This is a genomic window from Streptomyces sp. NPDC034111, from assembly GCF_055575375.1.
The window spans coordinates 1-56,275 of sequence record NZ_JBVIST010000026.1; the positions used below are offsets into that span (position 1 = coordinate 1).

The window sequence follows — 56,275 nt, forward strand, 5'->3', positions numbered from 1 at the left end:
GCCGGAACAGCACCCACAACTCGTCCGGCACCAACCGCTCAACCAGATCCGTCATGCACGGCTCAACGAGCGATTACACCATCAGAAACGGCGTCTAAGAGCTGTCCCGTAGATGATCTACGACATGCCCCGATAACCCGGACCTTCGTCGTTACCCGGCGAGGGTGAGGTTGTGCCTTCCGTGCTTGCCTCCCTCTCGCGAATGACACGCTCCTCTACCCAAAGGCAGAGCCGCTGCCCGAGACAGTCTTATGTCGCCGGGGGCGGCTTTCTGCTGGCCATGTGCCCGTCCGCCGGAATTCTGCCGCCTGCACTGCCACCTGCACTGCCACCTGCACCCGGCATATCGCCGGTAAAGGCGATACCTGAGGCGTAGGCCATCCGGTAGATGCGGCATTCGCTCTCCCTCGTGCTCGCCTCACTCTGAGTTGGCTGTGAGGTGCGCAGGGAAGTCACTCAAGGGGCCCCGTGCGTCAACTCGCCGACCCTTTCGGAAGTTACCGGGGAGTCCGGGGAACCCATAGTGAGCAGCGGCGCTCTCCTTTTGTGCCGAAGGGAGGAAATCCTCCTACCGCAATCTTCAGGCGAGTTCGGGAACAGGCTGACGCATCGGCCACCCGGCGCAAGGAAGGAAGAAGAGATGTCACACAACAGAACACACTCGGCCCGCACGTCCCGCCGCACGCCACCGACAGGGAGAGCCCGATGTGCGGCCCTCGTCGCCGTGACCGCGCTCCTCGCGACCCCGCTCGCCGGCGCTCCCGCCACGGCCTGGGCCGCCGACGGCGAGACCCCCAAGACCCCCTTCTACAAAAGCGACCAGGAGGTCATCGACTACATCAACACGTTCGCGCCCCTCAAGGACACCGCAGCCATCCAGGGCTACCCGGTCACCGGTCAGGACACCAAGGAGATCACGCTCGAACAGGTGAAGAAGACGGGCTATTCGCCCGAGCAGGCGGTCCAGGATGCCCAGAAGATGCTGGAGGGCTTCGGCTCCACCCCTGGTTACGAGAATTTCGGCACAGAGGAACGCACAAGCAGCAAGGAGGACAAGGATCCTGGCTGGCTGGGCAACTGGGATGCGAAGTCCATATGCGGCCAGCCCAGCGACGTGCTCGAGAAGCAAACCCGCAAGCTGACGTGTGGCTTTGTGGGAAAGGTCGACAAGAAATACCCCGTGATGCTGACCACGGACAGGGCCCCCGGCGGGACGCACCTCACCTACGTGACCGAGGCCAGCATCGGCACGGAAGAGAAAGAGGTAAAGGGCTGGAAGGTGGGTGGCAAGCTCACCATCAACGCCTCGCCGGACAGCAAAGGGGTAGCCCTCGAGGGCGGCGGCGAGTACAACCAGTCGACCGAAACCACGAAGAAGTGGACGGCCATGGCCCAGCAGCGCAGGGACTTCACCGTCCCGGAGGGAATGGCCGGTGGAACATTCCAAGCGCACGCGAACGCCGGGTGGTACACGGGCTACATCGTCCAAAAGGTCGACAACACCGATGGAAAGGCGGAAAAGATCGTCGCGATTCCCGCACGCGTGCTGATCCAGGCGCCGACGGACGACGTTCCCCTTACGTGGGTCGGGCGCGAGAGCTAAGGGCTCTCCCGTGACTGCTGGTCACGGGTGGGACGGTTTTGCCATGGCTGGTGTGATCACGGCGTCGGAGCCGTCCTGGACAGCCCGTTCACCGGGCCGAGCCCGCGGCAGTTCGGCAGGCTGATCACCGCCTTGCGCCGTGGGTGCGGGGACCCGGTCCGCCGGGGCCGGCCATGGAGCCTGCCCTTGGAGGACCGGGTCCTGTTGGTTGCCGCTCAGGGTGCGTTCCGGACGTGAATCCTGAGGCGGTGGCGCCACAGGAGGCAGCGGCTGCCTGACCTCGGGGCTACAGGCGGGGCTATCCTCCGCGAGATGCCTCTTCGCCAGTACACCTACTTCGCACTGTTCAGTGCCCTCGTCTCCGCGGAGGAGATGACGTCGCTGCTGAACCTCACGCCGGATGAAGTGACCGTTCGCGGAAGCCGACACACCGAGCCGGCCATCCCGGTCCATCACGCGTGGCGGATCGTCTGCCGAGACGCCGGCATGCGCGTCGACGACCAGATCGCCCAGGTCCTCAGCAGGCTCCAACCGCACACAGACCGCATTGCGGAAGTCGTCGACCGTCTGGCCGCCGACGGAGGCGGAGCCGTCCTGCAAATTGTGCGCTATTTCGACGACACCGCCCCCGACCAGTCGCAGACCACGGAGGCACCCAACCTCTTCGGCTGGCATGTGGACCGCAGCGTCCTGGCCTTCCTCGCCGCCACCGGCGCGGAGCTGGACGTCGACGAGTACGACATGACGCCCGGCGAGGACGACCAGTGACGCGCCGGACGGTGGAACGGCCGCCCCGACGGCAGCATGCCGGCCATTGCCTCATCTCCGGAGCACCAGGTATCCGGGATCCGGGACGCCCGGACCGTCGACGCCGCCGGCCGGTCACGTCACGGCGAGGAGTCCTTCGCGCAGCTTGGTGCAGATGCGGGTGAGCAGGCGGGACACGTGCATCTGGGAGAGGCCGAGTTCCTTGCCGATCTCGGCCTGGGTCATCTCTGCTCCGAAGCGCAGCTCGAGGAGGGTGCGTTCGCGGTCGTCGAGCTCGGCCAGGTGCGGCTTGAGGGCCTGGATGTCCTCGGCGAGGGCGAGGGCGGGGTCTTCGGTGCCGATGAGGTCGGCGACGAGGCCGGTCCGGTGCTGCTTTGTGCCGCCGGCCTGGATGGGCCGGTCGATGGAGTCGCTGTCGTAGCCGTTGCAGGCCACCAGCCCCTCGGCCACCTCGTCCTCCGTCATGTCGAGGTGGGCGGCGAGGTCTGCGGCGGACGGTTCGTGACTGCCCTGCCCCTCCAGTTCTTCCCGGGCCCGGGCGAGGTCGATACGGAGCTCCTGCAACCGCCTTGGCACACGCACCGACCAGGTGGTGTCGCGGAAGAACCGCTTGATCTCGCCCTGGATGTACGGGACGGCGAGCGTGGTGAACTCCACGTCACGGGAGGCGTCATAGCGGTCGATCGCCTTGATCAGGCCGATCGTGCCCACCTGGAGCACGTCCTCCATGGACTCCTTGCGACGGGAGAAGCGGCGGGCCACATAGCGCACCAGGGTCAGATTCATCTCGATGAGGGTGTTGCGCACGTACTGGTACTCACGCGTGCCCTCTTCCAGAGCCTCAAGTCGCAGGAGGAACAGCTTCGAGAGCTCCCGTGCGTCGTTGGGAGCGAGGTGGCGCGGGTCCGGGATCTGCGGCAGTACTGTCGGTGCCGGAACGGCACCGCACACCTTCGACGAGGTCTCCTGCGCCGTTCCTACCGTGAAGGTGCTGTTGCTCATGCTCTGGCTCCTTTCGGTTGTTGGGCCCCGTCATGTGCGCCCTACCCGCCACCGCCATGGGCATGTCCCGCCGACCGCGATCGCCCGTCAACCCAGCAGGCCGTTCCCCCGCGCACGGATCAGCGGGCCAACCGCGCATCACCGCTTGTCCGGCAGGAGGAAGGTGCGTCGTCCTCGGCGGTCAGTTCGCGGAACACGCGGGAGCGGGCTCGGCGGAGGAGGGTGTCGAGGTCGGGGTCGGCCAGGTCCCAGAGGCGTATGGTGCGGTCGCGGGACGCGGTGGCCAGGCGCGAGCCGTTCGGGTGCCAGGAGAGGCAGTTGGCCCAGTCGGCGTGGACGCCGAGCACGGCGATCTGGGTGGTGGTGGCGGTCCCAGAGGCGGACCGTACGGTCACGGGAGACGGAGGCGATGCGGGTGCCGTCGGGGGACCAGTCGATCTTCCAGGGGTGGTCCTGGTGGCCGTGGACGGTGGTGGTGAGGGTGTCGTCGTCGGCGTTCCAGTTCCTCCAACTGATCGACGACAAGCAAGGCCGGGCGATTCTCCGGCAGTTGCTCCATCCTCCGTCGCCAGGCGCCGACCGGGTCGACGCCCGGCGAGAAGGGCGCCGCGACCGCCCACCGGTTCCGCCGTCGAGCCAGCGCCGGCAGCAACCCGGCCCGCACCAGCGACGACTTACCGCTGCCTGACGGGCCGACGACCGTCACGAACCGCTGCGCCCGGCCCGGCACAGCGGGGTGCAGCCGGGCGACCAGCTCGGCGATCTCCCGGTCCCGGCCGAAGAAGACGGCCCTTCGTCCTCCGTGAAGGCTTCGAGCCCCGGGTAGGGCGGCTGTACGGAATCCCACACTTGGCGCACCGGCACCGGCCGGTCGAGGTGGTGCAGCAGGATCTGCCTGCCGACGAGGAGCAACAGGCGATGCCGATCAGCGGCACGGACCAGTCCCGCAACAGCCGTAGCGGAAGCGGCACTTGGCCCGCCTGGCCGGTCGCGTAGTTCGTCGCGATCCCCATCAGTGCCCCGACCAGCATGAGCAGGACATCGACTATGAGCTTGAGCGGCCGCCGTTCCGTGGTCAACAACTTCACCGCACTGGTTGCGGTCACTCTCGCGTAGAGGTGAGCGACTGGGCGAGGTCCTGCACCACCCGCAAGCCCTCGCCAGGAGAACGGCCAGGGCCGCTGACCGCGGACGGGCCTGCGAACTGGGCCGTCCGCCCGTCAGCCGTCGAGGACCGTCAGATCGAGCCGGGCGAGGCGCTCGGGGTCGGTGAGGATGTCGAGGGCGACGACCTTTCCGCCCCTGATCGTGAACGCCGCGACCGACATCGGCCGGCCCTGCGACATCGCCACGGCTCCCGCGGCTCCGTTGACGAGCGCGGGACGGGTGAACTCGGCGAGCCGGGCGAAGGTCATCGCGCCTTCGGCCACGGCCAGGGCGCCCCGTACCACGCTGCTCGGGCGCAGCGAGCCGCCGTCGGAGCGCACCACGACGTCCGGGTCGAGGACCGCGACGAGCGCCTCCAGGTCGCCGCCCCGCGCCGCGGTGAGGAAGGTGGTGACCACGTCGCGCTGGGCGGCCAGATCCGCGTCGGGGGCCGGAGCCGCTCCCTGCACCCGGCGGCGGGCGCGGCTGGCGAGTTGGCGGGCGGCGGCGGGGGTGCGTCCGACGATGGGGGCGATCTCGTCGAAGGGCACGGAGAACAGGTCGTGCAGGACGAAGGCCAGGCGCTCGGCCGGGGTCAGGGTTTCCAGGACCACGAGCAGTGCGAGGCCGACGGAGTCCGCCAGCAGCGCCTCGTGCTCGGGGTCGATGCCGTCCGCGCTGCTGATGATCGGGGCGGGTACATGCACCCCCAGCGGCTCCTCGCGCCGCTGGGTGCGGGAGCGCAGCATGTTCAGGCTGACCCGGCCGACGACGGTCGTCAGCCACCCGCCCAGGTTCTCGACGTCACGGGTGCCGGAACGGCTGATCCGCAGCCAGGCCTCCTGCACCGCGTCCTCGGCATCGCTCAGCGAGCCGAGCATCCGGTACGCCACCGCGCGCAGATGGGTCCGGTGCTCCTCGAATCGCGCTGCCAGAAAGTCGTGGTCGTTCATTGTCACATTCCTCCGTCGGCTCGTGTCAGAGCAATGACTCGCGAAACCGTGCCGATGTGACAGGCATGGGCACTTGACGACACAGGGAGAACACGATCATGCGAATGAAGAACCCGGCGATGGTCCTTCCGGAGGCGATGAAGGGCATCGGGCACCTGCTCAAGGCCACGAACCAGGGCGGCGTGCCACAGCTGACGCTGGAGCTGATCGGCGTACGCGCCAGCCAGATCAACGGCTGCGGCCCGTGCGTCCTCGGCCATTACGAGGAGGCCAAGAAGGCCGGTGAGACCGATGAGCGGCTCGCTGTGGTGGCGGCCTGGCGGGAGGCGCCGTTCTTCACCGACGCCGAGCGCGCCGCGCTGGCACTCACCGAGACCGTCACCCGGCTCGCCGACCGGTCGGGGGACGGGGTGCCGGACGAGATCTGGGACGAGGCCGCCAAGCACTACGACGAGCGGCAGCTCGCCGCCATCGTCCTCATGATCGGCACGCTCAACCTCTTCAACCGCATCAACGTCACCGTCAAGGAAGAGGCCGGCAACCCCAGTTGGGCCTGATCGGCGCTCGGCGGCGCGGCCACCGCGTACGGGTGGCCGCGCTGACGGACGAGGCAAGGCCGGCGCCGCGGGCACCACCACCTGCGCCCCGGCCGCGGTGCCTCCTCAGGCCGGGCGGTCCGCCGTGACCAGCCATGACGTGCTGCGCAGCCGGACCGTGCCATCCACGGCCACGTGGGCGCGCAGTTGGTCCTCCAGCATCCGGCGGGCAAGGGTTTGCGTCGCCGTGTCGGCCTGCTCCATCAGGTAGCGGCCGGGGCCCGTCCCCAGCAGGAACTCCGCCGCATCCTCGACTCCACGTCCCCAAGTACCATATGTCTCCGCCTGGTTGACCGTGACGGCGGTGAACCCGGCTGCGGTGAGGACTTCGCGGATACGGTCCGGGACGGCCAGGGAGAACATGCCGGGCAGCCCCGGCCGCCCGAAGTCGCCGACCGGCAACAGCTCGCGCAGCGCCGCCAGCACCTCCACCCAGCCATTGAGCGTGGCATCGGCCGGGCAGACGAACGCCAGTCGCCCGCCGGGCCGCAGCGCCCGGCCGATGTTGCCGAACGCCGCGACGGGGTCGGCGAAGAACATCACCCCATAACGACTGACCGCCGAGTCGAACGATCCCGCTTCGAAGGGATACACCTGGGCGTCCCCTTGCTCGAACGCGGCGTGGGAGATGCCCTCCCGCTCCGCGCGGGCGCGCGCCTCAGCCAGCATCGGACCGGACAGGTCGAGGCCCAGCGCACGCCCTCGGGGTGCCCTGCGCGCAGCGAGCCGCGTGGTCTGCCCGGAGCCGCAGCCGATATCGAGGACCCGGTGGTCCCCGGCGATTCCGGCGGCGTCGAGCAGGGGCTCGTTGAAGCCTTCGTTCACGGCGTTCCAGCGGTCCTGATGGCGGGCCCAGTGGGTGCCTTCGGGGCCGTTCCATGCCTGTGCCTGCTCGGTGTTGACGACGTCCGGCACGGGTGCCTCCTGGTGGGCGACAGAGAATGGGCGGGTGCCCAAATAGTATGGGCACGCGCCCAAACTGGCAATCCCCGCTAAGATCCGCCGGGGATGCACCCACCGATCACGACAGCAGCAGCACGGGAGAAGCCCATGTCACCGCGCGGAGTGGCGACGCCGGACGTACGTGAGCGGCTGTTCGCCGCCGCCGAGCGGGTCCTTTCGAAGGAGGGGCCCGGCGCACTGACCAGCCGGGCGATCACCACCGAGGCGGGCTGCGCCAAGGGGCTGCTGCATGCGCACTTCGCCGGTCTCGACGAGTTCGTGGCCGAGCTCTGCCTCGACCGCTTCGCCCGTACGGCCACCGACGCGCAGCGGCTCTCGGAACTCGCCGGCCAGGGCTCGGTGGCCGCGAACCTCGGCGCCGTCGCCCTGGCGCTGCTCGACTCCGGCGGCCCGGCCATCGCGGGTCTCGCCATGACCCGCCCGGCTGCCGCCCTGCGTATCCGCGAGGCCCTTGAAGGCGGGGCCCCTGGCTTCACCGCGATCCAGGAGGCGATCGCCGATTACCTGGAGGCCGAGCGCCGACTCGGCCGGGTGGCCGCCACCATCGACCCGTCCACCGTGGCACTCGCCCTCGTCGGAACCGCCCATCACCTCCTGATGACCAGCTGGCCGGGCACACCCGACCCGCGGCCGCAGATGACCCGCCTCGTAGCGGCCCTGATTGACGGCTAGCCAGGCCCGCCCGCAGAGGCGGTCGGCAGCTCTGCCCGAGGCGGGCCACCAGGTACCCCTGCGCGTGCCACCTCGGCCGGCGGGGACGCTGTGGCAGCCGCGATGGCGCAGAGAGGGCGGGTCCGCGCCCAGTACGAGCGGGCTGCGGTGAGAAGGCCGAAGCCCAGGCCGCCGAAGACGGCAGGCCAGAGGGGCAGGCAGCGCGGCGATCTTCGGGGTATGGGCGGCCAGGTCCGGCCGGTCCGTACGTTCTCCGGTGACACGCCTAAAATCTGGCCATGATCGCTGACGTGCAGTGCGTGGTGCTGGACTGCCCTGATCCGGGGCGGCTTGCCGAGTTCTACCGGTCGCTGGTCGGCGGGACCGTTAATCAGGAGGACCCGCGGTGGGCGCTCGGCGAGGACTGGGCGACGCTGCACTCGCCCACCGGTCTGGTGCTCGCCTTCCAAGGGGCAGCGGACCACCAGCCGCCGGAGTGGCCTGATCCCGCCCGGCCTCAGCAGTTCCACCTGGACTTCGGGGTTGCGGATCTGGACCGAGCCCATGAGCAGGTCCTGGCCTTGGGCGCGACCGTGCTGGATGCCGGTTCTGACGGGCGGGGCTGGCGCATCTACGCGGACCTGGCGGGGCACCCGTTCTGCCTGGTTCGGCACTGAGGGCACATCGCAGAGGGCGATCGGCGTCGGGCACGGGAGTCGGGGACTGCTACGGCGCGTACACCGCCCGGCTCCCGCGGGACCGCTTGGCCGACCGCATCGGCGGCTGCCCCTGCGCTTGGCCTCGGCGATGATCGGTGCGAGCAAGGGCGGGGCGTGCACCGGGCCACAGCAGCGTCCCCGTGCACACCCTCGCCCTCACCCTCGGCCTTGCCTGATCACGACGTCATGAGACGTCCCGCAGGCGAGGCACAGCGCAGCACAGAAAAGCACAGCACAGGTTCAGCCGAGGTACTCCTCGATCACATCCGCACCGCGCACGGCTCCCCCGCTCTCCCTGACCACCTTGCGCATCCGGTCGAGGTTGGCACGTACCGTGGAGTCGGAGGCGACCCGGGCGACCGTCGCCCGCAAGGACTCGGCGGTCACCGTCGCCACGTCCAGTTGCTCACCGAGTCCCAGTTCCTGCACTCGCCCGGCGTTGGCCGCCTGCTCGGGCATCTGCGGAACGGTGACCAGTCCGACCCCGTAATACAGGGACTCCATAGTGGAGTTCATGCCGGCGTGGGAGACGAAGGCGGCGGCATGCTTCAGCACCGCCGGCTGCGGGAAGTACGGTCGGACGTCGATGGTGGGTGGGATGTCCCCCAGCTCGGCGAGGTCCACATCGCCCACGGTCATGGCGACCTGATACGGCCCCTCGCTGAAGGCCTCGATGCAGGTGCGGTAGAACTCGGGCCGGTCGTTGAAGACCGTCCCCAGCGAGATGTAGAGGACGGGGGCTTCGGGGTCGGCGGGCGCCCAGGGTTCGGCATGCTCCCGGCTGCCCAACGAGGGGCCGATGAAGTGGAACCGCTCGTCGAATGTCTCACCCGCGGGCTGGAACTCCCTGGGTATGAACACGAGGTTGAGCTTCTCGGTCACATCGAGGAGGTTCGCCGGGTCGAGTGCGACGCCGTGTTCGGCGGAGAATTCCGCACAGTCGGCGGCGAGTGCGTCGGTGAAGGGAAGTTCGTCGCCGTGCTCGGCCATGATGGTGGCGAACAGCGAATACACCTCGTTCGAGGCGAGGTTCGGAATGCACCGCACAGCGGGAAGGCCCAGTTGCTCGGCGAGGACCCGGGCCGACCAGTTCATCGCGTCGTAGCAGATCGCGTCCGGCGACTCATTGACACAGTGCTCTCGCAGCACCGGGTAGGCCGAGCGCAAGGCCGCGAACATACGGCGCATGAAATCGGCGATGTCTGCGGGACCGAACTCCCGTGGCGGAGCCGCCATCGCGTCCGCCGCGTGCAGCTCCACCCAGCGCGCGCCGGCCTTGGTGACCGCTTCGGAGTGCTCCGCGCTGGTGGCGTAGTCGACCCGGTGCCCTCGCCGCACGAGTTCCTCGACCAGCGGCAGTGTGGGATTGACATGCCCGTGCCCTGCAAGGGCCACAAATAACAGGTGTTTTGGCATATCGCACATCCTACCGAGCCCGGATTTCGTGCCTCTGTCGGCAGTGGTAGTACGGAACTTCAGTGGTGGGGCGCGACTTCAGTGGTGTTGCAGGGACGGCGCAGCGCCTTGTCGGTCACATGGCGAGTCAACGCCCCGCCTCCCGCCGTAGGTGGCGGCCAGCCGTAGGGTGGATGCCCCTATGGCTAGCTGACGGCTCATCAGCTTCATGGGTGCCAATACGCAGCAACCCAACGTGCCTTGATATCCACGTGAGCCAAGAGCGCGGCGGCAGAGGAAACGCCTTTGCGCCCCGGCGCGATCGGCGAGGATGCTGGCTCCCCGGAGGTACTGAACATGATCAACGTTGTGTTGAAGCTGTCAGCCCGCGATCTGGTGCATGCGGACCTGGCGTCATGCGGATGGGCAGGGTCCGACCACCATCTGGCCGGTGTCGCCCAGCAGTTGGAACGTGCCCGGAACGGTGAGATCGACTACCTCGCGGTCTGTCCCGCAACGGACATCCCCGTGGCGAAGGGCGGCGTCGACTACCAGGTCAAGGAGGGCGTCGGCACGTTGTGGCAGCTGGCCGTCCACCCCGCCTTGCAGTCGTGCGGGATCGGCACGTTCCTCATCGAAGCCGCGGAACTACGGATCAGGAACCGCGGGCTGCGGCAGGCCGAGCTGGCCGTGGAGGAGAACAACCCCCGGGCGCGTGCGCTGTACGAACGACTGGGCTATGTCGCGTACGACCGTCGCCCGGACTCCTGGGACGAGCAAGCCCCTGATGGATCGCTGCGCCGCTACGAAACCGTGTGCACGCTGTTGCGGAAGGAACTCTCGTAGGCTCCGTCACCGGCACCGGCACCCTCGCCGTCATCGCCCTGGGCCGCGACGTTCAGCTGCCGACTCCGGCACGATCGCGGTGTGGGCCAGCGGCAGGAGTGGTGCGGAGCAGGTAGCCCGAGAACCAGGTGGGAAAGGCCCGTCGCAGCGCGCTCGGTCCGGTCAGGGTGACGGCTCCGGAACGCAGGAGCGGTGCCCACGAGGTCTCGCCGAGCCAGTAGCGGGTCAGTGCCTCCAGGTCGGCGTCCACCCGCAGGGCCACCTCGAAGCCACCGTCGTCGGTGCACAGGTCGATCTGCGGCCGGGCGATGTGCAGGAAGTACGGCCCGCCGTCGGCGCCACGGAAGCGCAGCTCGACGACGGTCCGCCGCTCCGGCAGGTGCTCGGTCACGGTACGGCGGCGGATGTCCCACACAAGGACATCGGGGTCGAGGTGTTCGGACCGCAGGCCGCGCCGGTCCCACTCCATGGCCCAGCCGCCCAGATCCCGCACCACCGGCGCCAGATTCTCGCCCGCTTCGGTGAGCCGGTATCCGCCTCCCTCCCGTGCCACGATCCCGGCCTTCTCCAGGGTCTTCAGTCGTGTCGACAGCATGGTCCGTGAGATGCGCGGCAGACCCCGGCGGATGTCGTTGAAATGCCGCTCGCCCAGCAGCAGCTCCCGTACGACCAGCAGCGTCCACCGCTCGCCCAGGACCTCCAGTGCGCGGGCGACCGCGCAGAACTGCCCGTATCCGCTCATGCAGTCCACGGTAGCGGTCCAGAATCCGTACTTGTCCAGCCGTGGAAACGATCTAGCGTTACGGCCATGAGCAGCGAAAACACCGAAAACACGGCTCCTTCCGGCTTGGACTTCCTGCGTTCGATCATCGAGGGACGTACGCCGCAGGCACCCATCTCACACACGCTCGGCTTCACGCTCATCGGCGCCGAGCCCGGCAGGGCGGTCTTCGAGGGCGAAACGGGCGAGCACCTGTACAACCCGATGGGCACCGTGCACGGCGGCTACCTGACCACCCTGCTGGACTCGGCACTCGGCTCCGCGGTCTTCAGCCGCCTGCCCGCCGGTACGGGCTACACGACCGCGCAGCTCAACGTGCATCTCATCCGGCCGGTGACCGCGCGTACCGGCAAGCTCCGGGCGACCGGCACCGCCGTCCACGTCGGGCGTACGCTCGGCACCGCAGAGGCCCAGGTCGTCGGCGTCGAGGACGGGAAGCTGTACGCACACGCCACCACCACGTGCGCGCTCTTCCCCATGAAGTGAGAGCGGCCCACGGGTGATCGCCCGGAGACGGAAGCACGCGTGCGCCCCTGCCCGATGCTGCGCCGGGTTGGCGAGATCGGAGGCATCTACGGCCAACGTCTGAAGCACGGAGCACCAAGCAATTACCGCAGGATGACCCGGATCCCCTGCTCTTCGAAGATTTCCAGCAGCAGGTCGAACAGGGTCGTCTCGCCCTCGCCGGTGAACCTGCGCTCCGCCAACCGCGCCCTGGCCACGGCCGAGTGCCGCCACTCCAGGGTGAACGGAGCAGTGGCGCCCCAGCCGCCCCTCAGGCAGTCGACCAGAGCATCGAGGTTCCATCCGAAGTATCCGCCGGGCCCGTTGACGGCTTCACCGAGCGCGCAGTAGAAGCTGTCCTCATCGACGACTTGTCGGCCGTCCAACGTGAACACCTGACCTGCGGGAGCGTCGGGTTTCCCCCGTCCTTGATACTCCCGGGACCCCAACGCGACCGACAACCAGGCGTGCCTGTCCATGGGATCGAGTGCGTGCCACATGCCGGTGCGATTCAGGCAACCCGTGCGGATCAGGTCCCACACCCCGGCCGCTCCCGGCATCGCTTGATCACACCACAGCGTCACCGTGAGGTCGACGAGGCCGGTTCCGCGGGCGGAGGGCTCGACGGCGACGACGGTGACGTCGTTGACGAAGTAGGTCCCCATGGTGACACCGTCGACGTCGAGCACGTCCAGCCAGGCGTTCCCCGCTACGGCGCGACGACCGCCGACATGGCCAAGACACTTCAACAGGCTGCCTTGCGGGTCGCACCCCACGAGTTGGACGCGGCGCAACCCCTCTTCCTGCAAAGGCGTGAACAGCCCCTCGGCCTCGTGAGCAGAGCCCCAGAAGTCGGCGTCGTCCTCGTCCGCGGTCAGAGCGTACTTGTGCCCCACGCCGCCCCGGCCCGATGTTCGCATCCCGCTCCCCATGAGGGCGCTGATCTTACCGGGCCCTGTTTCTCGTCGCCTGGCCGTGACGGCCGCCGCCGCCCGCTGGCCCCCAGCCGCTCGCCTCAGCTCGGCCACGGTCGTGGCCAGATAGTCGTGGCCAGCTGTGAGGTCAGGGCACCTATGAGGGCGCCGGCGACAGCTTGGAGCCGCAGCCACTCCAGCCCCCCTGGCGCGCCGTCGGGTGGCGAGGCCCAGTGCAGCCGCAGTCTGGCGGCCTCTCGCCGGCCCATGGGGCAGCTGCCGTAGCACGCCTTGCCAGCACCCAGGCAAAGCAGGATAAATGTGAACCATGAGCGGACATTCGGGTCGTTTCCGGCGTTGGCTGAGACGCGCGCCCGGCCGTTCCGCTTTTCCGGGCGAGAGCCCTGCCGGGGGCGGCGCCGGCGACCGGCAGGACGGGCGCTCTGCGGGGGCCGGAGATCCGCAGCGCAAACGGTCCTCGTTGACCACGCGCAGCGTCGCACGGGAAGTCTTCCTCCTCCAGCTGGCGCTCGTGGTGCTGCTCGTCGCGGCGGCGGTGGTGGCCATCGTCGTCCAGGCCCGGCGGGACACCATGACCGACGCCCGGCACCGTACGCTCGCCGCCGCTGAGTCCTTCGCACACTCCTGGGGGCTCCAGGAGGCGCTGAACAGCGACAATCCGACCGCGAAGCTCCAGCCGCTCGCCGAGGCGGCCAGGAAGGCCTCCGGCGTCGACGCCCTCATCGTGTACAAGCTCGACGGGGTCACCCTCACCCACAGCGACCCGGGGCAGATCGGCAAGCACGTCATCGGCCCGTATGCCGACGCCGCCCGGGGCAAGCCCTTCACCAGGACCTTCGAGGGCGCCCTGGGCCTCTCCGTGATCTCTGCGGCCCCCGTCAAGGACGCCTCGGGCAAGGTCGTCGCCATCGTCTCCGCACCGGTCACGGTGGAGAAGGTGCAGAAATCGGTCAACCAGCAGCTACCCCTCTTCCTTGGCACCGCAGTCGGGGCACTGGCACTCGCCGGAGGCGGCGCGGGCCTGGTGAGTCGTCGGCTGCGCCGGCAGACCCACGGTCTGGGACCGGTCGAGATGACCCGGATGTACGAGCATCACGATGCGGTCCTGCACGCGGTGCGGGAGGGCGTCCTCATCGTCCGCGACGGGCGGCTGCTGCTGGCCAACGACGAGGCACGGCGGCTCCTGGACCTGCCGGCGGACGCGGAGGGGCGCCACGTCGGCGACCTGGGGCTGGACCACCGCACCGCCGAACTCCTGGCGTCGGACCGGACCGCGACCGACGAGGTACACCTGGCCCAGGACAGGCTGCTGGCCCTCAACAAGCGGTCCACCGACCCCTACGGAGCCCACCAGGGAAGCGTGGTGACCCTGCGTGACACCACCGAACTGAGGTGGCTGTCAGGGCGCGCCGAGGTGGCGCGGGAGCGGTTGCGGCTCCTCTACGACGCCGGGGTACGGATCGGCTCCACGCTGAATGTCGAGCGCACTGCCGAGGAACTGGCGCAGGTGGCGGTCCCCCGGTTCGCCGACATCGTCACCGTCGAGCTGCTGGACCCGGTCCTCAAAGGCGAGGAGCCGGCCGTGTCGGGTACCGAGCTGCGCCGGACTGCCCTCGCCGGCCTGGCGCCGGACCATCCGCTCTACCCCGTCGGCGAGCTGATGGGGTTCGTCCCTGGCACCCCGGTGGCGGCGGGTGTGGACCAGGGCCGCTCCATGGTGGAGCCGGATCTGGCCGGCTCTTCCGGCTGGCGGTCCCAGGACCCGGAACGCGCCCGGCGCATCCTGGAGCACGGGGTGCATTCCTTGGCGGTCGTACCGCTGCGCGCCCGGGGAGTGGTGCTGGGGCTGGTGGACTTCTGGCGGTCGGGGAGCTCCCCTCCGTTCGACGGCGAGGACCTGTCCTTCGCGGAGGAACTGGCGGGGCGGGCCGCGGTGGGGATCGACAACGCCCGGCGCTACACCCGTGAACGCAAGATGGCGATGACGCTCCAGCGCAGCCTGATGCCCCGCGGCCTGCCCGACCAGGACGCCCTGGAGGTGGCGCACCGCTATCTCCCCGCCCAGGCGGGAGTGGGCGGGGACTGGTTCGACGTCATCCCGCTGCCCGGCGCCCGGGTGGCGCTGGTCATCGGCGACGTGGTGGGACACGGCCTGCACGCCGCGGCCACCATGGGCCGGCTACGCATCGCCGTACACAACTTCTCGGCCCTGGACCTCTCCCCCGACGAACTGCTGGGCCACCTGGATGAGCTGGTGACCCACATCGACGTCCAGGACGAGGACACCGAGGAGGGACCGGCGATCACCGGCGCCACCTGCCTGTACGTCGTCTACGACTCCGTCTCCGGGCGGGTCACCGCGGCCACGGCCGGCCATCTGCCGCCGGCCGTGGCCCACCCCGACGGGAGGGTGGAGTTCCTGCACTCGCCGGTCTCCCCGCCGTTGGGGCTGGGCACCGGCCTGCCCTTCGAGACCGCTGAGCTGTTGCTGCCGGAGGGCTCCCGGCTGGTGCTCTACACCGACGGGCTGGTCGAGAACCGCAGCCGCGACCTGGACGCGGGGCTGGAAGCACTGCGTACGGCCCTTGCCGGGCCGGACCGTACGCCGGAGGACACCTGCGCCACCGTCATGCAGTCGCTGCTGCCCGCCAGGTCCGCCGACGACGTCGCGCTGCTGGTGGCCCGGACCCGCCGGCTGGACCCGGCGCACGTCGCCGAGTGGGACGTGGCCCGCGACCCGGCGGCGGTGAGCCCGGTACGCAACGACTGCGTCCGCCAGTTGGCGGACTGGGGCCTGCAGCACATCGCCTACGGCACCGAGCTCATCCTCAGCGAACTGATCACCAACGCCATTCGCTACGGCGCCGAGCCCATCCATGTGCGGCTCCTGCACACCCGCACGCTGATCTGTGAGGTCTCCGACGGCAGCAGCACCTCCCCGCACATCCGCCAGGCGAAGGACACCGACGAAGAAGGCCGCGGCCTCTTCCTCGTCGCGCAGTTCGCCGAACACTGGGGCACCCGCTACTCCCCCCGGGGCAAGACGATCTGGGCCTCACAGGCGATCGGCCCCGACGCCCTGCCCTCGGAAGACGAGCCGCAGGAGGACCTCCTCAGCCGTTGGGACCACGACGGGGACTGGTGAGGCCGTGAGGCCGTGCGGCCGTGAGGCCGCGCGTGACGCCTACTCGCCGCTATGACCTGGCCCGATCACCGTCCTGGCGGAGGCCCGCAAGGGGCCGGAGTACGCTGGTCCGGACCATTTCCGCCCCACCTCCGGGCGCGCGCCGTCCTTGGCGGTGGGGCCGCTGCACGGGCTGTGCGACCGCACCGTGTCATGGCTTGCCCTGGTCCGCGTCCGCCACCCGCTCGGCGGACCGCTCCCCCACCTGGCCCTGCTGGAGGCGACGTGGCTACACATCACCGGGTCCGCGCAGGCGCTCTCCTCTGCTGTCTCGGCCTTGCGGTGCTCGGTCTCGGTGCCTGCCAGGAGGAGAAAACCACCCGGCTGGTCGAGCCCTCCCGGGCCGAGTCCGCCGCGGAGGTGGGCGGGAAGGCGGCACTGATCAAGAAGGCGAAGCAGGAGGGCAGGCTCAACACGATCGCGCTGCCGCGCCAGTGGGCCAACTACGGCGCACTGATCGACGGCTTCGAGAAGAAGTACGGCATCAAGGTCGTCGTCGACAATCCGTCCGGCCACAGCCAGCAGGAGATCGATGCGGTGAAGCGCTACCGCGGCCAGGAGCGCGCCCCCGACGTGCTCGACGTAGGGGATTCCTTCGCCCAGTCCGCGGCACGGCAGAACCTGCTGGCCCCCTACCGGGTCGCGCAGTTCGACCAGATCCCACCGGAGCAGAAGGACGCGAAGGCCCGCTGGTACAACAACTACGGCGGCTATGTCTCCATCGGCTGCGACGCCGCCCGCGTCCGGCCCTGCCCCGAGTCCTTCGCGGATCTGCTCCGGCCGGAGTACAAGGGCCTGGTCTCGATCCACGGCGACCCCACGATCGCCGGATCCGCCTTCGCCGCCGTGTACGCGGCGGCGCTCGCCAACGGCGGGTCGTTCGACAACATCCAGCCGGGCATCGACTTCTTCGCCCAGCTCAACAAGGTCGGCAACTACAACCGGGCCGACCCCAACCCGGCGGCGATCGCCAAGGGCAAGACACCGATCAGCATCGAGTGGGACTACCTCAACCTTCAGCACATCGACCAGCTCCGCGGGACGCGCGTGGACTGGAAGGTCTCCATCCCCTTCGACGGCAGCTTCTCGCAGTACTACGCGCAGGCGATCAACAAGGACGCGCCCCACCCGGCCGCGGCACGCCTGTGGGAGGAGTACCTCTACAGCCCCGAAGGCCAGAACCTCCGCCTCGTGGACTACGCGCGCCCGGTGCTGATGGCCGCCATGGCGAAGGACGGCACCCTCAACAAGACCCTGGCCTCACGGCTGCCGACGGTCGAGGGCACACCGCAGTTCCCGTCCGAGGCCCAGCTCAACAAGGCGCTGCGCACCGTCCGTGAGAACTGGCCCAAGGCCGTCGGCGACTGAACCGTCATCGCCGGCCTGGCGGAGACGAGGCACTGAGCGGGAGCTGCGGGCGCCACCCGGAAACCTCCTGCCGGACCACCATGCCAAGAACGTACAAGAAGGTGCGACAGGGCGGTTGGCAGTCTCAGAGCATGACGATCGAGAACACCCCGGTACGGTTCGACACCAAGATTGCCGTTCTGCTGCGCGTGGATCTGGAGCCCTGGCAGCGGCTGAATGTGACCGCGTTCCTGGTCAGCGGTCTCGGCTCGGAGCTCCCTGAAGTCATCGGGGAACCGTATGCCGATGCCGACGGCACCCCGTATCTGCCCATGTTCCGCCAGCCCGTCCTGGTCTTCGAAGGGACGAAGGAGACACTGACCGCCGCGCACGCCCGCGCCTTGTCTCGCTCGCTCCCCCGGTCGGTGTTCACCTCCGACCTCTTCGTCACCGGCAACGACCGGGACAACCGCGCGGCCGTACGGGCCGTGCCGAAGGACCAGTTGGATCTGGTGGGGCTCGCCGTGTACGGCCCGCGCAACGCGGTCGACAAGGTGCTCAAAGGCGCGCACATGCACCCCTGAGCACTGCCGGGGGGCTGGGTGGCGCGCCCTGATTATTCGGTGGCCGAGCGGTGTCCGTGACGCCAAGGATCGCTCCGTGAGTATCTTCCTGGAAACCGAACGGATGACGCTGCGCCCGTTCACCGCCGACGACGTCGACGACCTGGTCCACCTCGACAGCGATCCCGAGGTCATGCGGTACATCAACGGAGGCCGACCGACGTCCCCCGAAGCGATCCGCACCCAGCACCTGCCGCGCCTCCTCCACCACCACCCGGGTATCGGAGCCTGCGGATACTGGGCCGCTGAGGACAAGGACAGTCGGGTGTTCCTCGGCTGGTTCGAGTTCCGGCCGCTGGAGGACACCGGTCCCGCGGTGGTCGAGCTCGGCTACCGCCTCCGCAAGGCGGCCTGGGGCCACGGCTACGCCACAGAGGGCGCACGGGCCCTGATCCACAAGGGGTTCACCGAACTCGGCGTCCAACGGGTAACGGCGAACACCATGGCGGTCAACGCCGCTTCCCGACGGGTGATGGAGAAGTCGGGGCTGAGGTACGTGCGCACGTACTACGAGGACTGGCCCGACGCCATCGACGGCTCCGAACACGGCGAGGTCGAGTACGCGCTGATGCGGAGCGAGTGGGAGCAGGAGGAGTGCCGGCACGACGCGGCGGCGACGTGCCTCTGCGGGTCAACGGCCGGACGAGCGGTTTCGCGGGCTGCCCGCGCGGGTGCCACCGGGCGCAACCATCGGCCGTGAATCGCCTTGTGGATCGGCTGAGTTGGGCGGGTTTTTGTGCCGGGTCCGGGCTCGTGTGTGAGGGAGGGCGTGGTTGCGGACGCCGGAGACGGTCTCGTGCGGGCCCAGGCCCTGGGGATGGCGACGGACGGACCTCATGTAAGCGCCGATCAGGGTCAGGCAGAGGGCCGGGGGCAGCAGGAGGACGAGACCGGAGACCGGGTCTGCTGCGAGGCTGTAGGCCACTTCCTGATAGTTCACCCGGTCGGTGATCTCCAACAGTATGGAGGGGTTGGCGGCGGAGGCAGTGACGCCGGCCAGGACCTCGCTCGCGCCGATGAGGAGTGCGCCTGTGGCGAGGCAGGCGAGCAGCAGGAGGGGACTCAGTACGAGGGCGCGCAGTGCGAGCCGGGCGGGGCTCGGTCGTGCGCCTTCCGGGGTGACCAGTCGCAGCAGGAGCAGGCGCTTGCCGGGCGTCGCGCCGGTCAGCCAGGGGATGACGACGAACCACAGGGCGAAGGCGACGGGTGGTGCCAAGAGTTCCGTCCCCGCGCCGAGTACGGCATCCGTGATGACCGCGGTCACCGGGGTCAGGAGCACGACGCCCGTCACGTCCAGCAGCAGCGCGACGAGGCGGCGCCCGAAGGGGACCTTGCCGGCGGTGAGCGGGGCGAGGGCGCGGTCGTCCAGGGCGTTGAGCTTGGGCAGGGCGCGGGCGAGGGGGCCGATGAGGGCCCAGCCGAGCGCGGCGCCTGCGGTGTTGACGATGAGGTCGTCGACGGCGAAGAGGCGGTAGGGGCACTCGTAGAGGCCCAACAGGCCGCTGTACTGGGTCAGTTCGAAGAGCAGTGATCCGGCGAATCCGGCTGCCGTGGCTGCGGCGAGGCCGCGGCGGAAATGGATCCGTACGAAGACGCCCAGCGGCAGTAGCAGGATCAGGTTGAACACGGTCTGCCAGAACGCGGAGTTGTGCAGGATCAGCGCGTCGAGGGTGACGCGGTGGTGTGCCTCCTTCCAGATGTCGGAGAAGGCGACGCCCGGTGTGAGCTGGGGGTCGGCGAAGGATGGATACATCTTGCAGACATCCACGGATCGCTTCGGCAGGGGCACGATCGTCATGCAGAAGGCGGTCAGCGCGTAGTACACGCCGCCGTACAGCGACAGCACCCGCCAGCGGGTCATGACGCCGTGCCGCCGGTAGAGGACGATCGCCGTCGGCACGAACATCATGAAGGCCAGCGCGGGGAAGAGCAGCGCGGCCGTACGGATCGGCAGCAGGTAGATCTCGTTCATGCCGGCCGCCGACCGGAGTGCGGGCGCCGACCGGAGTGCGGGCACCGGCCGGACTGCGGGCACCGGCCGGACTGCGGCGGATGGTTGCGGCGTTCCGGTCCGGGTCCGGGTGTGGCACGCGCCGCGGCGGTCAGGTGGCTCTTCATCAGCAGGCGCTCGCTGATTGGCATGGTGGTTCCTCGGTGGGTGATGACGTGGTCGACGAGTTGGTGATGACGTGGTCGCGTGGTGAGCAGTCCACCGGGGGGGCAGACCCAGCAGCGCGGACAGCCGGAGCAGCACCACGGCCCCGCGGCCTACGGGTGGGCGGCCCCTCTGCCGGTAGGCAGAGGGATCGCCGGACCCCAGGTGGTTCTCGGGCTCAACTCGGCTGGATCGACCGGAGCATGTTCAGGCGGGCTGCCCGCCGGGCCGGCCAGATGGCGGCCAGGACGCCGATCACCAGCGCCAGCGCCAGGAAGATTCCGAGCCTCCCCCACGGCAGCGCCATCTCGTACTCCTTCATCGACGACGTCAACAGACTGCCGCCGGCCCAGGACAGGAAGATGCCCGTGCCGATCCCGAGCACCGCGCCGAACAGGGAGATCACCACCGACTCCAGGCGGACCATCTGCCGGATGCCGGAGCGGTCGAGGCCGATGGCGCGCAGCATCCCGATCTCGCGGACGCGCTCGAAGACCGACATGGCAAGGGTGTTGACGACGCCGAGGATCGCGATGACGACGGCCATGGCGAGCAGCCCGTACATCATGTTGAGGACCATGTTGATCTTTCCGCCGTCCTCCTGGATGAGCTGCTCCTGGCTTTGGACCTTCAGCAGCGGGCTGTCGCCCAGCGCGGCACGGATCTTCCGTTCGAGCCCCGCGGCCTTGCCGGGCTCGGCCTTGACCAGCACGCTGTCCAGCTTCTTGGTGTCGGAGTACGGGAGCACGTCGTTCAGGGTGCCCACCGCGTCGCCGGCAGCGCGGGTCTTGGCGTAGACGCCGATGACCGTCAGCTTCTTCTTGGGGGCCGGGCCGGTGTCCATGCCGCTGCCCATCTCGGCGTCGAGGGTGGCGCCGACGCCCAGCCCGGTCTGATCGGCGAACTCGTCGGAGATCGCGACCCTTCCGGGGCCGATGTCGCGCAGCGAGCCGGAGCGGAAGTCGAGCTTCGCGGCCTGGCCGAACGTCTCCGGGGCCGTGCCGGTGATGACGCCGAACCTGCCGCGGGTGGTGAGGACCGTGGCAGTGACCGGCGCGGCCGCCGCGACCCCGGGCACCCGCATGACCTGGCCGGCCGCCTCCGTGCCGAGGCCGTGGGCAGCGCTGTTGGTGACCTTGTAGTCGGCGGTCAGGCCCTGGGTGGCCTCCTTGGCCATGGCACGCTGGGCGGAGTACCCGCCGATGGTCAGACCGGTGATCAGGGCGAGCCCGATCATCAGGGCGGACGCGGTGGCGGCGGTGCGGCGCGGGTTGCGCAGCGCGTTCTGCTTCGCGAGTTTGCCGCTGACGCCGAAGAAGCGGGTGGTGACCTTGCCGGCCAAGGTGATCAGCGGCCGGGAGAGCAGCGGCGCCAGCACGATCACACCACCGAGCGTCAGTACGCCGCCGAGCATCGCGACCATCAGGTTGGACTCGTCGCTGGTCTTGAGCGTGGAGACATACAGCATCACCAGCACTCCGGCCCCGGTGAGCAGGGTGCCGAGCACATTGCGGACCAGCAGGGCGCGGGCGGGTGGCGCCTGGTCGACGCTGCTGAGTGCCGTAACGGGGGCGATCTTCGCGGCCTTGCGGGACGGCAGCCAGGCGGCCAGGACGGTGACGAGGACGCCGACCGCGAGGGAGGACAGCGGGGCTATGGGTGTGATGACCAGCGGTCCGTCGGGCAGTGCGGCGCCGCTCGTGTTGAGCAGCGGGCGCATGGCGGTGGCGATGCCGAGGCCGAGCGCGAATCCGGCGGCGGAGGCCACGAGGCCAAGGAGGGCGGCCTCGATGAGGACGGAGCGGACGACCTGGCGGCGCGAGGCGCCCACGGCCCGCAGCAGCGCGATCTCGCGGCTGCGCTGGGCGATCAGCATGGTGAAGGTGTTGGCGATGATGAACGCGCCGACGAACAGCGCGATTCCGGCGAAGGCCAGCAGTGTCTTGGTGAGGGACGTGGTGCTCTCGGCGATCTGGCGTGACTGCTCGGCGGCCAGAGCAGCGCCGCTGGTGGCCACAGCCCCCTTCTTGGGGAGCAGTGCCTGCACCTGGTCGGTCAGCGCGTACTGGTCGGTGCCGTCGTTGGCCGCGACCGCGATCTCGTCGAACCGGCCGGGGTGGAGGAACAGTTTCTGTGCGGTCGGGGTGTCGAAGAGCGTGAGCGAGCCGCCGGCGGTGACCCGCGGATCGTCGGTGGAGACCGTGCCGACCAGTTGCTTGGTCAGGGCGGGTCCGTCGGTGGCGAAGCGGATGGTGTCGCCGATCCGGTAGCCGGCCTTCTCGGCGGTCCCGGCATCCAGGGCCAGCTCGCCCTCGGCGGCCGGGCCGCGGCCTTCCCTGATCGGGTACCGGCTGTCCTTGCCGTCCTTGCCCGGCAGGTAGTTGGTGGCGAGGTTCTGCCAGTTGTTGTCGGCGTTGACCGGGCGGCCGTCCTTGCCGGCCAAGGTGGCCTCGCCGTTGACGGTGGGGCGCACCGACGCGACGCCCGGCAGTCGGCCGATCTTCCGCGCCAGCGCGGCATCGAGGGCGGTGACCGGCTTACCGTTCTCGCCGCCTGCCACATCGGGGGCGGTGGCCTCCGCCTCCGCCCGCACAGAGACGGCTACATCCTTGAGGCTCTGGGCGGAGGCGTTGCGGAAGGCGTTCGCGGTGGTGTCGCCGAAGATCAGGGTGCCGGAGACGAAGGCGACGCCGAGCAGGACCGCGAGGGCGGTCATGATCAATCGGGCTTTGTGCGCAAGGACGTTGCGCAGGGCGGTACGCAGCATGGTGGTGTGTCAGTCCGTCCTGGAGGTACGCGGTCGGGCAGGGAAGCCGTACGGGAGGGGAGCGTGCGGGCGGGGCGCGTCAGCTCGTCCGCCCCTTGGTGTCGAAGAGCCGCATACGGTCCAGCACGGCCTCAGGGGTGGGGGCGTGCAGATCGTCGGTGAGCCGCCCGTCGGCGAGGAAGATGACCCGGTCCGCGTAGGAGGCGGCCACCGGGTCGTGGGTGACCATCACGACCGTCTGCCCCAACTCCCGTACGGATTCCCGCAGAAAGCCCAGCACCTCCGCACCGGAGCGGGAGTCGAGGTTGCCGGTCGGCTCGTCCGCGAAGACGATCTCCGGACGCGCGGCCAGCGCGCGGGCCACGGCTACCCGCTGCTGCTGACCGCCGGAGAGCTGCGAGGGCCGGTGCCGCAACCGCCCGGAGAGGCCGACGGTCCCCACGATCAGCTCCAGCCACTCCTGGTCTGGCTTACGGCCGGCGATGTCCAACGGCAACGTGATGTTCTCCAGGGCATCCAGCGTGGGCAGCAGATTGAACGCCTGGAAGACGAAGCCGATCTTCTCCCGGCGGAGCCTGGTGAGCTGACGGTCACTCAGGCGCGACAGCTCGGTGTCACCGATCAGGGCCGAGCCCCCGGAGATGGTGTCGAGCCCCGCCATGCAGTGCATCAGCGTCGACTTGCCGGAACCGGACGGTCCCATGATCGCGGTGAACCGGCCGCGCCCGAACTCCACGGTCACCGAGTCGAGGGCAACGACGCGGGTCTCGCCCTCGCCATAGACCTTGGTCAGCCCCGTCGCGCAGGCGGCAACGCCGGAAGAGGCGTGGAGGCGGGTGGTGGCAGTGGCAGGCTGCGACATGGGTACTCCTGGTAGGGGTGCGGAACTCCCGCCCATCGTGGCCGCGCCACACCCCCGAATCCGTCGCCCTCAGGTCGGGATTGCACCGCCTGCCCCACGGCAGACCCGCCGCGGCCATGTCACCCTCACGGACCACAACGCCTCTGCCCAAAGAGAGAGCCAGCCGCTCTACCCGAAGAGAGAGTCAACGGCCTCGGCCAGCCAGTTACACCGTCACCGTCGCAGTGCCCCACATCGTCAATTCCGGGATGCGGGGCAGCTGGCACCGTGTCGCGGCAATGTGCGATGGATCAGGTAGTGGTTCACCGCGTCCATGCTGCATTTGGTGCCGATGGCGCCGTGCCCCCAGCCGTCATAGGTGAGCAACCGGGTCTTCTTCTGTGCTTGTTTCTGTACGTTGAGGGCCCAGCCGTATCCGGTTGCGGGGTCGTGGCGGGCGTTGGTCAGCAGGATGACCGGTGCGTGGGAACCGAGGCGCAGGGGGTGCTGCGGGTTGTTGGCGGGCTTCGGCCAGCCGATGCAGCTCAGAATGGCTGTGCGCATTTCGGGAGAGGTGCGCGCGTGCGGCGCGGCAGCTCTCTCGGCACGGACGAGGGCGTGGAGTTCCCGGTAGTCGCGGATGCGGGCCTGCCAGTCCTGGCAGAACACCGCGTCCCTGCCGTGGGGTTCGGTTCCGGTGGCATGGCTGGTGCGTGGTGCATTCCCCTGTGGGCGGGGCGTGCCGGTGCGCAAGGTGGTCAGCCACTTGGCGAGCCCGGACCACTCCGGTTTGCCGGCGCTGAAGGCGTCGTAGGCTCGGCTGATGATGTCGTCGGCGGAGACCGGGGCGTCGGATTCGTACAGTGCGCCACGGTCAGCCGCGGCCAGCAGGCGGTCCCAGCGGAGCAGGACGTTCTGGCCATGGAGGGCGCATGTCGGCGTGGTCCGGCACCATCGCACGAATTCCTTCAGCGAATCCTCGACTGCGCCCGCCGCGGTGACAGCCAGGTCCTTGGTCTGGAGGCTGTGGTCCATATTGCTGTCGAGGACCATGCTCCGGATACGTCCGCCGAACTTCTCGGCGTACTGCTGGCCGATGAGCGTGCCGTAGGAATGGCCGAAGTAGTTGATCTTCTCCTCGCCGAGCGCGGCGCGGAGTGCGTCCATGTCACGGACGACGTTGAGGGTGTCGGCGTGGTCGAAGAGCGGACCGCTGTGCTTACGGCAGTCCTGGCGGAGTTCACGGTTGTGAGATGCCAGTCGTGCGAATTCGCCCTGGTTCCGGGGCAGTTCACGCGGGGCATTGTCGATCAGTCGTTTCGAGCACGTGACGGGATGGCTTCGGCCTATCCCGCGTGGGTCGAACCCGACGATGTCGAAGCGCTCCCTGAGTTCGGCGGGAAATGTGCTGTCCAGCGCCATATCGACGCCGGAGCCTCCGGGTCCACCGGGATTGACCAGCAGGACCCCGATGCGCTTGGCGGGGTTGGTGGCTTTTCGTCTGGCCACCTCCAGCTTGAAGGTCTTGTCGGGAGCGGCCCGGTCGACCGGGAGAGGCAGTGAGCCGCACTGGGCATTGCGGTGTCCCGCACAGGGGCGCCAGGTGAGGGTCGGCGGTGCCGATGCCGTACTCGCCCGGCCCTGCTCTGGAAGGACGGGAAGCGCGAGGAGCGCGGCGGCACACGCCACGACCGCCCCGGTGCCCCAACGTTTCCATGACCTTCCGCGCCGATGTGTGTTGCTCATGTTGGACACACGGATCTCCAAGTTCGTGGTGGACGGGAGGCGTACGGGAGTTGGCGGCGGGACGAGGACGGTGCCGCCGCTCGGCTCGACTCCGCTGGACCGAGCGCGGCATGTCAGGCGGGCCGGCCAGATCGGCCGGTACGCCGAGCGCCGGCAACCAGCGGCAGGAAGGCCCCCGCCTCCCCAGGGCAGAGCCGTGAGCAGCCGGCCGCACGGTGAACCGACCGCGCCCGAACTCCACGGTCACCGAGTCGAGGGCGACGACGCTGGCCTCGCCCCAAGATCTGACACCATCGTGGCCGCGACGCACCCCCGCATCCGTCGCTCTCAAGTCGGGAATGCACCGCCTGCCGAAGGGCAGACCCGCCACGGCCACGTCACCCCACGGGCCATGGCCCCTCTGCCCGAAGACAGAGCCCAAAGCTCTGCCCGAAGAGAGGGCAGAGGCGGCCCCGGCCGGAGTCTCAGCCCATGAGCCCGGCCTGGTGCGCCAGCAGCCCCGCCTGCACCCGGCTGCCGCACCCCGTCTTCTCCAGGATCGACCGGACATGGCTCTTGACCGTCCCCACACCGATGCCGAGCCGCGTGCCGATCTCCGGGTTCGACAGCCCCTCCCCCAACGTGACCAGCACTTCCCGCTCCCGGCCGGTCAACCCCGCCAGCCTGCTCTCCGGGGTGGCGGCGCCGACCCCGCCGCCGCTCAGCATCCGCCGGATCACGGCCCCGGTGACGCCGGGCGAGAGCACCGCATCTCCCGCAGCCGCGGCCCGTACCGCACTGATCAGCTCTTGCGGCCCCTCGTCCTTCAGCAGGAAGCCGGTGGCGCCGGCCCGCAGGGCGCGGGTGACGTTCTCGTCGTCGCCGAAGGTGGTGAGCATGACCACCTGCGGCTTGGGGTCGAGGGCCACCAGCGGTTCGACGGCAGCGAGCCCGTCGAGTACGGGCATGCGGATGTCGAGGAGCACCACGTCGGGCCGGTGCTCGGCGGCCAGCCGGACGGCCTCGGCGCCGTTGACCGCCTCACCGACCACCTCGATGCCGTCGGCGTAACGGAGGATCAGGCGGATGCCGTGCCGGATCATCTCCTCGTCGTCCGCCAGCAGCACCCGGATCGCCGTACCCTCCCGGAAGCCCGCGGAGTCGGCCTGGTCAGTCACCTGGTCAGTCATGCGTACTGCTGCTCCCACGGGGCGGTTCGGTCACCTTCTCAGTGACCATCGGAACGGTGAAACGGTCGATCGCGATCAAAATGTCGGACCGGAAGCAGTATCGGACGATCTCCAGCCGGCCACCCTTGCGCCCCCCGATCCCCCACGGATACATACAGTCCGTCGCGGACGCCGGTCGCGGCGGCTCGCGCCCGGCGGCGGCCGCGCGCGCCACGTCGTCGTCACCGGGCGAGGACCGCAGCACCTGCTCCCTCGTCATCCCCACCCGGGGCTTTTCGGGGCTCCGGTACTCGGGGGGCTGTGCCTCGACCACCAGCAGGACCCCGAACAACATCGTCGCACCCACCCCCGCCAGTCCAAGCAGCCCGCTGACGGCGCCGGCAACGCGCCGCTGGAAAGCGGACAGCCCGCTGCCGGGCTCCTCGGCGACGCCGCCTGGTCCGTTGCCGTCCGGCGCCGAATCCGCCGTCTCCGCGCCCGGCCCGGGGTCGGCGGGGAAATCAGCCGCCACGGAGAAGCCGCCACCAGACGTCCTCCCCGCCTCCAGGCCGCCACCGAGCAGCGCCACCCGCTCCCGCAGCCCGGTCAGCCCCCGTCCGGTGCCGAGCCCGGTCACGGCGGCGGGCGGCACCGGCGGCACACCGTTGCGCACCCGCACCTCCACCCGCTCGTCGGTGTGGCGGACGGCCACGGCCACATGGGCCCCGGCCGCATACCGGTGGACATTGGTCAGCGACTCGCGCACCACCCGGTGCACCGCCCGCCGCACCCGCGCCGGCCGCCCGTCGAGATCGGCCCCCTCCCAGGAGAACTCGACGGGAATGCCCACACCTCGCGACTCCTCCACCAGCGCCTCGATATCCGCCCGGGTACCGGTCGCGTCGGTGAGCGCATCGGTGCCGGTGTCCCGCCCCAGCGGGCCCAGGACCCCCAGCACCGCCCGCAGTTCATGCATCGCGTCGCGGGCGGCACGGCCCACCACAGCGACCTCGTCCCGCAGCTCGGGCGCCTCCTTGCGCAGCACCATCTCCAGCCCGCCCGCGTGCAGCGAGACCAGGCTCAGCCGATGCCCGACCAGATCATGCATCTCCGCGGCGATCCGCGACCGCTCCCGCACCCGCGCCTCGCTGTGCGCCAGCCGCCGCGCCTCCTCTGCGGCGGCCGCACGCTCCCGCAAGGCCCGCAACAGCTGGTCCTGCTGCCCGCCGGACGTTCCCACCAGCCCAGGCACCACGACCGTGGTGAGAGCGAGCACCGTACCCAGCACGAGACCGAACGACCAGTTGCCCGGCCCCAGCAGGGGCGCGGACGCCGCGCAGGTCATCATCGCCACACCCGCCGCCACGAGCAGCAGCCCCACCCGCCGCCGCGGCGTCTCCCTCTGCCGGGCCGCGGTGTAGGCCGCCACCGCGGTCAGCAACGCGACCGAAGGCGCCACTCCCATCAGCGCGGCGAGCCCGACCACACTTGCCACCGGGAACCGGCGTCGCACCAACACCAGCCCGATGCCGATGAGCCCCAGGGCCAGCAGCGCCGCCCAGCCCGTCCTCAGCCTGACGTCGGTCTCCGACTCGCCCGTATAGGTGAGCAGCACCAGCGCGCCGGCCAGGACCGCCTCACCCGCCGCCCGCCACAGCCGTCGCCCCTGCTCCCCGGGCCCGGCGAAGGGGCTGCGGGACGGGCGGCTCTCGATACCGGGTGGTGGTGTGCTGGACGACATAGCGCCGATTATCAAGGACTCTGCCCGGGGCTTTCCTACTCCTGGGGGACCACCCTCCTCTACCCAAAGGAAGAGGCCCCACCGCAATACATGGGTGGCCGGCCGACGACCCTGTGTCGTTCGGCTGTCGACCCTGCGTCGCAGCTCAGTCCGCTCTTTGAGTTTTCACCGCGGTAGCGGAACCCCTGCATCCGTCAGCCCATCTCTCCGGGCGTCCCGTTAGGGGACTTCAAGGCGAAAGAATCCGATGGGGATCGTCATGCGCGAATTCAGCCGACGGGGAATGCTCGGACTCGGGGTAGGAGCGGCGGCGGGGCTCTCTGTCGCCGGCTGTTCCTCCTCCGGTTCGTCGGAGTCCGGCAAGGTCTCGGCCGAGTCCGGGCAGAAGGCCAAGGCGAAGCCGATCGGTGACGGCTCGACTGCCTACACCGGAAAGCAGCCCAAGCAGCCGCCCGCACCGGAGAAGCTGGAACCGGGGCAGAAGCCGCCCCAGTTCGTGGTCTTCTCCTGGGACGGCGCGGGCGAGGTGGGAAACGGCCTCTTTCCGCGATTCCGTAAGCTCGCCAAGGATCACAACGCCTCGATGACGTTCTTCCTTTCCGGGCTGTATCTGCTGCCCGAGTCGAAGCGGCGGCTGTACCGGCCGCCGAACAACCCGGTCGGCGCCTCCGACATTCCGATGCTCAGTGATGACCACATCAAGCTGACGCTGAAGAACCTGCGGGCGGCGTGGCTGGAAGGCCATGAGATAGGCACCCACTTCAATGGCCACTTCTGTGGAACCGTCCGTGGCTCGGTGGCCCACTGGACGCCCGCCCAGTGGGACTCCGAGATCGAGCAGGCCATGGATTTCGTCAACAAGTGGCGTACGAATACCGGCTTCACCGACCTCGAGCCGCTGCCGTTCGACTACAGCAAGGAACTCGTCGGCGCCCGTACGCCGTGTCTGCTGGGTCAGGAGAATCTGCTGCCGACGGCGAGGAAGCGCGGCTGGCGCTACGACGCCAGCTCGCCCGGCGGCCTTCAGGTGTGGCCCACCAAGAAGCAGGGCCTGTGGGACTTCCCGCTCCAGGGCATGCCGTTCCCCGGCCACTCCTTCCAGGTCCTCTCGATGGACTACAACATCATGGCCAACCAGTCGCAGAACTCCACCAAGGCCCCGCCGGCCAACTATCCGGGCTGGCGCAAGCAGGCCACGGAGGCGTACATCGCCGGTTTCCAGCGGGCGTATGAGACCAACCGTGCGCCCTTCTTCATCGGCAACCACTTCGAGCAGTGGAACGGCGGCATCTACATGGACGCCGTCGAGGAGGCGATCAAGCACATCGCCGACGAGAAGAACAAGGACGTCCGGCTGGTCTCCTTCCGGCAGCTGTGCGACTGGCTCGACGCCCAGGACCCGAAGGTCCTCACCGGCCTGCGCCAACTCGGGGTCGGACAGAAGTTCACCGGACGCGGCTGACAGCCCGCAGGGGGCGGAGGCTCCCCTGTGCAACGGAAGTCCCCACCGAACCGAGGACATGGAAGTCGGCGCCTGTCGTGATGCCCGCGCCTGGGAGTTCATCCGCCGTCGTGCGACTTCTTCTTCCGCCATGAGGTCGTCGGTGCGGCTGCTGTGCCAGGTGGCCCCTTCCCACTTCACGTAACGCACAACGTGCTCACCGGCGCATGGCAGCCGTGAGCCTCTTCAGAGACCGAGCGCTCCTGGCCCGGGAGCTTGGGGGTTGCACGATGGCCGAGCGCCGCTCGGAGAACAGGCTTGCCGCACTCGACGGGCTGCGGCTGCTGGCCGCGCTGATGGTGGTCTTCTACCACTACGCCGCCCTCGCCCGGCCCTGGGGCCATGCCACGGACACGATCTTCCCGACCGTCCACACGGCGGCCCAGTACGGGTGGGTCGGGGTCGAGGTCTTCTTCCTGATCAGCGGCTTCGTCATCTGCATGAGCGTGTGGGGCCGTACGGTCGGCGAGTTCGCGGTCTCCCGCCTCTCCCGACTGTTTCCCGCTTACTGGGCCGGCATCCTGCTCACCGCGGTGGTGGTGAAGACGTGGCCGGAGTTTGCTTCCCTGCGCGGCTGGGACACGGTGATCACCAACCTGACCATGCTCCAGGGCGGCAACAACACCCCCGACGTCGACCCGGTGTACTGGACGCTCTTCGTGGAGCTCAAGTTCTACCTGATCATGGTCGTGGTCATGCTGTTCGGCGTCACCTACCGCAACTGCCTGATCCTGTGCGGGGTGTGGACGGCGGCCGCCGCCCTCGCGCCGGTTCTGAAGACTCCCCTGGTCACCGAGTTCGCGATGCCGCAGTACGCGCCGTTCTTCATCGCGGGCATCGCCTTCTACCTGATGCGCCGCCACCGGCCCAACGCCGTCCTGTGGGCGATCGTGATCCTGCAACTGCTGCTCGCCCAGCGCTACCTCGACTACCGTCTGGCCACCAGCCTCGGCAAGGCCGCCGTGGACGCCCTGCCCACCTGGCCCGCGCACGTCATCATCATCGCTGCCTTCGCCCTCATCGGCGCGATCGCGCTCGGCGCCTGCGACCGGATCCGGTGGAAGTGGCTCGCCACCGCGGGAGCGCTCACCTACCCGCTCTACCTCATCCACATGAACATCGGCCTGACCCTCATCCACCACTTCCGGGACCAGATCCCCGCCCCGGTCCTGGTGGCGTCGGTGACCGCGCTCATGCTGGCCTCCGCATGGCTCATCCACCGCCTCATCGAACGCCCCCTCGGAGGGTGGCTCCGCACCACCATGCGGCGAGGCATCGACGACGTCCGCCAGCACATCACACCCCGCCGCAGGCACGTCCAGCGCTCCGCACCACCAACGCGCACCGTGCCCCGCCCGACGGAAGACGACCGGACCGCGGCGCACGCCCGCACCTACGAGTCGGCCTAGCTACGCACGGTTCCGCACCCTCAAGGGAGGCTCACCCCATGGTTGTTGAGGGCCTCGACGACCGACTGGAAGTACGTGATGCCGCCGAAGACGCAGTCACCGGTGCCGCCGGAAGTGAGGCCGATCGCTGTGTTGCCCGAGAAGAGCGGACCGCCGCTGTCACCGGGCTCGGCGCACACATTGGTCTGGATCATCTGGTAGACGATGTCGCCGTCACCGTAGTTGACGGTGTAGTTGAGTCCGGTGACGGTGCCGCTGTGCAGGCCCGTGGTGCTGCCGCTGCGCTCGACGAGCATGCCGACGGTGGCATTGGCCGCACCGGTGATGGTGCGGTAAGTGCCGTTGTACAGGTTCACATTGCTGGGGTGCGGCAACAGCGCGTTCGTGTACGCGATATAGCCGTAGTCGTTGACCGGGAAGCTGGAGTAGGCCGTCGGTCCGATGGGCAGGCCGAGGGTGGTGCGCCAGGTCGGATAGCCCTCGGTGCAGTGCCCGGCGGTGAGGATGTAGTACGAGGTGCCGACGTGCACGTTGAAGCCGGCCGAACAGCGCCAGCCCGCGGAAGCGTAGATCGCATCTCCGCCGGAGAGCAGTCTGGTGAGCTTGCCCCGGGTGCGCTTGATGCGCAGCGCCCCGGCGTTCCGGCCCGCCCGCTTCTTGATCTTGGCGAGCTCGGCGCCCGAGACGGTGCTGTCGGCCTGGACGATGACGGATTTGCTCTTCGTATCGACGGTCCACGCCGTGCCGCCGATGTCCGCGGCGAGGACCGCGTCACTCGCCGCTTTGAGCTCTCTGGCGCTTAAGGGCCGGCCCTGGTCCGCGTCGGCGGTTCCGGGGGCGGTCAACGCGAGCGCGGCGGCCAGACCCGAAATGAGGGCCAGCGTCCGAAGCCGTCCGGCCGGGCCGCCGGGGCGGCTCGACGAGCTGTTCCTCCGGGCGGTGTGCTTGATCCTCACGACGTTCCTCCTGGTGCAGGGTGAGAGGAGGCCCGCGTCGCGGCTGGGTTTCCCGTTGTCACGCGGGCGGCGAAGAGAGTTGAAGCCTTCGTCGGCAACGGTGAGGGGAGCATTCGCCCGGTACCAGGGCTGACATGGGGCATTGACGGGTTGTGCGGAATACCGCGGACATGGTGATCAGGCCCGCGCCCCCGCGATGCGCGCTGCGGCGCCCGTATGCGCGCCGGGCACGCCCGCGGCTGCTTGTTGCGGAAGACTGCGGGCAAAGGGCCTCCCGCCCCTCAGATGGATTCGACACCCATGAGGTGTGCGGGAGGCCCAGCTTCATACCCCAACCCCGGAATCACCCAGCCGGGAACCCACGTTCGGCCTGCGGGCAGACTCCGCGGAGTACGACAACGGCTTCTTGGTAGCCGGTCAGGGTCAGCGCAGGACCCACAGTGTGTAGATACCGGAGCCGATGTGCACACACTGCCAGGCCAGCACGTTGCCACTGTTGACGAGGGTGGTGCCCCAATTGACGCACGAGCTGTAGGGGAAGTTCCCGTACCTCTGCCAGGTCACGAGCGGCGCGGGCTGTGCGACGGCGGCGGTCTCAGCGGCGGGTCGGTCGGCGGCGGTGGCGCTCGTCGCGGCCGTCCCTCCCACCAGGAGGACCGCGCCTGTTGCCGCGATGGCGCCCAATCGTGCCATGCGCTTCATGCGATTTACCACGTCATTCCCCGTTTCTGGTCGTGAGCCGATTCTGTTCGTTCCCCCGTGTCCGGCGCATGACGCCGACACGGCGCCGGAGTGCCATCACCCTTCTGCGGCTTGGCCGGTCCCCCCGACTGGTACGCATTCATGCTGACCCCGCTCGTTCCGTCGTTCCACGCGCGGTCCACTGAGCGGAACTGTCAGTAGCGCAGTACGGGCGGCAGTTCGGCCATGCTGGCCGCTGCCCTCGTCAGGCTCGCCGCAATGGCGGCCCCGGCCTGTGCGGCCTGTTCGGCGACTCTCTCGAGTCGGCGGTCCGGAGGCACCATCGCGGTGAGGGCCGCACGCAGCCGCCCGTCGGATGAGCGCATCGGCAGTGCGGCGCAGCACACTCCGTCCAGTACCTGCTCGCGTTCCAGAACGGCCCCCGGAAGCCGGCCCGTTGTCCTGCGCCGGAGACCGGCGGTGAGTACCTGCCCTGCGGCTGTCTCCAGGCTGAACCCCATCCCGTCGCGGACCGGCGCCACCGGTTCCACATCACCGGGCACGGAGGCGACGGTCAGGGCCAGGCCGTCATGCAGGACCGTCACCACGGCGCTGGCGCCGGTGATGGCACGCAGCCTGTGCAGTGGCCCGCGGGCGGCCAGCCACAGTCCTGGATGGGGCTGCCATGCCTGGCCGAGCCAGTAGAGCTGGCAGCCGACCCGGTAGCGGCCCTCGTGCCGCTCCACAGCACCGACTCTGACCAACTGGTCCAGCAGCCGGTGCGTACTCGCCTTGGGCAGTTTGCAGGCGGCGGCGATCTGTGTGAGCCCTGCTTCGCCACCTCTTCGTCGTAACTCGTCCAACACCGCGAAGGCCCCCTCCACCACGCCCCGCCCTGAGGACACGGTCACGGTGCCGTGCTGCATCTGTGTCATCAGTCCCCCCGGACACATGGCCCGGCCGTGTCCCCCTCTGGCACGGTCGCGGGCCGCTGGCGAGCAGGATGCCTGACGGCCCATACGCTGGCGACACATTTGGCAGGCCACGGGGAGGGCCGAGCAAAGCTTGGCCGAAAGAGGCACGATCTTGATGGGAAACCGACCGAGGCCCCAACTCACAGGCGGCGGAGCCCAGTCGGGGATGAACAGCACCCGCCACAGCAGTCGTCTGCGGGACTTGCCCCTCATCAACCGCGACGCGATCCACTACGGGGCCGAGATCGCTCGGCTCCGCGACGGGCGGCCTTTCGTGAGGGCGCCCGCACTGAAACGATCAACACGTAGTGATCCGCAACCTCCATGAGGGAAATCGATGCGCACTCTCACATCAGCCGGAGCCATCGTCGCCGCCGGTGGCCTCACCCTCGGCCTGCTGTCCGCCCCGGCATCCGCGGCGCACACCGCTCCCCCTGCGTCCTCCCCGGCCACATCCGCACTACAGGCCACCGCCAGGCCGCCGGAATCGGGGAAAGACAGCATCAAGTGCAGCCCGCACTCCAAGGCGCGGGTCAACTTCTCGTGGAAGAACGGCTGGCAGACCACCACGCTGTACTTCAACAACCACTGCAAGAAGGGCAAGCGCATCACCGCTGCCATCAAGTGGGCTCCGTCGAACGCGTCGCCGTGGTACGAGTGCTTCTCCACCAACGGAAAGACCAAAGGCAGGCACACCTTCGGGCACATCACCCGGATCGCCGACATCAACACGAAGACCAAGTACTGCGATACATGACCCACCGCGAGGACACCGACTGCGACGCCGGGACCGCCCGGAGGACGCGGAACCGCCGAGCACCCGGCGGCGAATCCAGCAAGGGCATGCCAGGCGCCACGCACCGGCCGACCGGACGCTCGGGCTCCGCACCCGGTGCAGGTGCGGAGCCCTGATCACTCAGCGGAAGGGACCGTCGTCCGCGAAGGCGTGGGCGGCGAAGCGCTTGCCCATCCGGCGGTATGCGGCGGCGGTGGGGTGCAGGCCGTCGGCCAGGTCATCCACCTCGTTCGGGCCGAGCAGCTCGCGTCCGTCGAGATAGTGGAGGTGGGGATCGTGGGCCTGCCGGGCCGCGACGATCCGGGACAGCTCGGCACGGACCACTGTCAATGTCAACGCCCCACCAGCCACATCAGCCGGGTCGCCCAGGGCTGTGGTCTTCCCGTCCGGGCCCGTCGCGGTCGGGCCGGGAGTCTCCTCGAGGGCCGGACAGCTCACCGGGGACATCAGCAGCAGCGGGGTGTCCGGGTGCCCGTCCCGGATCGTGTCCAGGAATCCGTGCACCGCGGGGCCGAACGTCCGTAGCCGGAAGGCTGCCAGGCTCACGATGTTGATGCCCACCTTGAGGCTGATCAGGTCGGCGGGCATATCGCGGATCGTCCTGGCGACGTACGGGTCCAGCATTCCGTTTCCCGCCTGGCTGAGGTTGATCACCTCCACTCCGCCGAGCGCAGCCGCCACCACCGGCCAGGTGCCGGTCGGGCCGTCGGCCTCGATGCAGTGGCTGATGGAACTGCCGTGGTGCACCCAGCGGCGCCGCCCGTCCGGCAACGGCGCCAGCACCTCACCGTCGGCCCGCAGTGCCACCAGTTCCGTGGGGGTCTGCTGCGGCAGCCACAGCTCGACGTCTTTCATGCCTGCCGGCAATCCGGCGAACCGCACGGTCCCCGGCTCGCCCGGGATCACCCGCTGCACGCCCCCGGGGACCGCCATCCGCACCACATTGCCCACCGGTGCTTGCCGACGCCCGGCCGGGGCACCGTCCACCAGCAGTTCCAGCATCCCGGTCGGGCGGGGCTGAGGGTCGCTGTCGAGCTGCCCCGTGGAGGTGAGCACCTCGAACTCCAGCTCACGGGCATCGGTGCGGAACACCAGCCGCACCCCCGACGGCATCAGAGTCACCCCGTAGACCGACGGGTCCTGATACTGCTCCTTGGTCCACGCGGGCAACCGGCGCGGCATCACCCCCGCCGGTGTCCTCTCCAGGTCCAGCGCCCCCCGTAACTCCACCGGCCCGCCCACCAGCGGAACCGTCCGCATCGCCACCGCCACCACTCCCGCCCCAGGTCAAAAGGTCTCAGGTCCGGATGCGCGTACGCACCCGCGAGTGCCCCCTGCCACACCGGCACTCCATGCAAAAACGCAAACTTCGCCAGCAAGAACCTACTGATCACCAACCTTCGATGACAACGAACAGTCAACTTTCAACGTCACAGGACAGCCAGCCTGTTCAGGACGGTGGCCCGGACCAGCCTCCCGGCCCGTCGGCGCATCAACGGCTGACACAACGACGTGGAAGGCCGGCAAACGCCTCGGCTCATGACGGCCGTCCGCCGAACTGCCAGTTGTGAACCTCGATGTCGGCGTACCGGTCCGGGGTCAGGACGGCGCGTGCCGTGTGCGGGTCCGGCGCCCGCACCAGCGCCGCCGTACCCAGCCAGGTGGTGCCGTCGTCGGACAGCAGCGGCCCGTACGCGATCAACTCGTCCTGCTCGGGCGGCACGGCGAGGTCGCAGGCCTCTCCGGCGCCGAGGCCGAGCACCAGGTACCGGTTGCCACCGGTCCGGCCACCAGGGAAATCCCACATGGTGCGCCCGAGCGTGTTGTGCCACCGACGCAGCAGCACGTCGCGGTACACGCCTGCTTGGTAGCCGGGCTCGCCGAAGGCGAATGCGCGGGCGGCGGCAGGATCTGGCAGGTCGACGATGTGCACACTGCCGGTGGGCGCGTCGCCGTCGCTGGTGAGGGTCGGGCCGCGGGCGATCATCTCCGCCGCGTACCGGTCCATGTACGACCAGTGCTCTTCCAGCAACTCTTCACGCAGCGCCACGGAGCCGGGCCGATCACGGTGATAGCAGAAGAACTCCATGCCCACAGTATTCCTCCTTCGGCGCCCTGCCGTTCCGCAGGCATGGCATGACGCGGCAGCGTCTACAACCATTGGCCGGTGTGGTGTGTCCTGTGTGGCGAGTGGTGCCGGCAATCGGCGCCAGCGGTGGGCGGTCGCGACGAGCAGCGTTGCGAGCACGCCAACTCGCTTTCGGATCAGGGAGTTTCGTTGCACAGAATCGCTGCGCTGTCTGCCGTGCTCACGACGGTCGTCACCGTCACCGTTGCCTCCGGGCCTACATCGGTGGCCGCGCCCTACAAGGGCGCAAATACGGCGGCCGTCCAGGACGACTTCAACGGCGACGGCTACCGTGATCTGGCCGTAGGGGCGCCGGGTGCGGCCAACGGCGCGGTGGAAGAGGCCGGTGCGGTGGTGGTGCTGTACGGGTCGGCCTCCTCGGTGAGTCCCGCCCGCCGTACCGTGATCACTCAGGCAAGTTGGGGGGTACCGGGTGAGCCGGAGGCGTGGGACGGGTTCGGCGCTGCGGTGGCGAGTGCGGACATCGACCGCGACGGCTATGCGGACCTGCTGATCGGCGCGCCCCACGAGGGCGTGGACGGCAAGTACGCCCGTGGTTCGGTGACCGTGGTGTGGGGCGGGCCGTCCGGGCTGAAGGGTGGTGCGGCGATCAACCCGGTCGCACGGTTCGGCCAGAACCAGACCTACTGCGGCTTCGGGATGGCCCTGGCCACGGGAGACATGAACGGGGACGGGGCCCCGGAGGTGACCGTGGCGTCGCGCTGCGAAGGCGCCTCCTACAGTGGGCCCTTCACCCGTGGCGGGCAGGCCGCCTCGCAGTACCGCGAATGGCGCATCGGCGCACGCGGGGTGGTGATGGGCGATGTCAACGGCGATGGCCGGGCGGAGCGGTTCTGGCTGCCCGGACCGACCGACGGCGACCCTCGCGGACCTGTCCTCCTCGATCGCGGCCCGGTCGACGCCTCCGACCCCACCAAGGACGCGCCGGTCAAGCTGCCCTACGCCGACGGTCACACCGGCCAGATCGGGGACGTGAACGGCGATGGCTACGGCGACTTGATCACCGGTATCGCCGACGACGGAACCGTCGACGGTGAGCGCGGTGCCCACAAGGGAGGCGAGATTCAGGTCCTCTACGGCAGCGCCCACGGCATCACCGCCGATCAGCGGCCCCGCATCTTCCACCAGGACACGGCCGGTATCCCGGGCGCCGCGGAGACCGCTGACCGATTCGGGCAGTCGCTGAGCACCGGCGACATCAATGCGGACGGCTACGACGATGTGCTCGTGGGCGTGCCCGGCGAAGCGATCGGCACCCGCGCCTACGCCGGCGGTACCGTCGTCCTGTACGGATCCGCTGCCGGCCTGACGACAAACAAGGCCACCGCCTACTCCCAAGACACCCCCGGAATTCCCGGCAACGCCGAAGCCAACGACGAATTCGGCACCGCCGTCCACCTCGCCGACCTCAACAAGGACGGCAAGGCGGAAACCATCGTGGGCACTCCCACCGAGAACACCGACGGCTGCATATGGATCGCCCGCGGCACCCAAACCGGCCCCGCCCCCAGCGGATCCGCCGACACCTGCGGCAAAGACACCGGCCTCACCCTGCGCGGCCCCCACGGCCTCTTCGGAGCCGCCCTACCCAGCGCCAACGTCACCTTCTGATACAGGTCCCACACAGCGGGGCGATGGACGCCCTCAGCGACATCCACCGCCCCACCCGCACCGGCCCCGCCCCACCCGCCGTCCCCCGCCCCGTAGTTCACGGACCGTGTGCGGCACCCACGGGGGCGGCGGCTACCGTCGAAAGGGTGTGCCCAGGCCCCTACATCGCCAGCCACACCGCCTGATCCGGAAGCAGGCGACCGTCCTCGACCGGGCCGCTCGCCAGCAGTACCGAGTGGTGGGCGGGGAGCTCGTACGGTTCCGGGGAGAGGTTGACGACGCAGGTGAAGCCCGGCTCGCGGCGGTAGGCGAGCACGCCGGGCGGGGTGTCGAGCCAGGTCAGGTCGCCCTCGCCGAGGGCGGGGTGGTCCCGGCGGAGGTGCAGGGCGCGTCGGTAGAGCTCCAGCATGGAGGCCGGGTCGTCGGTCTGCGCTGCGACGCTGAGGTCCTTCCAGTGTGCGGGCTGCGGCAGCCAGGGGGCGTCGGTGGCGTCCTCGGGGCTGAAACCGTAGGGAGCGCTCTGGCCGGACCAGGGGATGGGTACGCGGCAGCCGTCGCGGCCGGGGTCGGTGTGGCCGGAGCGTTCCCAGATGGGGTCCTGGAGGACGTCCTCGGGCAGGTCTTCGACCTCTGCCAGCCCCAGTTCCTCGCCCTGGTAGACGTAGGCGCCACCGGGCAGGGAGAGCATCAGCAGGGCGGCCGCGCGGGCGCGCCGGACGCCGAGTTCGAGGTCGAGGGGGCCTTCCGGCCGGTAGGGCTCGTTGGCGACCCACTTCTTGGCCACCGGGCGGCCGAAGCGGCTGGGGTGGCGTACCACGTCGTGGTTGGAGAGCACCCAGGTGGCGGGGGCGCCGACGGAGCCGAGGGTGCCGAGCGAGCGGTCGATGACCTCGCGCAACGCGGTGGCATCCCAACTGGTCATCAGGAAGTCGAAGTTGAAGGCGGTGTGCAGCCCCTCCGGCCGTACGTAGGCGGCGAGCCGGTCCGGGGTGTCGGCCCAGGCCTCGGCGACGAACGACCGGTCGCCGGGGAATTCATCGGCGACCCGGCGCCATGCGCGGTAGATCGCGTGCACCTCGTCGCGGTTCCAGTAGGGGTGGTCCGGCTGTTCTCCGGGGGCCGGTGCGTCCGAGCCGCTGCGGGGCGGCAGGTCGGGGAGGCCGGGGTCCTTGACCAGGCCGTGGGCCACATCGATACGGAAGCCGTCGACGCCGCGGCTGAACCAGAACCGCAGGATGTCCTCGAACTCCGCCTGCACCTCGGGGTGTTGCCAGTTGAGGTCCGGCTGTTCGGGGGCGAAGAGGTGCAGGTACCACTGGCCGTCGGGCAGCCGGGTCCAGGCCGGGCCGCCGAAGACGGACTGCCAGTTGTTGGGCGGCTCGGCCCCGTCGGGTCCGCGCCCCTCACGGAAGTGGTAGCGCTCGCGCTCCGGGCTGCCGGGGCCGGCGGCCAGCGCCGCCCGGAACCATGCGTGCTGGTCGGAGGTGTGGTTGGGCACGATGTCGGGGATGACGCGGATGCCGTGCCGGTGTGCCTCCTCGATCAGCGCCTCGGCGTCGGCCAGGGTGCCGAAGAGCGGGTCGATCGCGCGGTAGTCGGCCACGTCGTAACCGTGGTCGGCCATCGGCGACTTGTACCACGGGTTGATCCAGATGGCGTCGATCCCGAGCGACTTCAGATAGGGCAGCCGGGAGCGGATGCCGGCGATGTCACCGACTCCGTCACCGTTCCCGTCGGCGAAGCTGCGGACGTAGACCTGGTAGATGACGGCGCTGCGCCACCACGGTGCGGGGTTGCTGGGCATGCTGCTGCGTGCTCCTCGGTGCTCTTGGGGTATCGGTGTTGCGGTGGTTGGGCCGGTGGGGCGGGCTACTTTGCCGCGCCGGCGGTGAGACCGGCGACGATCCGGCGCTGGAAGAGCAGCACCATGATCACGAGCGGGACGGTGACCAGCACGCCCGCCGCCATCTGGCTGCCGAACGGGGTCTCGAACTGGCTCGCGCCGGAGAATTTGGAGATCGCTACCGGCGCGGTCTGCATCTCCGCCTTGTTGGTCATCGACAGGGCGATGAGGAATTCGTTCCAGGCCGCGATGAAGGTGATGATCGCGGTGGTGAACATGCCCGGCGCGGCGAGCGGGATGATGATCTTGCGGAACGCCTGGCCGCGGGTGCAGCCGTCCACCATGGCCGCGTGCTCCAGTTCCTGGGGCATCTGCCGGAAGAACGCGGTGAGGTTCCAGACCGCGAGCGGCAGGGTGAAGGACATGCTGGGCACGATCATCGCCTGGTAGCTGTTGATCCAGCCGAAGTCGACGAACATCTTCAGCAGCGGGACCACGATCGACACCACGGGGAACATGGAGGTGGCGATGATCAGGGTGAGCACCAGCCGCTTCAGCCGGAACTCCAGCCGCGCCATCGCATAGGCGGTGAAGGTGGCCAGGACCAGCGCCACGGCGGTGGTGATGCCGGCCACCACGATGCTGTTGAGCAGCGCCCGGGTGAAGGACGCGGAGGGGTCGAGGACCGCGAGGTAGTTCTCGAACGAAAGGCGGGTGGGGAAGGGCGAGTTGGCGAAGATGTCGGAGGTCCGCCGCAGACTGGAGACCAGCATCCAGTAGAACGGTGCCAGGCAGTACGCGACGACCGCGGCGACCCCGGCGTACAGCAGCCACTTGCGCAGGTTCGGGGAGAGTGTCATGCCGCCACCTCCGTGCGACGCCGCGGCAGCCATCGGCGGGGCCTGCGGGCGGGGCCGTCGTCACCGACGACATCGGCGCCCAGCAGCCGTACGAAGGCCAGCGCGATCAGGAAGACATAGACGAAGAGGATCACCGCATAGGCCGCGGCGGGGCCGAAGCGCACATTCGCGGCCTGGTCCTGGGCGAGCATGGACAGTGTCTCCACCGAGGTTTTCTGCGCACCGATGAGGATGTACGGCAGGTCGAACATCCGCAGCGCGTCCAGCGTCCGGAACAACACGGCCACCAGCAGCGCGGGCTTCACCAGCGGCAGCGTGATGTTCCAGAACTGGCGCATCGGGCCCGCCCCGTCGATCCTGGCGGCCTCGTACACCTCTTTGCCGATCACCTGGAGGCCCGCCAGGACGAGCAGGCCGATGAACGGTGCGGTCTTCCACACATCGGCGATGATGACGGCGAGCTTGGCGTGGAACCCCTCGGTGGTCCACAGGATGTGCTGCCCGGTAAGGGCGTTGGCCACGCCGTTGCTGTTGAAGATCCAGCGCCAGAGCAGACCGCTCACCGCGGTGGGGATGGCCCACGGCACCAGGATGCTGGCCCGGACGAGGGCCCGTCCCTGGAAGGCGCGGTGCATGATCAACGCCATGGCGATGCCGATGACGGTCTCCAGCGCGACCGTGGTGACGGTCAGGAAGGTGGTGTTCCAGAAGGCGTTCCAGAAGCGGGGGCCGGCCGCGCCGAAGATCGCGCCGTAGTTCTCCAGCGCGACGAACGGGTCGGTCTCGTTGACGAATCCGGTCTTCGGGTTGAGGCCGGGGGTGCCGTACAGCGAGTCCTTGAGTGCCACGATCGTCGGGTAGAGCACCACGATCGTCAGTACCAGCAGTGTCGGGGAGACCAGGAGGGTCGCGAGCCGGGCGGATCCGGAGGTGGCCCGGGGACGGCGCCGTGGTGGCTTCGCCGGTATGGACAGCGCGCGTGGCGCGGCCGGATGGTGCGTTGTCGCCATGGTGTTCTCCTCACTCCCCCGCAGACTGCTGCCGAAGGGTCTGCTGAAGGTCCTTCAGGGCCTGCGCGCTGCTGGTGCTGCCCGTCATGGCCGCGTAGGCCTGCTGCTGGATCGCCGCCGTGACATCGCCGTACTGGAAGACCCGGGGCCGCGGTACGGCGTGCAGGATCGACTGCTTGAGGGTGGGGAGGTACGGGTACTGCTTGACCAGCTTGCGGTCCTTGTACAGCGCGTCGTAGGTCGGTGCGCCCGGGGCGCGGGACAGGGTGAAGCGCTGGATCTCCTGGCTGGCGAGGAACTTCATGAAGTCGATCGCCGTCGCCTTGTTCTCCGCCGAGGCCGACAGGGCCACGTTGTGGCCGCCCAAGCTGGAGGCGCCGGGGCCGTTGAGGCCGGGCAGCGGCGCGGCGCGGAACCGGCCCGCGACCTTGCTGGAGCCGTCGTCCTTGGCCATCAGGGGATAGGCGTAGGGCCAGTTCCGCAGGAAGAGCAGCTTCCCGGTCTGGAAGGCGCGGCGGCCGTCCTCCTCCTGGTAGGTGACGGCGTCCTTCGGGATGGTGCCGTCCTTGAAGGAGTTGACCAGGAAGTCCAGTCCGCGCTTCGCCTGCGGGGTGTCCACCCCCGGCGTGCCCTTGGCGTCAGTGACGACGCCTCCCGCGGAGTTCACGGCCTCGGCGAAGTTGACCGTCAGTCCCTCGTACTTCTGGAACTGCCCGGCGTAACAGGACATCCCCCGCGCCTGGGGCAGCTTCGCCACCTTGGCGCAGTCCGCCTTCATCTCGGCCCAGGTGACCGGCGGCCTGGCGATACCGGCCTTCTTGAGGAGGTCGGTGCGGTAGTAGAGCATCCCGCCGTCCGAGCTCGCCGGCACGGCGTACAGCCCGCCGCGGTACTTGCCGGTCTCGACGATCGGCTTCAGCATCTGCCGCAACGGGAACTGCTCCTCGGGCAGCCGGTCGATCCAGCGGTGCGCGGCGAACTCCGAGGTCCACACGACGTCGAGGAACAGCACCGTATAGGCGTCGGACTTCGTCTGCGCGTTCTGGATCATCTGCTGGCGCTGGGCGTCGGGGTCCGTGGGCAGCTGGACGAAGGTGACCTTCTCCTTGGGGTGCCGCTTGTTCCAGCGGTCGAGCACCTCCTGGACGGAGCCGGAGGCGTCCTTGCCGGCAACGTAGGTGATGGGGCCGCGCCCCTCGAACGTGGGCCGGCCGCCGGCCTCGGTGGCGGCCCCGTTCGCGCCGCAGGCGGCGACGGCCGCGAGCCCCGCGAGCGCCGCTCCCGCGCTCAGCAGCGCTCTGGTGGTCCTGGTCTTCACTGTCTCTCCTGGTGGTGCGGAACCGGAGCGGAGGCCGGTCACTCGGTGGGAAGCCGCTCGCCGGTGGTGGCCGAGAAGAAGTACGCGCCGTCGCTCCGGAGGCGCAGGGTGATCCGTTCGCCCTTACGGGGCGGGGTCCGCGGGTCGACCCGGGCGATGACTTCGGCCCCGGTGACGGTGCCGCTGTCGATGCCCCTGCGGTCGTCCCCCTGGAGGGTTCCGTAGGCGTACGCCTCGGAGCCGAGCTCCTCCACCATCGACACCGCCATACCGAGGCCCGGCTCGCCCGGCGTGACGGTCTCCAGCGCCTCCGGCCGGAAGCCCACCACCACGCGGTCACTGCCCTCGGCCGCGGCCGCGGAGAGCACGCTGCGGGGCAACGGCAGTCGGGTGCCGCCGAGTTGGATGCCGTCGTCGGCTATCCGGGCCTCCTTGAGGTTCATGGTCGGCGAGCCGATGAAGGAGGCCACGAACACATTGGCCGGCTCGTCGTAGAGGGTGCGCGGGGCGGCGCACTGCTGGAGCAGACCGTCCTTGAGCACGGCGACGCGGTCGCCCATGGTCATCGCCTCGACCTGGTCGTGCGTGACGTAGACGGTGGTCACGCCCAGCCGGCGCTGGAGGGCGGCGATCTGGGTGCGGGTCTGGGTGCGCAGCTTGGCGTCCAGGTTGGACAGCGGCTCGTCCATCAGGAACACCTGTGGTTCCCGCACGATGGCGCGGCCCATGGCGACCCGCTGCCGCTGCCCGCCGGAGAGCGCCTTCGGCCTGCGCTGGAGGTACGGCTCCAGGTCGAGGATCCTGGCCGCTTCCTGCACCCGGCGGCGGATCTCGTCCTTCGGTGTGCCGGCGACCTTCAGGGCGAACCCCATGTTGTCGGCGACGCTCATATGCGGGTAGAGCGCGTAGTTCTGGAACACCATGGCGATGTCCCGGTCCTTGGGCGGCAGATGGGTCACGTCCCGGTCGCCGATGCGGATCACGCCGTCGTCCACGTCCTCCAGGCCGGCCAGCATGCGCAGGCTGGTGGACTTGCCGCACCCGGAGGGGCCGACGAGGACCAGGAACTCGCCATCGGCGATGTCCAGGTGGAGTGCGTCGACCGCGGGCCGGTCTGCACCCGGATAGCACCGGGTGACCTTCTCGAAACTCACTGTGGTCATGCGGGAGCTCATCCCTTCCCGGCAGCGGCCGCCGGATGGCATGGACAGGGGCGTGAAAGCGTTGCTGACTGCGCTGCCTTCGTCATCGAGTGTGTGAATCCGCAGGTCAATGCGCTGGAGGATCGCTCCGAGCGGCTGGTGGCGACCCCAGCGAGACAGCGCTTTCAAGCTAAGAGTGCCCTCAGCGGAAGTCAATGCGTTACGTCGCGGTAATGCGCAGGTCATTCGGCTGTACCGTGCAGCTTCCAGGCGGAAAAGCGCTGGATTTTCCCGGGCGACCGGATTCATGACAGCGCTGTCATCAACGCCGCCTCGCATGTGCTCATCGTGCTACCGTCCGTGCATGTCACCAGCTCAACGGCATCCCACGATGGCCGATGTCGCCGAACGCGCCGGGGTCTCGGCCTCCACCGTCTCGCGCACCCTGCGCGGCTACGCATCCGTCTCGTCCGAGGTCCGGGCCCGCGTCGAGCGCGCGGCCCGCGAGCTGAACTTCGCCATCTCCCGGCAGGCGGCCAGCCTGGTCACCGGCAAGACCGGCGTGGTGGCCGTGCTCGTACCGATACTCAAGTCGTGGTTCGTCGGCTCGGCGCTGGAGGCGCTGGGACCGGTGCTGCGCGCGGCCGGCCTGGAGCTGGTGGTCTACGTCGTGCCCGACATGGCCGAGCGCACCGCCTTCTTCGAGCGCCTGCCCGCGCGGCGGAACGCCGATGCGCTGCTGGTGTTCTCCTTCGACCTCACCGAGGAGGAGAGCGCCCGCCTGGACGATCTCCAGATGCCGGTCATATACGTCAGCCAGCACTCCGAGGGCCGGCCGAGCGTCTACGTCGACGATGTGGGCGCGGCGTGCGCCGGCACCCGGCATCTGCTGAACCTCGGACACCGGCGGATCGCCTTTCTGCGGGCGATCGGGGTCAGCGGGTTCACCTTCAGCTCCAACGAGCGGCTGACCGGTTACCGGCAGGCGCTCACCGAGGCGGGCATCCCACTGGACGAGGAGCTGGTGGTCGGCGCCGTACTGGGCCAGGACCGCACCGTCGTGGAGGCGGTCGGCCAGTTGCTCAGCCTGCGACATCCGCCCACCGCGCTCTTCGTCGAGCAGGACGAGATCGCCGTCGCGGTCCTGTGGACGCTGCGCAAGAGCGGTATCGATGTCCCCGGGCGACTGTCCGTACTCGGCTTCGACGACCACGACATCGCCCGATGGGCCGGGCTGTCCACGATCGCGCAGTCACCGACGGACATGGGCCGTATCGCGGGTGAACTGGCGCGTACGCTCATCGATACCCCGGACACCGACCGGGAACGGCACATCGTCCTGCCCACCCATCTGATCCCTCGGTCCAGCACCGCCCCGCTCGCACCCCCGTCCGCGCCGTCCGACGGCGGTCAGGAGGCGTCCGCGGCCGGGCCCGCCGCCGCTTCGGAGTCCTGACCGGCGAGGGCCTGCTCGGTCCAGATGACCTTGCCCTGGGTGGTGTAACGGGCCCCCCAGCGCTCGGTGAACTGCGAGATGAGGAAGAGCCCCCGGCCGCCCTCGTCGGTCACCCGGGGATGGCGCAGGTACGGCGAGGTGCTGCTCCCGTCGGACACCTCGCAGACCAGCGTCTGCCCCAGGATCAGCCGTAGCTGGATCGGCCCGGTGGCATGCCGGATGGCGTTGGTGACCAGCTCGCTGACCACGAGTTCGGTGGTGAAGGCGAGGTCGGCCAGGCCCCAGCGCTCCAGCTGTCCGGCGGCGGCGGCCCGGGCCTCGGCGACGACCGCCGGATCGGCCGGCAGATCCCGGGCCGCGTACCGGTCCTCGTCCAGCGCGAAGGTCTCGGCCAGCAGGAGCGCCACATCGTCCTGGGGCCGGGTGGACACCAGCTCGTCGATGACGTGCGAGCACAGCGCATCGAGCCTCAGATCCGGTGTCGCCAGGGCCTGCTGGAGCCGCTCCTTGGCGGAGGGCCCCTCGGGGCCGGCCGGGACGCCGGAGAGCAGACCGTCGGTGTACAGGGCGAGCACGCTGCCCTCGGTGACCGGCAGTTCGACGGATTCGAAGGGCAGGCCGCCGATGCCGAGACGCGGTCCCACCGGCAGATCGGCGAAGGTGACGGTGCAGTCGGGGGTGACCACAGCGGGGGCCGGGTGCCCCGCGCTGGCCATGGTGCAGGTCCGGCCGACCGGGTCGTAGACCACGTACAGACAGCTGGTGCCCAGCGCTCCGGCGCCCGGCCGACGCGCCTCCTCCTCCCGCCCCACCCGGCCGACCAGGTCGTCGAGGTGGGCCAGCAGCTCCTCGGGACGCAGATCGAGGACGGCGAGGGTCTGTACGGCGGTCCGCAGCCGCCCCATGGTGGCGATGGCGTCGATCCCATGGCCCGTCACATCGCCCACCACCAGGGCCACTCGGGCACCGGACAGCGCAATCACATCGAACCAGTCGCCGCCGACGTCGCCCAGCTCGTTGGCCGGGCGATAGGCGGAGGCCACCCGGACGGCCTGCTGCTCGGGAGAGCCCTGCGGCAGCAGGCTCCGCTGGAGGGCGAGGGCCGCCTCACGCTCCCTTGTGTAGCGGCGGGCATTGTCCATACACACCGCCGCCCGGCCGACGAATTCCTCGGCCAGGCGCAGATCGTCCTCCGTGAAGGGCTCGTCGCCCTGACTGCGGAAGAACGTGGCCACGCCCATGGTGGTGCCGCGGGCCCGCACCGGGACGACCATCGCGGCGTGCAGCCCGAGGTCGTTGAAGTGTGCGGGGCGCCCGCCGGGGCTGTCGGCCCAGTGTGCGTCGAGCGGATCGAGCCGCCCGGAGCGCCAGGAGCCGCCGCCGGCCAGACAGCGGATCGGCGGCGACCAGGCCTGGTAGCCGGTCAGCGCACCGACCTCGATCACGGACTCGGGCACCCCGTCGCGCACCGACTGCTGCCCGGCGCGCCGCAGCGGGACGGTGTCCGCGTCGCTGAGGGGCCCGGGCAGCGGTTCCTCGCCCCTGATCACCGAGTCCAGCAGATCCACGGCGACGAAGTCGGCCAGCTCCGGCACCGCCACATCCGCGAGGTCCTGTGCGGTCTGGAGCACGTCCAGGCTGCGGCCGATGTACTCACCGGCCCGGTCCAGCAGGTCCATCTGCCGGCGCGAGCGGTAGTGCTCGGTGACGTCGATGACCGTGTAGCAGACCCCCATGGGCCGGCCGTCCGGGTCGTCGAGACGGATGAAGGACATGGTCTGGGCACGCTCGTGGTGCGGGTCGGAGGCCACGCGGCCGGTGTGCTCGTAGCCGGTCACCGGTTCGCCGCTGTGCAGCACCCGGCGCATCTGGGTCTCCAGCGCCTCGGCGTCGAGCCCCGGCTGGATCTCGCCCAGACGTCGTCCGATGCGCTCGGCGGTGGTCCCTCCCCCGTACTGCTCCAGCGCCGGATTGGACCAGATGCACCGCAGGTCGGTGTCCACGATGGCCATGCCCACGGGAGACGCCGACACGATCCGCTCCAGCACCTGCCGGCTCATCGCCCAGCCGTGCGCGGCCGGTGCCTCGGCCCCCAGGACCAGCCAGTGCTCCCGTCCTGCGCCGTCCGTCATCGGCACCACCTGCACCTGGAGGTCCGCCGCTGCGCTGTCGCCGCGCCGCGCCGAGAGCCGTCCGCTCCAGTGGCCCTGCCGGTGGCACTCCTCGGCGAGCACGGGCAGCCGCGCCGCGTCGTCGGGAGCCAGCAGTGAGGCAACGGGACGTCCGACGACGTCGGACGCGGCGTGCCCGAGCAGGCGTTCAGCGGCCGGGGGCCAGCTCTCGACCCGGCCATGGGTATCGAGCAGCAGCACGGCGGCGTCCGCGACGTCGAACGATGTCTGCCGTCCGGTACGGCCGTCCGCCGGGACCCTAGCCCTGTCCGCTGCCATGTCCGCGCTTCCGTCCCCTTCGACTGTCTACGTACCGTATCCCGGCATTCCTCCCTTTCTGCCATTATTCGACCGCTTCGACCACAACGGGCCCATGAGTGCGGGAGCACCGCACTGCCGCCCCCGTCCTCAAGCGCGGCATTCCGATGCTCGGCGGTCCGATGCTCAGGGGTCCGATGCTCAGCGGTCGGACACTCAGCGGTCCGTGCCCGGCGGCCCGTACGTACGCAGCGGCGCACCGGTTGAGGAACCGTCAGCCGGCCGCCCCCACCGCCCCCTCAGCCCCGCCCGCTCCCCCCGCTCTCCCCACTCCCCCGGCCGCCTCCTCGGTATCCGGATCCGCCCCGTGCAGATACCCCTCGTCGATCCGCTTCGGCCCGAACGGCCACTCCTTCTCGTAACGGGCCCACAGCAGGAAGGCCACCGCACCCGCGGCGACCCACGCCAGCGACCATTCGATGGGATGCCTGCCGGGCGCGTTCACGTCCGCACAGCCGTAGATCACCAGCCAGCCGGCCAGCGCCACGATGCTCGGCAGCGGATAGAGCCACATCCGGTACGGACGGCGCAGCCCCGGCTGACGACGGCGCAGCACGGTGACCGCGGCGATCTGGGCCAGCGACTGCACGAGCACCATGACGGTGGTCAGCAGCTGGATGAGGGTGGCCAGGTCGGTGTGCCGCCCGATGAGGAAGCCCGCGGCCATCACCGCCCCCATGGTGAGCAGGCCCAGGACGGGGAAGCGGTGGCGCGGGTGGAGCTTGGCGTACGGGCGGAAGAAGACCCGGTCACGGGCGGCGTCGTAGGGGACCCGTGAGCCGCCGAGGAGTCCGGTGAAGACGGAGGCGACGGCTGTGATGAGGATGAGCACCGTGACGGTGTCGGCGGCGCCCTTGCCCCAGGCCTTCTCCAGTACGGCGGAGGCGACCGACGAGGACGCCGTGGAGTGCGGGTCGAGCATGTCCTGCCAGTGGACGATGCCCAGGGTGCCGATCTGTAGCAGCAGATAGATCGCCATGATGCCGAGGATCGCGGAGATGACGGCGCGCGGAATGGTGCGTCCTGGCTGTCTGATCTCGGCGCCCATGTACGCCACGGTGTTGTAGCCGAGGTAGTCGTAGATGCCGATCGTCAGGCCGGCGGCGAAGCCGGTCCAGAAGTGGCTTGCCGTCAGCTCGAAGGCGTGCGCGGGGTAGCTGAAGGCGCGCTCGGGGCTGAAGTGGGTGAAGGCGGCGACGATGACCAGGGCAACCGAGGCGATCATCACCGTCCACAGGACGACGGTGAGCCGGGCGATGTTCTCCACCCGGCGCCACAGCAGCACGAGGACGCCCACCGTGACGACGATGCCGACCAGATCACCCTGCCCCTGGCTCATCTCCGGCCACAGATACCCCAGGTACTGGACGAACCCGATCACGCCGGTGGACATCCCGAGGGGGATGAACAGCATCGCCGTCCAGACGAACAGAAACGGCATCAGCTTCCCGGTGCGGTACTGGAACGCCTGCCGCAGATAGACATAGCTGCCGCCCGCCCCGGGCAGCGAAGCACCCAGCTCGGCCCAGATCAGCCCGTCCGCGAGCGCCAGCACCGCGCCGGCGAGAAACCCGATAACGGCCTGCGGCCCGCCGAACGCGGCGACCATCAGCGGGATGGTCACGAACGGGCCGATGCCGCACATCTGGCTCATGTTGAGGGCGGTGGCCTGGAACAGGCCGATCCTGCGGACGAATCCCACGCGCTCATCGAGGAGTTCAGGCATCGGTCAGCCCCTTCTCGTGCCGGCGCACCCACCGGTTCCGCGGCCGTAATCGCCGCGCCACAGGCTGACACGCGCGCCGCGCGAACGCACCGGCCCGGGCCGACTTTCCCCACCGGTCCCGCCCGGCGATCCCCGTCGGCAGCCCCTGTCAGCTCCCCCTCAGGGCCCCCTCAGCTCCCCTCAGATCTCGCCGTACGCCTCCCCGCCCAGCTCCAGCCGTGCCGTACCGGCCGTCGCGTCCGCGAGCCAGGCACGGAAGGTGTCCAGTTCGGCCTCCGGCAGCCCGACCTCGATCCGCACCTCCGCCCCGTACGTCACCTCGCGCACCGTCCGCCCCGTCGTCCGCAGGTCGTTCTCCACCCGGCCCGCGCGCTGGTGGTCGACGGTGACCGTGACCAGCCGGAAGCGCTGCCGGACAACCGTCCCGAGCGCATCCAGCGCCTCACCGACGACACCGCCGTACGCCCTGATGAGCCCACCCGCACCGAGCTTGATGCCGCCGAAGTACCGGGAGACGACGGCGACGACATACCGCACTTCGCGCCGCACCAGCATCTGGAGCATCGGAACGCCCGCGGTGCCGCCCGGCTCACCGTCGTCGCTCGCCTTCTGGACGCCGCCGTCGGCCCCGAGCACATACGCCCAGCAGTGGTGCCGGGCGGCCGGGTGCTCCTTGCGGATGCGCGCGATGAAGTCCTGGGCCTCGGTCTCGGTGGCGACCGGCGCGAGCGCGCAGATGAAGCGGGACTTGTTGATCTCGATCTCGTGGACACCCTCGCGCGCGAGCGTGCGGTACTGCTCCTGCATCGCACCAGCCTATGCGGCCCCTCTGACAGCCGGGGGCCCGGTCCTGGTGGCCCGCGCCGCGCTGGGCTGTCCGCCGTAAGGGCGCGGGTATCCGCCGTACGGGCGCAGTCGGCACGGCCAGGCGGCGTACGCACACCGTCCGCACGGTGCGTCGGGGAGACGTCCGCGCCGCCCGTAGGCACTGTGAGGCCAGTGCGAGAGCCTCGTGTTTCCGGGGCCCCGCTCGTACACGGAGGATCGAACGTCGGGTTGGCGGAGGGCTGCATGGAAGAGAGCACACAGTCGGCGATGACGGCGGGCGTTCCCGTGACGGGCGAGGAGATGCCCGAGCCTCCACCAGAGGTCGTCGAGGCGGCACGCAATGCGCCCGATCACTGGCTGGCCATGGTGGATCTGACCTGGCAGGGCGAGGGCCCACCACCGCTCTGGGCACTGATCGGACAGTGGCGCTCGGACTCCTCCGGGGACATCGTGGAGTGGCGGGACAACCCGGAGTACCGGCCGTCCCCGCAGATGCTGGACTGGTCGGAGCCGACCGACCCGGTGGACCGTGCGTTGCAGCTCGCGGCAACCGGGTACGGCCCCGGGCAGGACGTCTCCGAGGCGCTGGCGGGCGCTGAGGTATCCGTCCTGGTCACGGCGACCGGTACCCCGCTGGCCGCCGCCTCGCCCGAAGGCACCCCGGTGATCCCCGTCTACACCTCGGAGACCTACCTCGAATCCGTGGGCCGGCTGCTCTACGACCGGCGCCCGGTGGCCGACCTCGTCGAGCAGCTGCCGCCGGGGCACGCCCTGTACCTCAACCCGACCGGCCCGGTGAGCATGCTGGTGGACACCGAGGAACTGCGCGCGGCGCTGGCCGGAACCTCCGACGCCTCGGACGGGGCCCGGGAGGCGACCGGGCCGCTGCGCCCGGGCACCGGCGCCGGCGGGGCCGAGCCGGTGGGCAGCGGCGGCCGCGCCATCGGCAAGCCGGCCCGCGCCGCCGGCAACGCCGTCGTCGGAGCCGGCCTCGCCACCAGTGGCATCTCCCGCACCGCCCCCTGACCCACCAGCACCCGAACCCGCCCCGCCCGTCTTCCCCTTCGGGCGGGGCGTTTGCTGTGGGGGGGGAGGGGCGGGGCCGTACACCCCTCATGTGATTCGGAGGAACCGCCCGTTGACGCCCGCGGTCTCCGCGCTGTTCGCCCTCCTTGCGGCCATTGGCAACGCCACCGGCACCGTGTTGCAGCGGATCGCGGCGCAACGCGTACCTCTCGATGAGGCCTTCAGCGTTCGGCTGTTGCCCCATCTCCTGCGCAGCTCCGCATGGCTCGGCGGGGTCGCGATCATCGTGGGGGCCGCGGCCTGCCAGGCTCTCGCCCTGCGCCTGGGCTCGCTCTCCCTGGTGCAGCCCATTCTCGTCACCGAGCTGCCCTTCACCCTTCTGATCGCCTGCCTGATCGCCCGGCGCGGACTGCCCGCGGTCGGCTGGCGAGCGGCATTCATGATCGCCGCCGGCCTCGGCCTGGGACTGGCCGCCGCGTCACCGACCGAGGGGGACGGCGCCGTCACCGCCGGCCTGTGGGTTCTGGCGCTGCTCGCGTCCGGAGGCAGCATGCTGGCCTGCGCACTGGCCGCCCTGCCACGCCCCCGCGGGCGGGCCCGCGCGGCGCTCTTCGGCTCGGCGTCCGCGATCGGCTACGCGCTCACCGCAACGTTGATGAAGTCCTCCGCCGACACCTTCGGGCAGCACGGAGCCGGTGCCTTCTGGGCCAGTTGGCAAACCTACGGCTTCGTGGCAGCCGGCGGCTGTTCGTTGCTGCTGCTGGCCAACGCGATGGGGTCCGGACCGCTGATCGCGTCCCAGCCCGCTCTGACGCTCGGCGAGGCACTGGCCAGCCTGGCGCTGGGGATTCTGGTCTACGGGGACCGCGTGCGCGGCGGATGGTGGCTCATCCCCGAGGCCCTTGGCGCGGTACTCGTCACCTGGGGAGTCGTTCTCCTCCCCAAGATCGCGTCCGAGGACCATGAATCGGCCCTTACCTAGGGGTGTCTTCCGTGTGCTCCCGAGAGCAGAAGCACACGGAATGGTGTCCTTGTCGGCCCCCACTCGCCCCGGCGGGAATCAGGACGGCCGGCCACCCGTTGTCCAGAAGCGGGACCACGGACCACAGGAGGCACCCATGTACGACGACCAGGCGGCCATCCGCAGGATCCTCACCGAGCTCGGAGACACCTGGGCGGTCGTGGGGTTGTCCTCGAACCGGCAGCGGGCCGCGTACGGTGTCGCGGAGGTGCTACAGCGTTACGGCAAGCGGATCGTCCCCGTGCATCCGAAAGCCGAGGCGGTGCACGGGGAAGTGGGGTATCCCTCCCTCGATGCCGTCCCCTTCAAGATCGATGTCGTCGACGTCTTCGTGCGCAGCGACCTCGCCGGAGACATCGCCGACCAAGCCGTCACCGCCGGGGCGAAGGCCGTGTGGTTCCAGCTCGGTGTCCGGGACGACGCCGCCTTTCACCGCACCCGCGCGGCCGGTCTTGCCATGGTCATGGACCGTTGCCCGGCTATTGAGATACCCCGTTTGGGCTGAGTCCCCGGTGCGCTAGCGTCCGTGCATGATCACGATACGGGCCGCCGTTCCCGAGGATGCCGCCGAGCTCATACGGCTGCGCCGACTCATGTTCCTCGCGATGAACGGGCAGGACACGCCCGGGAGTTGGGAGCGGGACGCGGAGGCGATGGCGCGCCGGCTGCTGGCCGGGCCGGACGCGCGGCTGGGTGCCTTCGTGGTGGCGGGTGACGAGCCCGGCGGCCCGCATCTGGCGGCGTGCGCGGTCGGGACCGTCGAGGAGCGGCTGCCGGCGCCCGGGCACCCGGCCGGGCGGTTCGGATTCGTCTTCAATGTCTGTACGGATCCCCGCTATCGGGGCCGTGGGTACGCGCGCGCCACGACCGAGGCACTGCTCGGTTGGTTCGCGGAGCGGGGCGTGAGCAGGGTCGATCTGCATGCCACCGAGGGCGCCGAGGCGCTGTACCGGAGCCTGGGCTTCACCGAGCACTCGATCCCGCTGTCGCTGGATCTGCGGCCGTCCGGCGAACGCGCACCGTGATCGATCCACCGGATCCGGTGCCGCGCGCCGGCGAAGGGCCGGACGAGCCGGACCGCCGGATGAGCCGAGCAGCCTGGTACGCCGCTACGCGACGCCGAGGCCGTCCAGGACCGTGGCGCCCGGGAGTTCGGCCAGCGCCTTGCCGGGCACGATGAGCTTGCCGCGTCGGCCGCCGCTGCCGATCAGCGCGTACGGGACGTCGGCGACGGCGGCGTCCACCAGGAGCGGCCATTCGGCGGGCAGACCGATCGGGGTGATGCCGCCGTACTCCATTCCGCTGTCGCTGACCGCCGTGTCCATCGGCGCGAACGACGCCTTGCGGGCGCCCAGTTGACGACGTACGACGCCATTGACGTCGACGCGGGTGTGCGAGAGCACGACACAGGCGGCCAGCGTGGTCTCGCCACCGCGCTTGCCGGCCACCACCACGCAGTTCGCGGACTGCTCCAGCAGCCAGGGGCCGTAGTGCTCGACGAGCAGGGCGGTGTCCGCGATGGACGGATCCGTGTCGACGTAGCGCAGCTCCTGGACCGGTACGGATCCGCTCCAGCCGCGGATCGCGGCGGCTACCGGCACGGTCAGCAGGTCCAGGCACTCGACGGCGGGCCGGACATCGTCGAAAGCATCCATCGGCACGGGCATACCCGCCAAGCTAACAGTCGCGCCCGCGCCTCGGCGGGCGGTCTCAGTGGGCGGGCGGGATGATCACGGACATGGTCATCTCGACCGGCTCGCTGCCGTCGTTGCGGTAGCCGTGCGCGACCTTGGCCTCGAAGGTCGCCGAGGCGCCGGCCGGTACCTCGTGCTCCACCTCGTCCACGACGAGCGTCAGGGTGCCGGCCCGGACATGGATCAGCTCGACGCTGCCGGGCGGATGCGGATCGGAGGCGCTGCTGTCGCCGGGCATCAGCCGCCAGTCCCACAGTTCGTACGGCCCAGGCGCCTCCGCACCTACGAGGAGCGTGGTGAAGCTGCCGGCCTCGGTGGACCACAGCCGGACGGCCTCGCTGGGCGGCACGATGCGTACCTGTGGGCCCTGCTCGTAGTCGAGGAGCGTGGTGATGCTGACGCCGAGGGCGTCGGCGATCTTGACGGTGGTCCCCACGCTCGGATTCGTACGGGCCTGCTCGATCTGGATGATCATGCCGCGGCTCACCCCGGCACGGGCCGCCAGCGCGTCGAGGGTGAAGCCGCGTTCGGCGCGCCAGTGCTTGAGATTGCGGGCGAGCGACTGCGTGAGCTGGTCGAGATCCGTCACGGTCCGTCCAAGTCGAAGGCCAATATATTTGATGGAGCAGTTCAGTTTGATGCACTACGGTGTGGTGTACTTCAGCGTCCGGTTCACTGTACTGCGAGGTTTCACCATGACAGCGGTCTTCGCCCTGGCCACCAGCCTGCTGTGGGGGGTCGCCGATTTCGGCGGCGGACTGCTCACCCGACGGCTCCAGGCGCTGACCGTGGTGGTCATCTCGCAGACGCTGGCCGCTGTCGCACTCGGCGCCGTCGTGGTGGCCACCGGCGGCTGGCGGGAGGCCGGACCGCAGATGTGGTTCGCGGTCGGGGCCGGTGTCGTCGGGCCCGCCGCGATGCTCTGCTTCTACCGCGCCCTGGCGCTCGGCCCGATGGGCGTGGTCTCCCCGCTCGCCTCGGTCGGCACCGTACTGGTACCGCTCGGCGTCGGGATCGTGGCGGGCGAGCGGCCGGGGCTGCTCCAGGCCCTCGGCATGGTGGTGGCCGTGGTCGGCGTCCTGCTGGCCGGCGGCCCCCGGGTCAGCGGCGCCTCGATCGCCCGTCAGACGCTCGTACTGACGCTGATCTCGGCGCTCGGCTTCGGTGCGGTGATGGCCCTGATCGCGGAGGCGTCCACGACCGTCACCGGGCTGTTCCTCGCCCTGTTCGTCCAGCGGGTGTGCAATGTCGCCGTCGGCGGCGCGGCGCTCTACGCATCTGTGCGGCGCGGCACCCCGGCGCTGCCCGAGGGCGGGCTCGCGGCCATCCGGGGCTCGCTGCCCATGCTGGCCTTCGTCGGTATCGCCGATG

At 69.8% G+C, this 56,275-nt stretch carries 48 protein-coding genes and 4 pseudogenes (1 of these 52 cut by a window edge); 22 read left to right on the plus strand and 30 right to left on the minus strand.

Annotated elements, in window-relative coordinates:
* Window positions 1-724 precede the first annotated feature (724 nt).
* From ACZ55A_RS34345 to ACZ55A_RS34355, 3 genes and pseudogenes are all read left to right on the plus strand, one after another.
* A complete protein-coding gene (locus ACZ55A_RS34345) occupies window positions 725-1,603 on the plus strand; it encodes a hypothetical protein (RefSeq protein WP_468848659.1) in 879 nt (292 codons plus the stop codon).
* A gap of 43 nt (window positions 1,604-1,646) precedes the next feature.
* Window positions 1,647-1,819, plus strand: a pseudogene (locus ACZ55A_RS34350) (IS5/IS1182 family transposase); the annotation flags it as partial.
* 96 nt (window positions 1,820-1,915) lie between these two features.
* Window positions 1,916-2,371: a DUF4279 domain-containing protein gene (locus ACZ55A_RS34355; protein WP_468848660.1), complete on the plus strand. Its 456-nt coding sequence runs from the start codon at window positions 1,916-1,918 to the stop codon at window positions 2,369-2,371.
* Between the two features lie 114 nt (window positions 2,372-2,485).
* On the opposite strand, the gene ACZ55A_RS34360 is transcribed toward ACZ55A_RS34355, so the two are convergent.
* The 5 genes and pseudogenes from ACZ55A_RS34360 to sigJ form a co-directional block, all read right to left on the minus strand.
* The gene (locus ACZ55A_RS34360) at window positions 2,486-3,373 is read right to left on the minus strand and encodes a SigB/SigF/SigG family RNA polymerase sigma factor (protein WP_468848662.1); all 888 of its coding nucleotides are present in this window, start codon (window positions 3,371-3,373) and stop codon (window positions 2,486-2,488) included.
* Between the two features lie 119 nt (window positions 3,374-3,492).
* On the minus strand, window positions 3,493-3,768 hold the full coding sequence (locus tag ACZ55A_RS34365) for a WD40 repeat domain-containing protein (RefSeq protein WP_468848664.1): 276 nt from the start codon (window positions 3,766-3,768) through the stop codon (window positions 3,493-3,495).
* Window positions 3,769-3,793: 25 nt separating this feature from the next.
* Window positions 3,794-3,898 (minus strand): annotated as a pseudogene (locus ACZ55A_RS34370) (hypothetical protein); the annotation flags it as partial.
* A 16-nt stretch (window positions 3,899-3,914) separates the two neighbouring features.
* Window positions 3,915-4,220 (minus strand): annotated as a pseudogene (locus ACZ55A_RS34375) (ATP-binding protein); the annotation flags it as partial.
* Between the two features lie 373 nt (window positions 4,221-4,593).
* Window positions 4,594-5,472 (minus strand): RNA polymerase sigma factor SigJ, encoded by an 879-nt coding sequence (sigJ, locus tag ACZ55A_RS34380; RefSeq protein ID WP_468848665.1) that lies wholly within the window; start codon window positions 5,470-5,472, stop codon window positions 4,594-4,596.
* 104 nt (window positions 5,473-5,576) lie between these two features.
* On the opposite strand from sigJ, the gene ACZ55A_RS34385 reads away from it, so the two are divergent.
* Window positions 5,577-6,029 carry a carboxymuconolactone decarboxylase family protein gene (locus ACZ55A_RS34385; RefSeq protein WP_468848795.1) on the plus strand — a complete coding sequence of 151 codons (453 nt, stop codon included), beginning with the start codon at window positions 5,577-5,579 and terminating at the stop codon, window positions 6,027-6,029.
* Window positions 6,030-6,134: 105 nt separating this feature from the next.
* Here the strand turns inward: ACZ55A_RS34385 and ACZ55A_RS34390 are convergent, their stop codons facing one another.
* On the minus strand, window positions 6,135-6,983 hold the full coding sequence (locus tag ACZ55A_RS34390; protein ID WP_468848667.1) for a class I SAM-dependent methyltransferase: 849 nt from the start codon (window positions 6,981-6,983) through the stop codon (window positions 6,135-6,137).
* Between the two features lie 135 nt (window positions 6,984-7,118).
* Between ACZ55A_RS34390 and ACZ55A_RS34395 the strand changes: the two genes are divergently transcribed.
* Together ACZ55A_RS34395 and ACZ55A_RS34400 are read left to right on the plus strand one after the other, a co-directional pair.
* Window positions 7,119-7,703, plus strand: a complete 585-nt coding sequence (locus tag ACZ55A_RS34395; protein WP_468848668.1) for a TetR/AcrR family transcriptional regulator — start codon at window positions 7,119-7,121, stop codon at window positions 7,701-7,703.
* A gap of 278 nt (window positions 7,704-7,981) precedes the next feature.
* Complete coding sequence (locus ACZ55A_RS34400) at window positions 7,982-8,359, plus strand: VOC family protein (RefSeq protein ID WP_468848670.1); 378 nt, start codon at window positions 7,982-7,984, stop codon at window positions 8,357-8,359.
* Window positions 8,360-8,641: 282 nt separating this feature from the next.
* Here ACZ55A_RS34400 and ACZ55A_RS34405 read toward each other — a convergent pair whose 3' ends face one another.
* The gene (locus ACZ55A_RS34405) at window positions 8,642-9,796 is read right to left on the minus strand and encodes a macrolide family glycosyltransferase (RefSeq protein WP_468848671.1); all 1,155 of its coding nucleotides are present in this window, start codon (window positions 9,794-9,796) and stop codon (window positions 8,642-8,644) included.
* 357 nt (window positions 9,797-10,153) lie between these two features.
* Between ACZ55A_RS34405 and ACZ55A_RS34410 the strand changes: the two genes are divergently transcribed.
* Window positions 10,154-10,642, plus strand: coding sequence for a GNAT family N-acetyltransferase (locus ACZ55A_RS34410; RefSeq protein ID WP_468848672.1), 489 nt, complete (start codon window positions 10,154-10,156; stop codon window positions 10,640-10,642).
* A gap of 52 nt (window positions 10,643-10,694) precedes the next feature.
* Here the strand turns inward: ACZ55A_RS34410 and ACZ55A_RS34415 are convergent, their stop codons facing one another.
* Window positions 10,695-11,384: a winged helix-turn-helix transcriptional regulator gene (locus ACZ55A_RS34415; protein ID WP_468848673.1), complete on the minus strand. Its 690-nt coding sequence runs from the start codon at window positions 11,382-11,384 to the stop codon at window positions 10,695-10,697.
* A 66-nt stretch (window positions 11,385-11,450) separates the two neighbouring features.
* Here ACZ55A_RS34415 and ACZ55A_RS34420 point away from each other — a divergent pair, with 66 nt between their 5' ends.
* A complete protein-coding gene (locus ACZ55A_RS34420; protein ID WP_468848674.1) occupies window positions 11,451-11,909 on the plus strand; it encodes a PaaI family thioesterase in 459 nt (152 codons plus the stop codon).
* A gap of 122 nt (window positions 11,910-12,031) precedes the next feature.
* On the opposite strand, the gene ACZ55A_RS34425 is transcribed toward ACZ55A_RS34420, so the two are convergent.
* Window positions 12,032-12,859 (minus strand): barstar family protein, encoded by an 828-nt coding sequence (locus ACZ55A_RS34425; RefSeq protein WP_468848675.1) that lies wholly within the window; start codon window positions 12,857-12,859, stop codon window positions 12,032-12,034.
* A gap of 310 nt (window positions 12,860-13,169) precedes the next feature.
* Between ACZ55A_RS34425 and ACZ55A_RS34430 the strand changes: the two genes are divergently transcribed.
* From ACZ55A_RS34430 to ACZ55A_RS34445, 4 genes and pseudogenes are all read left to right on the plus strand, one after another.
* On the plus strand, window positions 13,170-16,007 hold the full coding sequence (locus tag ACZ55A_RS34430) for a SpoIIE family protein phosphatase (RefSeq protein WP_468848677.1): 2,838 nt from the start codon (window positions 13,170-13,172) through the stop codon (window positions 16,005-16,007).
* Between the two features lie 264 nt (window positions 16,008-16,271).
* Window positions 16,272-17,414 (plus strand): ABC transporter substrate-binding protein, encoded by a 1,143-nt coding sequence (locus ACZ55A_RS34435; RefSeq protein ID WP_468848679.1) that lies wholly within the window; start codon window positions 16,272-16,274, stop codon window positions 17,412-17,414.
* 131 nt (window positions 17,415-17,545) lie between these two features.
* Window positions 17,546-17,977, plus strand: coding sequence for a DUF2000 family protein (locus ACZ55A_RS34440; RefSeq protein WP_468848681.1), 432 nt, complete (start codon window positions 17,546-17,548; stop codon window positions 17,975-17,977).
* A gap of 76 nt (window positions 17,978-18,053) precedes the next feature.
* A pseudogene (locus ACZ55A_RS34445) lies at window positions 18,054-18,605 on the plus strand (GNAT family N-acetyltransferase); the annotation flags it as partial.
* Between the two features lie 42 nt (window positions 18,606-18,647).
* Here the strand turns inward: ACZ55A_RS34445 and ACZ55A_RS34450 are convergent.
* From ACZ55A_RS34450 to ACZ55A_RS34475, 6 genes are all read right to left on the minus strand, one after another.
* The gene (locus ACZ55A_RS34450; protein WP_468848683.1) at window positions 18,648-19,988 is read right to left on the minus strand and encodes a VanZ family protein; all 1,341 of its coding nucleotides are present in this window, start codon (window positions 19,986-19,988) and stop codon (window positions 18,648-18,650) included.
* A 361-nt stretch (window positions 19,989-20,349) separates the two neighbouring features.
* A complete protein-coding gene (locus tag ACZ55A_RS34455) occupies window positions 20,350-22,938 on the minus strand; it encodes an ABC transporter permease (RefSeq protein ID WP_468848685.1) in 2,589 nt (862 codons plus the stop codon).
* Between the two features lie 79 nt (window positions 22,939-23,017).
* A complete protein-coding gene (locus ACZ55A_RS34460; protein ID WP_468848690.1) occupies window positions 23,018-23,800 on the minus strand; it encodes an ABC transporter ATP-binding protein in 783 nt (260 codons plus the stop codon).
* A 237-nt stretch (window positions 23,801-24,037) separates the two neighbouring features.
* Window positions 24,038-25,525: an alpha/beta fold hydrolase gene (locus ACZ55A_RS34465; RefSeq protein WP_468848692.1), complete on the minus strand. Its 1,488-nt coding sequence runs from the start codon at window positions 25,523-25,525 to the stop codon at window positions 24,038-24,040.
* Window positions 25,526-25,989: 464 nt separating this feature from the next.
* Window positions 25,990-26,694: a response regulator gene (locus ACZ55A_RS34470; protein ID WP_468848694.1), complete on the minus strand. Its 705-nt coding sequence runs from the start codon at window positions 26,692-26,694 to the stop codon at window positions 25,990-25,992.
* Window positions 26,687-28,414: a sensor histidine kinase gene (locus tag ACZ55A_RS34475; protein ID WP_468848696.1), complete on the minus strand. Its 1,728-nt coding sequence runs from the start codon at window positions 28,412-28,414 to the stop codon at window positions 26,687-26,689. The genes ACZ55A_RS34470 and ACZ55A_RS34475 overlap by 8 nt, the downstream gene beginning before the upstream one ends.
* Window positions 28,415-28,673: 259 nt before the next feature.
* Here ACZ55A_RS34475 and ACZ55A_RS34480 point away from each other — a divergent pair, with 259 nt between their 5' ends.
* Window positions 28,674-29,876 carry a polysaccharide deacetylase family protein gene (locus tag ACZ55A_RS34480; protein WP_468848698.1) on the plus strand — a complete coding sequence of 401 codons (1,203 nt, stop codon included), beginning with the start codon at window positions 28,674-28,676 and terminating at the stop codon, window positions 29,874-29,876.
* Window positions 29,877-30,145: 269 nt separating this feature from the next.
* The gene (locus ACZ55A_RS34485; RefSeq protein WP_468848700.1) at window positions 30,146-31,324 is read left to right on the plus strand and encodes an acyltransferase family protein; all 1,179 of its coding nucleotides are present in this window, start codon (window positions 30,146-30,148) and stop codon (window positions 31,322-31,324) included.
* Window positions 31,325-31,344: 20 nt separating this feature from the next.
* On the opposite strand, the gene ACZ55A_RS34490 is transcribed toward ACZ55A_RS34485, so the two are convergent.
* The 3 genes from ACZ55A_RS34490 to ACZ55A_RS34500 all read right to left on the minus strand — a co-directional run bounded on the left by ACZ55A_RS34490 (window position 31,345) and on the right by ACZ55A_RS34500 (window position 33,896).
* Complete coding sequence (locus ACZ55A_RS34490; RefSeq protein ID WP_468848702.1) at window positions 31,345-32,280, minus strand: S1 family peptidase; 936 nt, start codon at window positions 32,278-32,280, stop codon at window positions 31,345-31,347.
* A gap of 423 nt (window positions 32,281-32,703) precedes the next feature.
* A complete protein-coding gene (locus ACZ55A_RS34495; RefSeq protein WP_468848704.1) occupies window positions 32,704-32,973 on the minus strand; it encodes a hypothetical protein in 270 nt (89 codons plus the stop codon).
* A 203-nt stretch (window positions 32,974-33,176) separates the two neighbouring features.
* The gene (locus ACZ55A_RS34500; RefSeq protein WP_468848706.1) at window positions 33,177-33,896 is read right to left on the minus strand and encodes a helix-turn-helix domain-containing protein; all 720 of its coding nucleotides are present in this window, start codon (window positions 33,894-33,896) and stop codon (window positions 33,177-33,179) included.
* Between the two features lie 376 nt (window positions 33,897-34,272).
* Here ACZ55A_RS34500 and ACZ55A_RS34505 point away from each other — a divergent pair, with 376 nt between their 5' ends.
* Window positions 34,273-34,692 (plus strand): hypothetical protein, encoded by a 420-nt coding sequence (locus ACZ55A_RS34505; protein WP_468848707.1) that lies wholly within the window; start codon window positions 34,273-34,275, stop codon window positions 34,690-34,692.
* A gap of 159 nt (window positions 34,693-34,851) precedes the next feature.
* Here ACZ55A_RS34505 and ACZ55A_RS34510 read toward each other — a convergent pair whose 3' ends face one another.
* Together ACZ55A_RS34510 and ACZ55A_RS34515 are read right to left on the minus strand one after the other, a co-directional pair.
* Window positions 34,852-35,991, minus strand: a complete 1,140-nt coding sequence (locus ACZ55A_RS34510) for a GDSL-type esterase/lipase family protein (protein ID WP_468848796.1) — start codon at window positions 35,989-35,991, stop codon at window positions 34,852-34,854.
* Between the two features lie 277 nt (window positions 35,992-36,268).
* Window positions 36,269-36,820: a YciI family protein gene (locus ACZ55A_RS34515; RefSeq protein WP_468848798.1), complete on the minus strand. Its 552-nt coding sequence runs from the start codon at window positions 36,818-36,820 to the stop codon at window positions 36,269-36,271.
* A gap of 189 nt (window positions 36,821-37,009) precedes the next feature.
* Here ACZ55A_RS34515 and ACZ55A_RS34520 point away from each other — a divergent pair, with 189 nt between their 5' ends.
* Window positions 37,010-38,491 (plus strand): hypothetical protein, encoded by a 1,482-nt coding sequence (locus ACZ55A_RS34520; protein ID WP_468848708.1) that lies wholly within the window; start codon window positions 37,010-37,012, stop codon window positions 38,489-38,491.
* A gap of 160 nt (window positions 38,492-38,651) precedes the next feature.
* Here ACZ55A_RS34520 and ACZ55A_RS34525 read toward each other — a convergent pair whose 3' ends face one another.
* The 5 genes from ACZ55A_RS34525 to ACZ55A_RS34545 form a co-directional block, all read right to left on the minus strand.
* On the minus strand, window positions 38,652-40,295 hold the full coding sequence (locus ACZ55A_RS34525) for a glycoside hydrolase family 13 protein (RefSeq protein ID WP_468848710.1): 1,644 nt from the start codon (window positions 40,293-40,295) through the stop codon (window positions 38,652-38,654).
* 65 nt (window positions 40,296-40,360) lie between these two features.
* Complete coding sequence (locus ACZ55A_RS34530) at window positions 40,361-41,194, minus strand: carbohydrate ABC transporter permease (RefSeq protein ID WP_468848712.1); 834 nt, start codon at window positions 41,192-41,194, stop codon at window positions 40,361-40,363.
* Window positions 41,191-42,204 carry a carbohydrate ABC transporter permease gene (locus ACZ55A_RS34535; protein ID WP_468848713.1) on the minus strand — a complete coding sequence of 338 codons (1,014 nt, stop codon included), beginning with the start codon at window positions 42,202-42,204 and terminating at the stop codon, window positions 41,191-41,193. The genes ACZ55A_RS34530 and ACZ55A_RS34535 overlap by 4 nt, the downstream gene beginning before the upstream one ends.
* A 10-nt stretch (window positions 42,205-42,214) precedes the next feature.
* Window positions 42,215-43,522, minus strand: coding sequence for an ABC transporter substrate-binding protein (locus ACZ55A_RS34540; RefSeq protein WP_468848715.1), 1,308 nt, complete (start codon window positions 43,520-43,522; stop codon window positions 42,215-42,217).
* A gap of 38 nt (window positions 43,523-43,560) precedes the next feature.
* A complete protein-coding gene (locus ACZ55A_RS34545; RefSeq protein WP_468848716.1) occupies window positions 43,561-44,685 on the minus strand; it encodes an ABC transporter ATP-binding protein in 1,125 nt (374 codons plus the stop codon).
* A gap of 343 nt (window positions 44,686-45,028) precedes the next feature.
* Here ACZ55A_RS34545 and ACZ55A_RS34550 point away from each other — a divergent pair, with 343 nt between their 5' ends.
* Window positions 45,029-46,120, plus strand: coding sequence for a LacI family DNA-binding transcriptional regulator (locus tag ACZ55A_RS34550; protein WP_468848718.1), 1,092 nt, complete (start codon window positions 45,029-45,031; stop codon window positions 46,118-46,120).
* Here the strand turns inward: ACZ55A_RS34550 and ACZ55A_RS34555 are convergent.
* The 3 genes from ACZ55A_RS34555 to ACZ55A_RS34565 form a co-directional block, all read right to left on the minus strand.
* Window positions 46,075-48,570: a SpoIIE family protein phosphatase gene (locus tag ACZ55A_RS34555; protein ID WP_468848719.1), complete on the minus strand. Its 2,496-nt coding sequence runs from the start codon at window positions 48,568-48,570 to the stop codon at window positions 46,075-46,077. The genes ACZ55A_RS34550 and ACZ55A_RS34555 overlap by 46 nt on opposite strands.
* Before the next feature lie 253 nt (window positions 48,571-48,823).
* Window positions 48,824-50,335, minus strand: coding sequence for an APC family permease (locus ACZ55A_RS34560; protein WP_468848721.1), 1,512 nt, complete (start codon window positions 50,333-50,335; stop codon window positions 48,824-48,826).
* Between the two features lie 180 nt (window positions 50,336-50,515).
* The gene (locus ACZ55A_RS34565; protein WP_468848722.1) at window positions 50,516-51,142 is read right to left on the minus strand and encodes a YigZ family protein; all 627 of its coding nucleotides are present in this window, start codon (window positions 51,140-51,142) and stop codon (window positions 50,516-50,518) included.
* Window positions 51,143-51,406: 264 nt separating this feature from the next.
* Here ACZ55A_RS34565 and ACZ55A_RS34570 point away from each other — a divergent pair, with 264 nt between their 5' ends.
* The 4 genes from ACZ55A_RS34570 (at window position 51,407) to ACZ55A_RS34585 (ending at window position 54,235) form a co-directional block, all read left to right on the plus strand.
* A complete protein-coding gene (locus ACZ55A_RS34570) occupies window positions 51,407-52,189 on the plus strand; it encodes a type VII secretion system-associated protein (protein ID WP_468848724.1) in 783 nt (260 codons plus the stop codon).
* A gap of 112 nt (window positions 52,190-52,301) precedes the next feature.
* On the plus strand, window positions 52,302-53,171 hold the full coding sequence (locus ACZ55A_RS34575) for a DMT family transporter (RefSeq protein WP_468848725.1): 870 nt from the start codon (window positions 52,302-52,304) through the stop codon (window positions 53,169-53,171).
* A 136-nt stretch (window positions 53,172-53,307) separates the two neighbouring features.
* Window positions 53,308-53,715, plus strand: a complete 408-nt coding sequence (locus tag ACZ55A_RS34580; RefSeq protein WP_468848727.1) for a CoA-binding protein — start codon at window positions 53,308-53,310, stop codon at window positions 53,713-53,715.
* A gap of 25 nt (window positions 53,716-53,740) precedes the next feature.
* Complete coding sequence (locus tag ACZ55A_RS34585; protein ID WP_468848728.1) at window positions 53,741-54,235, plus strand: GNAT family N-acetyltransferase; 495 nt, start codon at window positions 53,741-53,743, stop codon at window positions 54,233-54,235.
* Window positions 54,236-54,319: 84 nt separating this feature from the next.
* Here ACZ55A_RS34585 and ACZ55A_RS34590 read toward each other — a convergent pair whose 3' ends face one another.
* Window positions 54,320-54,877, minus strand: coding sequence for a YbaK/EbsC family protein (locus tag ACZ55A_RS34590; protein ID WP_468848729.1), 558 nt, complete (start codon window positions 54,875-54,877; stop codon window positions 54,320-54,322).
* Window positions 54,878-54,920: 43 nt separating this feature from the next.
* Window positions 54,921-55,493 (minus strand): XRE family transcriptional regulator, encoded by a 573-nt coding sequence (locus ACZ55A_RS34595; RefSeq protein WP_468848731.1) that lies wholly within the window; start codon window positions 55,491-55,493, stop codon window positions 54,921-54,923.
* A 106-nt stretch (window positions 55,494-55,599) separates the two neighbouring features.
* Between ACZ55A_RS34595 and ACZ55A_RS34600 the strand changes: the two genes are divergently transcribed.
* On the plus strand, window positions 55,600-56,275 hold the 5' portion of the coding sequence (locus ACZ55A_RS34600; RefSeq protein ID WP_468848799.1) for an EamA family transporter. The gene runs 194 nt beyond the window's last position; only the first 676 of its 870 coding nucleotides appear in the window; it begins with the start codon at window positions 55,600-55,602; its stop codon lies beyond the right edge, outside the window.

Excerpts from the sequence above, each read along its gene's own strand:
- ACZ55A_RS34400 (WP_468848670.1), top strand. The coding sequence starts at position 7,982 with ATGATCGCTGACGTGCAGTGCGTGGTGCTGGACTGCCCTGATCCGGGG.
- ACZ55A_RS34585 (WP_468848728.1), top strand. The coding sequence starts at position 53,741 with ATGATCACGATACGGGCCGCCGTTCCCGAGGATGCCGCCGAGCTCATA.
- ACZ55A_RS34420 (WP_468848674.1), top strand. The coding sequence starts at position 11,451 with ATGAGCAGCGAAAACACCGAAAACACGGCTCCTTCCGGCTTGGACTTC.
- ACZ55A_RS34565 (WP_468848722.1), bottom strand. The coding sequence starts at position 51,142 with ATGCAGGAGCAGTACCGCACGCTCGCGCGCGAGGGTGTCCACGAGATC.
- ACZ55A_RS34500 (WP_468848706.1), bottom strand. The coding sequence starts at position 33,896 with ATGACACAGATGCAGCACGGCACCGTGACCGTGTCCTCAGGGCGGGGC.
- ACZ55A_RS34505 (WP_468848707.1), top strand. The coding sequence starts at position 34,273 with ATGCGCACTCTCACATCAGCCGGAGCCATCGTCGCCGCCGGTGGCCTC.
- ACZ55A_RS34525 (WP_468848710.1), bottom strand. The coding sequence starts at position 40,295 with ATGCCCAGCAACCCCGCACCGTGGTGGCGCAGCGCCGTCATCTACCAG.
- ACZ55A_RS34395 (WP_468848668.1), top strand. The coding sequence starts at position 7,119 with ATGTCACCGCGCGGAGTGGCGACGCCGGACGTACGTGAGCGGCTGTTC.
- ACZ55A_RS34460 (WP_468848690.1), bottom strand. The coding sequence starts at position 23,800 with ATGTCGCAGCCTGCCACTGCCACCACCCGCCTCCACGCCTCTTCCGGC.
- ACZ55A_RS34555 (WP_468848719.1), bottom strand. The coding sequence starts at position 48,570 with ATGGCAGCGGACAGGGCTAGGGTCCCGGCGGACGGCCGTACCGGACGG.
- ACZ55A_RS34355 (WP_468848660.1), top strand. The coding sequence starts at position 1,916 with ATGCCTCTTCGCCAGTACACCTACTTCGCACTGTTCAGTGCCCTCGTC.
- ACZ55A_RS34570 (WP_468848724.1), top strand. The coding sequence starts at position 51,407 with ATGGAAGAGAGCACACAGTCGGCGATGACGGCGGGCGTTCCCGTGACG.
- ACZ55A_RS34475 (WP_468848696.1), bottom strand. The coding sequence starts at position 28,414 with ATGTCGTCCAGCACACCACCACCCGGTATCGAGAGCCGCCCGTCCCGC.
- ACZ55A_RS34415 (WP_468848673.1), bottom strand. The coding sequence starts at position 11,384 with ATGAGCGGATACGGGCAGTTCTGCGCGGTCGCCCGCGCACTGGAGGTC.
- ACZ55A_RS34440 (WP_468848681.1), top strand. The coding sequence starts at position 17,546 with ATGACGATCGAGAACACCCCGGTACGGTTCGACACCAAGATTGCCGTT.
- ACZ55A_RS34480 (WP_468848698.1), top strand. The coding sequence starts at position 28,674 with ATGCGCGAATTCAGCCGACGGGGAATGCTCGGACTCGGGGTAGGAGCG.
- ACZ55A_RS34535 (WP_468848713.1), bottom strand. The coding sequence starts at position 42,204 with ATGGCGACAACGCACCATCCGGCCGCGCCACGCGCGCTGTCCATACCG.
- ACZ55A_RS34590 (WP_468848729.1), bottom strand. The coding sequence starts at position 54,877 with ATGCCCGTGCCGATGGATGCTTTCGACGATGTCCGGCCCGCCGTCGAG.
- ACZ55A_RS34425 (WP_468848675.1), bottom strand. The coding sequence starts at position 12,859 with ATGGGGAGCGGGATGCGAACATCGGGCCGGGGCGGCGTGGGGCACAAG.
- ACZ55A_RS34560 (WP_468848721.1), bottom strand. The coding sequence starts at position 50,335 with ATGCCTGAACTCCTCGATGAGCGCGTGGGATTCGTCCGCAGGATCGGC.
- ACZ55A_RS34360 (WP_468848662.1), bottom strand. The coding sequence starts at position 3,373 with ATGAGCAACAGCACCTTCACGGTAGGAACGGCGCAGGAGACCTCGTCG.
- ACZ55A_RS34580 (WP_468848727.1), top strand. The coding sequence starts at position 53,308 with ATGTACGACGACCAGGCGGCCATCCGCAGGATCCTCACCGAGCTCGGA.
- ACZ55A_RS34465 (WP_468848692.1), bottom strand. The coding sequence starts at position 25,525 with ATGAGCAACACACATCGGCGCGGAAGGTCATGGAAACGTTGGGGCACC.
- ACZ55A_RS34545 (WP_468848716.1), bottom strand. The coding sequence starts at position 44,685 with ATGACCACAGTGAGTTTCGAGAAGGTCACCCGGTGCTATCCGGGTGCA.
- ACZ55A_RS34410 (WP_468848672.1), top strand. The coding sequence starts at position 10,154 with ATGATCAACGTTGTGTTGAAGCTGTCAGCCCGCGATCTGGTGCATGCG.
- ACZ55A_RS34485 (WP_468848700.1), top strand. The coding sequence starts at position 30,146 with ATGGCCGAGCGCCGCTCGGAGAACAGGCTTGCCGCACTCGACGGGCTG.
- ACZ55A_RS34385 (WP_468848795.1), top strand. The coding sequence starts at position 5,577 with ATGAAGAACCCGGCGATGGTCCTTCCGGAGGCGATGAAGGGCATCGGG.
- ACZ55A_RS34495 (WP_468848704.1), bottom strand. The coding sequence starts at position 32,973 with ATGGCACGATTGGGCGCCATCGCGGCAACAGGCGCGGTCCTCCTGGTG.
- ACZ55A_RS34430 (WP_468848677.1), top strand. The coding sequence starts at position 13,170 with ATGAGCGGACATTCGGGTCGTTTCCGGCGTTGGCTGAGACGCGCGCCC.
- ACZ55A_RS34515 (WP_468848798.1), bottom strand. The coding sequence starts at position 36,820 with ATGGAGTTCTTCTGCTATCACCGTGATCGGCCCGGCTCCGTGGCGCTG.
- ACZ55A_RS34550 (WP_468848718.1), top strand. The coding sequence starts at position 45,029 with ATGTCACCAGCTCAACGGCATCCCACGATGGCCGATGTCGCCGAACGC.
- sigJ (WP_468848665.1), bottom strand. The coding sequence starts at position 5,472 with ATGAACGACCACGACTTTCTGGCAGCGCGATTCGAGGAGCACCGGACC.
- ACZ55A_RS34510 (WP_468848796.1), bottom strand. The coding sequence starts at position 35,991 with ATGCGGACGGTTCCGCTGGTGGGCGGGCCGGTGGAGTTACGGGGGGCG.
- ACZ55A_RS34450 (WP_468848683.1), bottom strand. The coding sequence starts at position 19,988 with ATGAACGAGATCTACCTGCTGCCGATCCGTACGGCCGCGCTGCTCTTC.
- ACZ55A_RS34530 (WP_468848712.1), bottom strand. The coding sequence starts at position 41,194 with ATGACACTCTCCCCGAACCTGCGCAAGTGGCTGCTGTACGCCGGGGTC.
- ACZ55A_RS34470 (WP_468848694.1), bottom strand. The coding sequence starts at position 26,694 with ATGACTGACCAGGTGACTGACCAGGCCGACTCCGCGGGCTTCCGGGAG.
- ACZ55A_RS34455 (WP_468848685.1), bottom strand. The coding sequence starts at position 22,938 with ATGCTGCGTACCGCCCTGCGCAACGTCCTTGCGCACAAAGCCCGATTG.